Origin of the sequence: Serratia rhizosphaerae (genome assembly GCF_009817885.1) — a bacterium.
Lineage (GTDB): Bacteria > Pseudomonadota > Gammaproteobacteria > Enterobacterales > Enterobacteriaceae > Serratia_B > Serratia_B rhizosphaerae.
Map to the genome: position 1 here is coordinate 3,260,182 of NZ_CP041764.1, position 57,671 is coordinate 3,317,852.

General features: G+C 56.9%; 47 protein-coding genes (1 of these 47 running past the window's edge). 35 read left to right on the forward strand and 12 right to left on the reverse strand.

Annotated elements, in window-relative coordinates; translation table 11 throughout:
• The first annotated feature begins 205 nt into the window (after positions 1–205).
• The 10 genes from FO014_RS15210 to FO014_RS15255 all read left to right on the forward strand — a co-directional run bounded on the left by FO014_RS15210 (position 206) and on the right by FO014_RS15255 (position 11,046).
• Positions 206–739, forward strand: coding sequence for a fimbrial protein (locus tag FO014_RS15210; RefSeq protein ID WP_160030137.1), 534 nt, complete (start codon positions 206–208; stop codon positions 737–739).
• Positions 740–841: 102 nt separating this feature from the next.
• A complete protein-coding gene (locus tag FO014_RS15215) occupies positions 842–1,516 on the forward strand; it encodes a fimbrial biogenesis chaperone (RefSeq protein ID WP_160030138.1) in 675 nt (224 codons plus the stop codon).
• A 102-nt stretch (positions 1,517–1,618) separates the two neighbouring features.
• Positions 1,619–4,177: a fimbria/pilus outer membrane usher protein gene (locus tag FO014_RS15220; protein ID WP_160030139.1), complete on the forward strand. Its 2,559-nt coding sequence runs from the start codon at positions 1,619–1,621 to the stop codon at positions 4,175–4,177.
• A gap of 10 nt (positions 4,178–4,187) precedes the next feature.
• Positions 4,188–5,252 carry a fimbrial protein gene (locus FO014_RS15225; RefSeq protein ID WP_246167974.1) on the forward strand — a complete coding sequence of 355 codons (1,065 nt, stop codon included), beginning with the start codon at positions 4,188–4,190 and terminating at the stop codon, positions 5,250–5,252.
• A gap of 58 nt (positions 5,253–5,310) precedes the next feature.
• Entirely contained in the window at positions 5,311–5,841 is a 531-nt protein-coding gene (locus FO014_RS15230) for a fimbrial protein (protein ID WP_160030140.1), read from the forward strand.
• A 271-nt stretch (positions 5,842–6,112) separates the two neighbouring features.
• Entirely contained in the window at positions 6,113–6,817 is a 705-nt protein-coding gene (locus FO014_RS15235; RefSeq protein ID WP_160030141.1) for a LuxR C-terminal-related transcriptional regulator, read from the forward strand.
• Between the two features lie 63 nt (positions 6,818–6,880).
• On the forward strand, positions 6,881–7,552 hold the full coding sequence (locus FO014_RS15240; protein ID WP_160030142.1) for a response regulator transcription factor: 672 nt from the start codon (positions 6,881–6,883) through the stop codon (positions 7,550–7,552).
• A 75-nt stretch (positions 7,553–7,627) separates the two neighbouring features.
• Complete coding sequence (locus FO014_RS15245) at positions 7,628–8,344, forward strand: hypothetical protein (protein ID WP_160030143.1); 717 nt, start codon at positions 7,628–7,630, stop codon at positions 8,342–8,344.
• A 120-nt stretch (positions 8,345–8,464) separates the two neighbouring features.
• Complete coding sequence (locus tag FO014_RS15250) at positions 8,465–8,896, forward strand: hypothetical protein (protein ID WP_160030144.1); 432 nt, start codon at positions 8,465–8,467, stop codon at positions 8,894–8,896.
• Positions 8,893–11,046, forward strand: a complete 2,154-nt coding sequence (locus FO014_RS15255; RefSeq protein WP_160030145.1) for an FKBP-type peptidyl-prolyl cis-trans isomerase N-terminal domain-containing protein — start codon at positions 8,893–8,895, stop codon at positions 11,044–11,046. Before FO014_RS15250 ends, FO014_RS15255 begins: the two co-directional genes overlap by 4 nt.
• A 38-nt stretch (positions 11,047–11,084) precedes the next feature.
• Here the strand turns inward: FO014_RS15255 and FO014_RS15260 are convergent, their stop codons facing one another.
• Complete coding sequence (locus tag FO014_RS15260) at positions 11,085–11,636, reverse strand: tyrosine-type DNA invertase (RefSeq protein ID WP_160030146.1); 552 nt, start codon at positions 11,634–11,636, stop codon at positions 11,085–11,087.
• 579 nt (positions 11,637–12,215) lie between these two features.
• Between FO014_RS15260 and FO014_RS15265 the strand changes: the two genes are divergently transcribed.
• Positions 12,216–13,871 (forward strand): multidrug ABC transporter permease/ATP-binding protein, encoded by a 1,656-nt coding sequence (locus FO014_RS15265; protein ID WP_160030147.1) that lies wholly within the window; start codon positions 12,216–12,218, stop codon positions 13,869–13,871.
• Between the two features lie 294 nt (positions 13,872–14,165).
• The gene (locus tag FO014_RS23790) at positions 14,166–14,336 is read left to right on the forward strand and encodes a hypothetical protein (protein ID WP_201282869.1); all 171 of its coding nucleotides are present in this window, start codon (positions 14,166–14,168) and stop codon (positions 14,334–14,336) included.
• Positions 14,337–14,436: 100 nt separating this feature from the next.
• Here FO014_RS23790 and FO014_RS15270 read toward each other — a convergent pair whose 3' ends face one another.
• A complete protein-coding gene (locus FO014_RS15270; protein ID WP_160030148.1) occupies positions 14,437–16,164 on the reverse strand; it encodes an ABC transporter ATP-binding protein/permease in 1,728 nt (575 codons plus the stop codon).
• Positions 16,165–16,354: 190 nt separating this feature from the next.
• Here FO014_RS15270 and FO014_RS15275 point away from each other — a divergent pair, with 190 nt between their 5' ends.
• Entirely contained in the window at positions 16,355–17,062 is a 708-nt protein-coding gene (locus FO014_RS15275) for a tetratricopeptide repeat protein (RefSeq protein ID WP_160030149.1), read from the forward strand.
• Between the two features lie 14 nt (positions 17,063–17,076).
• On the opposite strand, the gene FO014_RS15280 is transcribed toward FO014_RS15275, so the two are convergent.
• Both FO014_RS15280 and FO014_RS15285 read right to left on the reverse strand, forming a co-directional pair.
• A complete protein-coding gene (locus FO014_RS15280; protein WP_105232356.1) occupies positions 17,077–17,727 on the reverse strand; it encodes a DsbA family protein in 651 nt (216 codons plus the stop codon).
• Between the two features lie 76 nt (positions 17,728–17,803).
• Positions 17,804–18,688, reverse strand: a complete 885-nt coding sequence (locus FO014_RS15285) for an MBL fold metallo-hydrolase (RefSeq protein ID WP_160030150.1) — start codon at positions 18,686–18,688, stop codon at positions 17,804–17,806.
• 106 nt (positions 18,689–18,794) lie between these two features.
• On the opposite strand from FO014_RS15285, the gene FO014_RS15290 reads away from it, so the two are divergent.
• Both FO014_RS15290 and FO014_RS15295 read left to right on the forward strand, forming a co-directional pair.
• Positions 18,795–19,706, forward strand: coding sequence for a LysR family transcriptional regulator (locus FO014_RS15290; protein ID WP_160030151.1), 912 nt, complete (start codon positions 18,795–18,797; stop codon positions 19,704–19,706).
• A gap of 314 nt (positions 19,707–20,020) precedes the next feature.
• Positions 20,021–21,178: an MFS transporter gene (locus tag FO014_RS15295; protein ID WP_160030152.1), complete on the forward strand. Its 1,158-nt coding sequence runs from the start codon at positions 20,021–20,023 to the stop codon at positions 21,176–21,178.
• Here the strand turns inward: FO014_RS15295 and FO014_RS15300 are convergent.
• Positions 21,138–22,091, reverse strand: a complete 954-nt coding sequence (locus FO014_RS15300; RefSeq protein ID WP_160030153.1) for a LysR family transcriptional regulator — start codon at positions 22,089–22,091, stop codon at positions 21,138–21,140. The two genes, FO014_RS15295 and FO014_RS15300, sit on opposite strands and share 41 nt — an antisense overlap.
• Before the next feature lie 136 nt (positions 22,092–22,227).
• On the opposite strand from FO014_RS15300, the gene lysA reads away from it, so the two are divergent.
• Positions 22,228–23,484 carry a diaminopimelate decarboxylase gene (gene lysA / locus FO014_RS15305; RefSeq protein WP_160030154.1) on the forward strand — a complete coding sequence of 419 codons (1,257 nt, stop codon included), beginning with the start codon at positions 22,228–22,230 and terminating at the stop codon, positions 23,482–23,484.
• A gap of 18 nt (positions 23,485–23,502) precedes the next feature.
• Here lysA and FO014_RS15310 read toward each other — a convergent pair whose 3' ends face one another.
• Positions 23,503–24,513, reverse strand: a complete 1,011-nt coding sequence (locus FO014_RS15310; RefSeq protein ID WP_105232351.1) for a LacI family DNA-binding transcriptional regulator — start codon at positions 24,511–24,513, stop codon at positions 23,503–23,505.
• An 84-nt stretch (positions 24,514–24,597) separates the two neighbouring features.
• A complete protein-coding gene (locus FO014_RS15315; protein WP_105232350.1) occupies positions 24,598–24,921 on the reverse strand; it encodes a PTS lactose/cellobiose transporter subunit IIA in 324 nt (107 codons plus the stop codon).
• Between the two features lie 180 nt (positions 24,922–25,101).
• Here FO014_RS15315 and FO014_RS15320 point away from each other — a divergent pair, with 180 nt between their 5' ends.
• The 4 genes from FO014_RS15320 (at position 25,102) to FO014_RS15335 (ending at position 29,042) form a co-directional block, all read left to right on the forward strand.
• Positions 25,102–26,424, forward strand: a complete 1,323-nt coding sequence (locus FO014_RS15320; protein WP_105232349.1) for a PTS sugar transporter subunit IIC — start codon at positions 25,102–25,104, stop codon at positions 26,422–26,424.
• An 8-nt stretch (positions 26,425–26,432) separates the two neighbouring features.
• Complete coding sequence (locus FO014_RS15325) at positions 26,433–27,860, forward strand: glycoside hydrolase family 1 protein (RefSeq protein WP_160030155.1); 1,428 nt, start codon at positions 26,433–26,435, stop codon at positions 27,858–27,860.
• A gap of 10 nt (positions 27,861–27,870) precedes the next feature.
• Entirely contained in the window at positions 27,871–28,188 is a 318-nt protein-coding gene (locus tag FO014_RS15330) for a PTS sugar transporter subunit IIB (protein ID WP_111736550.1), read from the forward strand.
• An 80-nt stretch (positions 28,189–28,268) separates the two neighbouring features.
• Entirely contained in the window at positions 28,269–29,042 is a 774-nt protein-coding gene (locus tag FO014_RS15335; RefSeq protein ID WP_105233497.1) for an FCD domain-containing protein, read from the forward strand.
• Positions 29,043–29,049: 7 nt separating this feature from the next.
• Here the strand turns inward: FO014_RS15335 and galR are convergent, their stop codons facing one another.
• Positions 29,050–30,069: an HTH-type transcriptional regulator GalR gene (gene galR / locus FO014_RS15340; protein ID WP_160030156.1), complete on the reverse strand. Its 1,020-nt coding sequence runs from the start codon at positions 30,067–30,069 to the stop codon at positions 29,050–29,052.
• Between the two features lie 206 nt (positions 30,070–30,275).
• Between galR and FO014_RS15345 the strand changes: the two genes are divergently transcribed.
• The 3 genes from FO014_RS15345 to lplT all read left to right on the forward strand — a co-directional run bounded on the left by FO014_RS15345 (position 30,276) and on the right by lplT (position 36,224).
• On the forward strand, positions 30,276–32,534 hold the full coding sequence (locus tag FO014_RS15345) for a molybdopterin guanine dinucleotide-containing S/N-oxide reductase (RefSeq protein ID WP_160030157.1): 2,259 nt from the start codon (positions 30,276–30,278) through the stop codon (positions 32,532–32,534).
• Positions 32,535–32,877: 343 nt separating this feature from the next.
• Positions 32,878–35,034, forward strand: a complete 2,157-nt coding sequence (gene aas, locus FO014_RS15350; RefSeq protein ID WP_160030158.1) for a bifunctional acyl-ACP--phospholipid O-acyltransferase/long-chain-fatty-acid--ACP ligase — start codon at positions 32,878–32,880, stop codon at positions 35,032–35,034.
• Complete coding sequence (gene lplT / locus FO014_RS15355; RefSeq protein ID WP_160030159.1) at positions 35,031–36,224, forward strand: lysophospholipid transporter LplT; 1,194 nt, start codon at positions 35,031–35,033, stop codon at positions 36,222–36,224. The genes aas and lplT overlap by 4 nt, the downstream gene beginning before the upstream one ends.
• 379 nt (positions 36,225–36,603) lie before the next feature.
• Here lplT and FO014_RS15360 read toward each other — a convergent pair whose 3' ends face one another.
• From FO014_RS15360 to mutH, 4 genes are all read right to left on the reverse strand, one after another.
• Positions 36,604–37,644 carry an NADP(H)-dependent aldo-keto reductase gene (locus tag FO014_RS15360; protein WP_160030160.1) on the reverse strand — a complete coding sequence of 347 codons (1,041 nt, stop codon included), beginning with the start codon at positions 37,642–37,644 and terminating at the stop codon, positions 36,604–36,606.
• Between the two features lie 190 nt (positions 37,645–37,834).
• Positions 37,835–38,053 carry a YgdI/YgdR family lipoprotein gene (locus FO014_RS15365; RefSeq protein ID WP_160030161.1) on the reverse strand — a complete coding sequence of 73 codons (219 nt, stop codon included), beginning with the start codon at positions 38,051–38,053 and terminating at the stop codon, positions 37,835–37,837.
• Between the two features lie 126 nt (positions 38,054–38,179).
• Entirely contained in the window at positions 38,180–38,896 is a 717-nt protein-coding gene (locus tag FO014_RS15370; RefSeq protein ID WP_160030162.1) for a TerC family protein, read from the reverse strand.
• 95 nt (positions 38,897–38,991) lie between these two features.
• Positions 38,992–39,678 carry a DNA mismatch repair endonuclease MutH gene (gene mutH / locus FO014_RS15375; RefSeq protein WP_160030163.1) on the reverse strand — a complete coding sequence of 229 codons (687 nt, stop codon included), beginning with the start codon at positions 39,676–39,678 and terminating at the stop codon, positions 38,992–38,994.
• Between the two features lie 696 nt (positions 39,679–40,374).
• Here mutH and rppH point away from each other — a divergent pair.
• From rppH to recD, 12 genes are all read left to right on the forward strand, one after another.
• Positions 40,375–40,902 carry an RNA pyrophosphohydrolase gene (gene rppH / locus FO014_RS15380; RefSeq protein ID WP_015673597.1) on the forward strand — a complete coding sequence of 176 codons (528 nt, stop codon included), beginning with the start codon at positions 40,375–40,377 and terminating at the stop codon, positions 40,900–40,902.
• 12 nt (positions 40,903–40,914) lie between these two features.
• Positions 40,915–43,161, forward strand: coding sequence for a phosphoenolpyruvate--protein phosphotransferase (gene ptsP, locus FO014_RS15385; protein WP_160030164.1), 2,247 nt, complete (start codon positions 40,915–40,917; stop codon positions 43,159–43,161).
• 223 nt (positions 43,162–43,384) lie between these two features.
• A complete protein-coding gene (lgt, locus tag FO014_RS15390; protein WP_160030165.1) occupies positions 43,385–44,260 on the forward strand; it encodes a prolipoprotein diacylglyceryl transferase in 876 nt (291 codons plus the stop codon).
• A gap of 6 nt (positions 44,261–44,266) precedes the next feature.
• A complete protein-coding gene (gene thyA / locus FO014_RS15395; protein ID WP_160030166.1) occupies positions 44,267–45,061 on the forward strand; it encodes a thymidylate synthase in 795 nt (264 codons plus the stop codon).
• A 204-nt stretch (positions 45,062–45,265) separates the two neighbouring features.
• Complete coding sequence (locus FO014_RS15400; RefSeq protein ID WP_160031424.1) at positions 45,266–45,766, forward strand: prepilin peptidase-dependent protein; 501 nt, start codon at positions 45,266–45,268, stop codon at positions 45,764–45,766.
• A complete protein-coding gene (locus FO014_RS15405; protein WP_160030167.1) occupies positions 45,760–46,341 on the forward strand; it encodes a prepilin peptidase-dependent protein in 582 nt (193 codons plus the stop codon). Before FO014_RS15400 ends, FO014_RS15405 begins: the two co-directional genes overlap by 7 nt.
• Positions 46,338–46,781, forward strand: coding sequence for a YgdB family protein (locus FO014_RS15410; RefSeq protein ID WP_160030168.1), 444 nt, complete (start codon positions 46,338–46,340; stop codon positions 46,779–46,781). Before FO014_RS15405 ends, FO014_RS15410 begins: the two co-directional genes overlap by 4 nt.
• The gene (locus FO014_RS15415) at positions 46,759–47,127 is read left to right on the forward strand and encodes a prepilin-type N-terminal cleavage/methylation domain-containing protein (protein ID WP_160030169.1); all 369 of its coding nucleotides are present in this window, start codon (positions 46,759–46,761) and stop codon (positions 47,125–47,127) included. Before FO014_RS15410 ends, FO014_RS15415 begins: the two co-directional genes overlap by 23 nt.
• Before the next feature lie 31 nt (positions 47,128–47,158).
• Positions 47,159–50,530 (forward strand): exodeoxyribonuclease V subunit gamma, encoded by a 3,372-nt coding sequence (gene recC / locus FO014_RS15420; RefSeq protein ID WP_160030170.1) that lies wholly within the window; start codon positions 47,159–47,161, stop codon positions 50,528–50,530.
• A 220-nt stretch (positions 50,531–50,750) separates the two neighbouring features.
• Positions 50,751–53,639, forward strand: a complete 2,889-nt coding sequence (gene ptrA / locus FO014_RS15425; protein ID WP_160030171.1) for a pitrilysin — start codon at positions 50,751–50,753, stop codon at positions 53,637–53,639.
• On the forward strand, positions 53,636–57,193 hold the full coding sequence (gene recB, locus FO014_RS15430; protein WP_160030172.1) for an exodeoxyribonuclease V subunit beta: 3,558 nt from the start codon (positions 53,636–53,638) through the stop codon (positions 57,191–57,193). Before ptrA ends, recB begins: the two co-directional genes overlap by 4 nt.
• Positions 57,190–57,671: the 5' end (the start) of an exodeoxyribonuclease V subunit alpha gene (recD, locus tag FO014_RS15435; protein ID WP_160030173.1), read on the forward strand. The gene runs 1,384 nt beyond the window's last position; only the first 482 of its 1,866 coding nucleotides appear in the window; it begins with the start codon at positions 57,190–57,192; its stop codon lies beyond the right edge, outside the window. The genes recB and recD overlap by 4 nt, the downstream gene beginning before the upstream one ends.

Genomic DNA, 57,671 nt, shown 5'->3' on the forward strand with positions numbered 1-57,671 from the left:
TTTACTTGCCTATAAATAAGTCTTTTATCCTGAATGAGTCATTTTAGTTCAAAATGAATCGTTTGGTTGGAAAAGTTAACACTGCCCAAACTTATGGCTGAGGTGGCTTCCGCGGTTCATGAACTAAATATCAAGGAATGGCGTAATGTTACGCCAGGAATATTCAAATGCATGTCAATGCATTAATTTCTAAAGGAAAGGAAGTATGAAAAAGAATCTGCTCGCTGTTGCTGTATTGGCCGCATCTGCGTTTTCCTCCGCTGTTCTGGCTGCTGATGGCCAGGTTAACTTCACCGGCTCCATCACCGATGTCGCTTGTGAAATTGATGCAAGCTCCAAGAACCAGATCGTTGACATGGGCAAGATTGCCACGACCGCGTTTGCTGGTGCAGGCTCTACTGACAAAGTCACCGCAGGCGACAGACGCTTCAGCCTGATTCTGAAAAACTGCCCGGCTTCTGTCACGGCTGCTGCCGTTCGCTTCGGCGGTAAAATGGTTCCTGGCGCTGACGGCGTACTGGCATTGACTGATGCAGCAGATATGGCGGAAGGCGTCGGTGTTCAGATTAGCGATGAGCACAACAACGTGATCAACCTGGGTCTGGATTCTGCAGTATTCCCTCTGGTTAGCACCGCTGACAACAAGCTGAACTTTATGGCGAGCTACTACGCGCTGGCGAATAAGGTAACGCCAGGTACAGCTAACGCTGTAGCGCAGTTCACCATTGTATATCAGTAAGGTTTAACCGCCTGAGTCCTGCTCAGGCGGCGTAAATCCAGCCAGGGTAGTTCCGGCTGCCCTGGTTGTTTTCTTCACGGTTTAACCAGGCAGGCAATACGAATGAAAGTTTGGCAGAGTGCGCTGGTCGCAGCGTTATTGATGACAATGGGTACTCAGGTTCAGGCCGGTGTGATTATCGGCGGAACGCGCGTGGTATATGACGGTGGAAAAAAAGAATCCTCTCTGAGTATCAGTAATCCGGACAAGGTGCCGTATCTGGTTCAGTCCTGGATTGATGCTGGCGAAGACAGCGCGGTTAAAGCACCGTTCATCATCACTCCTCCTCTGTTCCGCCTGGACGATGGGCAAAATAACATTCTGCGCATTGTGCGGGCTGGCGGTGCATTGCCGGACGATAAAGAGTCCTTGTATTGGCTCAATATCAAATCGATTCCTTCCGCACCGAAACAGGACAATACGCTGCAAATTGCGGTGAAAACGCGCATCAAATTGATTTATAGACCGCGCGGTCTGGAAGGCTCGCTGAACGATGCCGCGCAAAAGGTGACATGGCAGCGTAACGGCAATGCTCTGCAGGTTTCCAATCCTTCACCTTATTACCTCACTTTTTTCAACGTTAAGGTAAATGGTGTGGCAGTAAAAGACGCCACGATGGTTGCTCCGCGTTCCAGCGCGCGTTTCACCTTGCCGTCAGGTAATTCCGGTGGTGCATTGACCTGGCAAATCATTAATGACTTTGGTGGGGCCAGTAAAGCGTTCACTGCCAATTTATAAGGCACTTGACCGTCTTTACATAAATATCCTTGGGCACAGGCAGTGCCGGGGAAGGACGCGATTGCCGGCAATTCGGCGTCGCTGAAAAATGGAGTTATAAGGATGAATAACCCGAAGCGTAGCAGCCCGCGAGGGCTCAGAAAAACCCCGCTGGCTTGGTTGATCTCTTGCCAAGTGGCGATGTTGATGGGCTTTTCTGGCTTGGCGCAGGCTCGTGACTACTTTAACCCCGCGCTGTTGGAAATTGATAACCCCGACCAACGTGGCGTAGACCTTTCTGTGTTTGAGGAAGGCGATACTCAAGCGCCGGGGAAATATCGCGTGGATATTTATGTTAACCGCGAAATGATAGAGACTCGCGATATTGATTTCTTTCTGAGCCGGGACAGTCGCGGCCAGAACAGTTTGCAGCCATGTTTGGATGATAAACTGTTGGAAGCCTTGGGGGTGCGCGTTGAAGCTATTCCTGCCATTAAGGCGGGGGGGAAATGCGTTAACATCGCTCAGGTGATTCCTCAGGCTTCATCCACTTTTCGTTTCGGTCAGCAACGTCTGGAGTTAAGTATTCCTCAGGCTGCCCTTAAGACGCAGGCGCGCGGTTACGTTTCACCCGACAAATGGGATTCCGGCATACCGGCATTGTTGGCCAACTACAGCTTCAGCGGCGCTAATAATAAAGCGCGGCGCGGCGACAGCAGTGACAGCGACAGCTATTACCTGAACCTGCGCTCCGGGCTTAACCTGGGGGCGTGGCGTTTGCGTAACTATTCTACCTGGACCCGCGATAGTAATGGAGAGAAACAGTGGCGCTCCATCAATACCTATCTGCAGCGCGATATTATTGCGTTAAAAAGCCGCCTTACCCTTGGCGATAGCAGTTCGTCCAGTGATGTGTTTGACAGTGTCCCTTTCCGAGGTGCCCAGTTGGCCTCAGATGACGATATGCTGCCGGATAGCATGAAAGGTTATGCGCCAGTGGTGCGCGGCATTGCTAAAAGTAATGCGCAGATCACCATTCGACAAAACGGCTATGTGATCTATCAGAGTTATGTGCCGCCAGGACCGTTTGAAATTAAAGATCTTTATCCGACATCGGGCAGTGGCGATCTGAGGGTCACGATCAAGGAAGCCGACGGCAGCGAACAGAATTTAACGGTGCCATTTGCTTCAGTACCGGTGTTGCAGCGTGAAGGTCGTTTCAAATACAACATCGCCAGCGGCCAGTTCCGTTCTTATCTTAATGACGTCGACAAACGGCCATTCACTCAAGCGACAGGTATCTATGGTCTGCCGTGGGGGGCGACCATCTACGGTGGTATTCAGGCTGCCAGTAAATATCAGGCGTTGGCATTGGGTTGGGGGCAAAACCTTGGCTTGCTGGGCGCGCTTTCAGCCGATGTGACGCAGGCTTGGACCAAGCCAGAACTGCGGCCAAAAGAGCACGGCCAATCCTGGCGTCTGCGCTACGGCAAGAGCTTTGCCGAAACGGGTACCAGCTTCAGTTTGGCAAGCTACCGTTATTCGACCAAAGGTTTCTACACCATGCAGGAAGCATTGGAAACCTATACCAACGGCGCATCAATCAGGTTCCCATTACATAAGAAGAGCCGTTCTGAACTCACCATGAACCAGAACCTGTGGGAAGGCGCCGGGGCACTGTCGCTGAGTCTGATGAATGAAGAGTTCTGGAATGACAATCGTCGCAGCCAGTCTGCCAGTGTGGGTTACAACAACAGTTGGTCAGGTGTCAGCTACGGCTTGTATTACACCTACGCGAAAAATGGTTACAACAGCGATGGCTCTCGCTCAAGTAATGAAGACCACATTGTGGCCTTCAACGTCAGCGTGCCGCTCAGCCGTTGGTTACCGGGTGCTAATGCGACCTATAGCGTTAACAGCAGCCGTAACGGTAATACCTCGAACCGGGTTGGATTACATGGCACCGCGTTGGAAGGGGGTAACCTGAATTACAGCATCAGTCAGGGGTACACCAGCCAGGGGCAAGGAGCTAGCGGTAATGCCAGCGTTGATTATCGTGGCGGTTTGGGGCAGGCGAACGTGGGCTACGGCTACGATCGTGATATGCAGCGCCTGAGCTATGGCCTGCAGGGCGGTATCTTGCTGCATGAAAACGGCTTGACACTTTCTCAGCCATTGGGTGAGACAGTGGCGTTGGTCAAAGCGCCAGGCGCGAAAGATGTTCGTATAGAAAACCAGACCGGTGTTAGCACCGACTGGCGGGGTTATGCGGTGGTGCCGTATCAGTCGCCGTATCGTCGCAACAATATCAATATGGATACCACAACGTTGCCGGACGATGTCGATATGACATTAACCAGCCAGTCGGTGGTGCCGACCCGTGGTGCCGTAGTGCGAGCGGAATTCAAAGCCAACATTGGCCAGCGCGTGTTGATGACGTTGTTACGTCAAGGCGGGGCTGCGGTGCCGTTTGGCGCAACTGTCACCGATTTGCTTAATCCAGATAACAGCGCCGCAATCGTCGGCGATAGCGGTCAGGTGTACCTGTCCGGTCTGGCGGATAGCGGCAAGCTGAATGTGAAGTGGGGCAACGGTGCCTCGCAGCAGTGCCAAGTGACCTATAGCTTGGATGCCAAAGTGCAGAATTCTGCGATCCGTACGGTCAATGCTCAGTGTTTATAAGGTTTTAATTATGAAACTTAAATTAATATTCAGGAAATTATCAGTTTTCGTGGTTTTGACCGTTGCGGGAATGTGTGCTCCACAGGTATTGGCTGCTCCTGCGCCGGGAACCTGCGTGAGCGAGGGGGGAACACAAGAGTATAATTTTGATTTTGATGCATCCTTTGATGCGCCAGAACAGAATACGACAGGGAAAATTATTGAGAACGCGTCCGGGAATAAGTGGAATATAACAAAGCCTTATATAGCAACGTGTGGCTGTAACACAATGACGGCGGCGTATTTTACGGCTAATCCTTCATTGAGCAAAGGCTTGGATTTTACTGATGGCTCGGGATTGCAGTATTATATCCTGAATGATTTTTTGTCGGTAGCCAGTAGGGTATATATTGCTGGTGGGCTGGGTAAGTATATTCCAGTTCCATTCGCTAACGTCAGTAACGGAAATGATGCTTATAGTGTCACGTGTAACGGGAAAAAAAACGAGTATTATAGTGGCGCCAAAGGCTCTATTAATCTCCGCTTCCGTCGGCCTTTCGTTGGCGTGCAGGTGATTCCGACAACGCGTCTGGTTGAAGTCTATATGTCATCAACGGCGGGCGTCAGTAGTCCGACACCGGTATCCTTTGTCACCATGAGCGGCACGGTTACCGTGCCGCAAAACTGTGAAATCAGCCCGCAACCGGTGATTGTCAATTTTGGCGACATTATGTCAACGGATTTCAAAGAAAAAGGAAAAATGCCGAGAGGTTTCACTCCGCATCATAAGGAGCTGACGTTAGCGTGCCGTAATATATCCGATGGAGTGAAGATCAGCCTTTCATTCCAGGGGGAGGCCGATCCTAATGAGCCGGACGCGTTAAAGAGCAGTAATAAAGATATCGCGGTAAAAATTGAAGACTCATCATCTAATGCTATTATTTCGCCAAATAATGGACGTTTGCCCGTCATTATGAACTATGCGGAACAAAGTGGAATAACCGGGATGACGCTTTATCCAGTTAACACCACGAATAAAGCTCCGGAAGTCGGTGTATTTAACTCGACGGCAACGATTAGGGTTGAGATTGAGTGAAAATACCATATGTGTTGTTGAGTAGTGTGTTGTAGCGTGTTTTATAAGGATATTACTAATGAAGGAACTCAAATTGAACGTGATTAAAGGTAGCATCGCGGCATTACTGACCGCAACGTTGGGGATGAGCCATACTGCACTGGCGGACACTCAGTTAAATATTACCGGCACTATCAAGGCTTCGCCGTGTAATGTGGTTAACGACACTGGCAGCGGCATCTCGGTAAATCTGGGTGATAACATCCAGGCGGCAACGCTGGGGCAAGCGAACAGCTTTACCGAATGGAAACCTTTCCAACTTATCCTGGAAGATTGTCCGACGACGACTTCATCCGTAACGGCAACCTTTAGCGGCACTCCAGCGGATGAAAGTGCTGATTTGTATAAAAATACCGGCGATGCACAAAAAGTGCAGATTGATTTGCAAGATGCCACAGGTACCAAGCTGGGCAACGGTAAGTTTCTGAAGCAGACTATCGTAAACAACGCCACTACTTACAACCTGCAAGCGCGTGCTTACTCTACTGCGGGTAGTGCAACGCCAGGGTCTATCGTAGGTACGGTAATGGTTGCCTTTACCTACGAGTAAGTGAAGCCTTACTCATAATAAAGCCCCCTCCGAAAATTCGGAGGGGCTTTGTTAGATCGCTATACGGTGAGGAACATTAAATGGAATTAATCATGCTGTTATCCTTTCTGTGGTTTTTATTTGTCAGCATATTTTCTTTTTATATGCATGCGAGATTTATGGCAAAAAGAACTATTCATTCGGTCAGAATGATTGTTAATAGTTAGTGCTAATCCCGTTGCATCTGTAAATGTGTAATAGATCGATCCCAAAAGGAACAGGGAGAATTGCTATGACGGCAGTCCATTCTTATCAGCGGGGGAGTGCCCACTCACCTGGTACCAATGGAAAAAGCGAACAGGGCGTTATTGTGATGGAAGCCTGTCCGATGACGGCTCTCGGTATGCGTAATATTCTTGCGCAATCCTGTACGCAGTCAGAAAATATCAAGCATGTTAATAACTTGGCAGCCATTCCTAATCTGATGCGCAGCCAGCCGACTTCATTGTTGATCATGGAACTGTGCGGCGAGTCTGAATCTGTACTGGACGGGTTACGCTTGATCTCAATGTGCCTGGAGCACTGGCCGTCGACGGCGATCGTCGTTTGCACTGCGCTCGACGATCCGCGGGTATTGCAGTTGCTTACGGTTTCAGGTGTTAAAGGATTAGTACTGAAGCAGGAACCAGCCATTGCGTTGGCGCAGTGTGTTCAGCAGGTACTGGCCGGGCGTCGTAGCTATAGCCATAAGGTACGTCAGCTATTGGTTAATCAATCCATTGGCGGTAAGGCTTTGACTGCGCGCGAGCTGGATGTATTGGCTTATCTATTCTCTGGTAAAAGCGTCACTGCCGCAGCATTGATGATGCATCGCGATGTGCGCACTGTCAGTACGCATAAGCGCAATGCCATGCTGAAACTGGGGTTTCACAATGATGGCGAGCTCTTTCTGCAAGGGAAATGGATGGCAAAAACCGGTCCGGTGTTTGCCAACTGATTCTTTAATGGTGGGAATTTTTTCTCAAATGGGTTATGCAAGTTATTGAGACAGGAGGTCTATATGCAGCCTTTAACGCCAAACTCTACCAGTATCGCCTTAATGGATCGTTACCCGTTAACGCTAGTCGGGCTATCTGGTTTCATTGAGGGGCTTAATGCTCCAACTCAGATTGTTGTGCAGGAAACAAGCATGACCGCGGTATCTGAAGCATTATTGTATCAGCCAACCGATATCCTTATTACTGAACTGAGCGGGTTGAGTGAGACAATTGCCGAGGGACGGAAAAAATTATTAGAATTATGCGTACAGCTCCCATCGTTAAGGGTCATTGTGTATACCCGCTGTCAAGCTGGTGATGAATTAAAGGCGCTGTTGGAACAGGTTAATATCAGTGTGATTGCCCGTGATGATACTTTACCTCAGGTCGGTGAGTTCTTTACTCGTGTATTCGATGGTGAGCGTGTGCTGAGTCCATTAATCGGTACTTGCCTGGCACGCAATGATAGTGAAGAAATTTACAATCTGCATCATTTGACACGTTGTGAAAATGATGTTTTGACATTTTTATTTAATGGTATGAGTTTGCGTCAAATCGCAGAGTTGCAGAGACGCAGCATTAAAACGATCAGTGCGCACAAGTGTAATGCCATGCGTAAATTACAGGTGAAAAATGATAGCGAGCTATTTTCCCTAAAGAAAAATATTACGCAACAATTTGTTGTGAACGAGTAATGACATCGGCAGTGCTTGTAATAGTCGTTGAGGGTTCTTTGGCGTAGTGATTATTTGCCTTACATGGATAAGGGTATGACGGTAGACAGCCAATCAATATCGCGCATCGCACTATTAGTCTCCTGTCAGTTAACCGCTTACGGGCTTGAGCTGCTATTGGCGCATGGTTTGTCACAGAAGCGAGAGTTTTGGCATTTAGATTCTCTGTCCGGCGTTCGTCGGCGGTTATTACAGCATGTCGACATGCTGATTATTTCTTTCAGCATACGGCAGTCAGATTGGTACGCACGCTTACTAATGCTGGAAGCATTGCGTCACCTTCGGCCGGAAATGCCGATTGTGGTCATCATTGATGACCATATCCCATTTTTATTGCAGCAACTTGATGCCCTGCGTATTAACGGGGTTATCAGTCAGCATGATTCGTTAAATGAAATTAATGATGTACTGACGCAAATTTGCGTTGAAAGAAGATCAGAGCGGTATTGTTTGAAAAGCACTTTGGCAGAGCAGATTGATGCCAATGCGTTATCCCAACGGCTCAGTATGTCGGAACTGCAGGCGTTGCGTTATTTGCTGGGCGGACATTCATTGCAGCAAACGGCCACGAAGATGCAGCGTAATGCGAAGGCGATCATCGCGTTGAAAAATAAAGCCATGCGTAAGCTGGGAATCAGCCACAGCGCTGAACTGGTTGTGATGCGCAGCATGCTGGAAAACCAGTACCGTCAACGGTTGTCGTTGGCCAAATCGTTTATTGCTCACCGCATGCCAGTAACGGTGAGTCGCTAGGGCACCGATGAAATCATTGTGGATTGAAAAACAGTAAAAACAGGGTTGCCGCCGCTAATGATGACATCGGCCAGGGAAGCAACTACAGGTCATCCTCCAGTAATAAGGAAAAGGTAAATAGTGAAACATTTGCAGATAACCAATAAACATGCGCATTTGCTGATTGGCGTCATGATGGCGGGGAGCCTGTTGCTTACCGGTTGCCAGAGTAAAAAAACACGCAGCCTGGTATCTCCACCTGTGGCGGTTGCGCCTGCGCCTGCGCCAGTAGCCTCGCCGCCGCCGGAAAAGAAAGAGAGCCGTATTACTTTGTGCCAGAGTGAGCTGGCGTCGCTGAAAAAGGTGAACCCTAAAGCATATGCGTTGCGAAAAGCCTATTTTGACAGCCTGGTTAATAGCGTGTCGGTGTATGGTGCCGTACGTGGTGATGTTAATGCCTTGACCAAGGATACGCTTGATGCGTTGTACAAATACAAAACGAATCAGGCCTGTTCGATGATTGAACGTGACGTGCTTGATGCGTTGATCCGTAAAGGGGAGAGCGTGAAGTGAATCAGGGGATTAAGTATGGCTTTTTGTTTGCTCTGACGCTGCCGTTTGGCGCAGGGGCAGCAAACAGCTTCAGTGATGAGCAAACGTTACAGTCGCTGGATGCCATCACCCGCAGAGTTGACGATGCGCCAGCACTCTTGCTGCTGACGCCTTCTCAGCTGGAGGCAATTGATTCGCCACCGGAACAGAAAGCGGCACAGCAAGCCAGAAATAGTAACCAGTTGGATAAACGAGCGGCGAAGCAAAACGCCGCTTCTTTGCGAGAGCTGAAGTCGCAGCAGGCGAAGATCAATCAGCTCAACGCCGCGTTGGCTAAGCAGAATAGAGAGCTAAAAAAGCTGCGCGAGGCTGCACGGGCGGATGGCGATTCACGTGTTGAAGTAGATCGCCTGAAAAAATCATTGCAGGAAAGCTTACAAAAAACGGAAAACATGCAGCAGCAGCTGTCGACGATGAATGCTGCGCAAAGTGACAGGCAACAGGATGGCGTCAGATTACAGCAGGCGCTGGAGAAGAGTCAGCAGCAAAGTTCAGAATTACAGAAACAGGTTGCTGCATTGACCATCGCGCAGGATGAACGGATCAAACAGCATCAGTCTATACAGACAACGCTAGATGAAAGCCGAAAACATATCGAAGAGTTACAAAAGCGGCTAGCGGCGTTAACCGATCAGCGTAAACGTAAGGATAAGGGGAGCGCAGTGTTGCAGAGCGCTTTGGATGAAAGCAAGAAGCACGGCGCAGAGCTAGAAAAGCGGCTGACAGCCCTGATATCTCAGGGTAAGGCAAAAGAAGAAGATGCCGCGGCATTGCAGAAAGCGTTGAATGAAAGCAACAAAGAACGCGGCGAGTTGCAAAAGCAGCTGGCTGCGTTGGCTGAGCAACATAAGACAAAAGAGAAGGGCACCGCTGCGTTGCAGGACGCGCTGGAAGAGAGCAAGAAAACGGGCGCAGAGCTGCAGAAACAGCTGACGACGTTGCTTGCTCAAGGTAAGGCGAAAGAGCAGGACGTTGCCGCACTGCAGCGCGAACTGGAAGAGAGCAAGAAAACGGGCGCAGAGCTGCAAAAACAGCTGACGACGCTGCTTGCTCAAGGTAAGGCAAAAGATAAAGATGTCGCCACACTGCAGAACGCACTGGAAGAGAGCAAGAAAAATGGCGTAGAACTGCAGAATAAGCTGACGGCGCTGGCTGCTCAAAGCAAGACGAAAGAGAAGGATGTTGCTGCACTGCAGAGCGAGCTCGAAGAGAGCAAGAAAAGTGGTGCAGAGCTGCAGAAGCAGCTGACAACGCTGCTTGCTCAAGGCAAGGCGAAAGAGAAAGATGCTGCCGTGCTACAGACCGAACTCGATGAGAGCAACAAGGGCACGCTGGCGCTGAAAAAACAGCTGGCGATGCTGACAGACCAGGCTAAGGCGCAAGAAAAAGATCAGGTTGCGCTACAGCAGGAGCTGGCCGCGCTGAAAAAAGAGCGCGCCGTCCGTAAGGATGTCATGGCACCGCCGAAAACGGCCAACGAGATTCGCGATTATGCGATCGGCAGTTCGTTGGGCAATGACGTGTTGGCTCTGCTGCAAGAAAAAATTGCTCAGGGGATCAAAATCAATGAAAGCATGGCATTTTCCGGCGTGCAGGATGCTTTAGAAGGCAAGAACAAGCTGGGGCAGGATAAGATTGCCAAAGCGTTATATGAAACAGAAGTGGCGCTGAACGAGAATGAGAAGAAGTTAAAAGCAGAAACTGAACGACAAGGTTTACGCTATGTTGAACAGTTCAGGAAGAAGAAGAACGTCAAGAAATCATCAAGCGGTTTCTATTATCGGATCGATTACCTTGGTACCGGGAAAATAGATGATAGCGATACGGTTGCCGTTGTTGTGAAGGAAAGTCTGACCAACGGTAAAGTGATTAAGGATATGGATATTGCGGGCACCTCTATTTCACAGCCGCTAAGTAGTTATCCGGTTATGTTCCGTGATGCAATCAAACAATTGCAGAATCACGGCACAATGACAATGGTGGTGCCGCCTGAACTGGCATATGGCGATAAGGGGTTGGCGCCGGATATTCCTCCGGGATCTACTATGGTTTATAACATCAGAATTCTTGATGTATTGCCAGCGGACGACGCAGCTGGCAATAAAAAATAACGCTTATCGCTGGAGTAATGTGAGCGCGTTGAGGGGGCTTAGATATGGATGACCCGAAAGCGCTCAACATTACTCGCAGTGTAAATAACGGTATTTTGGATATTCCGGTGCCCGAGGTAATCCTGGATTAACCGGGTATCGACGCCTTTATCCGCCAACGCAAAACCACAGGCGTGGCGCAGCATATGCGGATGCACTTGAACGCTGATGCCGGCGAGCTGCCCATAGGTCTTCATCAGGCGGTAAAGCTGTTGGCGTGATATCTGTCCGCCATGGCGTGATAAAAACAGCCATGGGCTATCGGCTTCTAAGTAGCGCGGGCGCTGTCTGAGCCATTGTTTGATCGCCAGGCGTTCTCGGTTTTGAATCGGGTGTTGAACGGAAAAGCCGTTTTTCAACCGGGCAACGTGCAGACGGTTGGTATTAAGGTCAATGTCTTCTAATCGCAAACCGCGCAATTCACTGACTCGCAAACCGTGGATAAAACACATCAGTAACATGCAGCGATCGCGAGCAGAATTGGGGCCGTGGGGAACGGCATTGATCATTTGTTCTATTTCTATATGAGTGAGGTATTTGCGTTTTTTCATACTCTTCCTTGATGAAAGCAAAGGAACCATCATGGTTTCTTTGTTACTGGATTAAAGCATTGAGACCATTTGTTAAGCAAATAAATAAGGATCCATGTAAATAGGAATTGTCTGTAAAAGTGGGTTGCGGACTGAGTGGAGTAATGCCGCAGTGGTAAATTTAATGTGAGAAAAAATAGTAAATCAGATCATAAATTGATCGGTGTCGCTCGATTTTTAACAGAATGACCTTTGGGTTAACGTCTATTTTGGGGCGGATGTACATGATTACTTATTTATGTTTGTTAATTACTTTGTTGTTTTGTTTTTTTTATGCTCTTTATTTGTTGGTTTTTATCTTTCACCGCCTTAACAATATAATATTTAATCCGCTGTTTATTACTGTGTCTATGATTCGTGAGTGAAGGCTTATCGGTATGATGGCTCGCGTGGTTTGGTGACTCTGAATGCTGTTTGCGGTAGGGTGCCGCGAGGCTGCAGCGGACTTTCCACGATGCTGCATGATGATGAGAATTGTTATTGCTATCACTCCCATGCCGATTACAATGCCAGCCATTGCATTCTGTTTAGAGGTGACTCATGGAGTTGCTACGGGTGGTATATCACCAGTATCGTTGGCCGTTTTTGGCGGTGATGGCCCTGACGCTGGCCAGTGCCGCATTGGGCATCGGCATTATTGCTTTCATTAATCAACATCTGATGGCGACAGCGGCAGAGAATCCATTGGCTATTTTGCCACAGTTTCTCGCTCTGTTGGGGTTCCTGATGGCGGTCACCTTGGGGTCACAGCTAGCGTTGACTACGCTAGGCCACCATTTTGTCTATCGTCTGCGCGGACGGTTGGTTAAAAGTATTCTGGATACCGATATCGAGCGTATTGAACATCTGGGCAGCGCCTCTTTACTGGCCAGCTTATCCAGCGATATTCGCAACGTCACCATGGCTTTCGTGCGTTTGCCTGAGTTGGTGCAGGGCGTTGTGTTAACAATTGGCTGTGCGGTCTATCTGGGCTGGCTGTCGCCGCCGATGCTGGCGGTGACGACCGTTTGGGTTGCGGTCACCATTCTGGTCAGCTGGCTGTTGGTTTCTCGCGTATACAAACATTTGACCCAGGTTCGTGAAGCGGAAGAGCAGCTGTACCAAGATTACCAATCGGCGATCGATGGGCGGAAAGAGTTGGCGTTGAATCGCGACCGTGCGCAGCGTTTGTATCAACAGACTTACCGGGCCAACGCCGATGAATACCGGCACCACATTATTCGCGCGGATACGTTTCATCTCAGCGCGGTGAACTGGTCGAATATCATGATGCTCGGCGCTATCGGGCTGGTGTTCTTTATGGCCAATGGCCTGGGATGGTCAGATACGGCGGTGGCCGCGACCTATTCGTTGACGCTGCTGTTTCTACGCACGCCATTGTTGCAGGCGGTGGGCGCTTTCCCGATGTTGCTTGGCGCTGAAGTGGCGTTTAAAAAAGTGAAGTCGCTCAAATTGGCCGAGTATCAGCCAGATTTCCCGCAGACCGTCGCCATGCCTTGGCAAACGCTGGAGCTGCGCGATGTATCATTCCACTATGCGGCGGGAGAACAGGCGCAGGGCTTTGCCGTAGGTCCGTTGAACCTGACGCTTACGCGTGGGGAACTGGTGTTTTTGATCGGTGGCAACGGTAGCGGCAAGTCGACGCTGGCGAAGCTGCTGACCGGACTTTATCAGCCGGTCAGTGGGCAGATCCTCATTGACGGCGTAGTGTTGCAGGCGGCAGATCGCGACAATTATCGGCGGCTGTTCTCCGCCATTTTTACCGACTTTTATCAGTTCGACCGGTTGCAAGGGGCAGACGGCGGGGAGCCGGATGCGGAACTGGTGGCGAGTTGGCTCGAAAAGCTCAATATGCAGAACAAGCTGGAATTTGACGGTGCGCGCGTAACCAACCCCCAGCTTTCTCAGGGGCAGCGCAAGCGGTTGGCGTTGCTGCTGGCGGTGGCGGAGAAGCGGGATATTTTACTGCTAGATGAGTGGGCGGCCGATCAGGATCCGCAGTTCCGCCGTATCTTTTACCGGGAACTGCTGCCGGCATTACGCGCGCTGGGTAAAACGGTGTTTGCCATCAGCCATGACGATCATTATTTCGAACAGGCCGATCGACTGTTGGAGATGCGCAACGGCAAGCTCAGTGAACTGACCGGCAGAGAGCGTGAGCGCGCCAGCCGGGATTCTGTAGCACAAATCGACTGATAGCCTCTTCCCGGCGCTGGGTGCGCCGGGGCACACATTTCTTTTCTCCCGCATTGCTTTCCCGCCATATTAGAATTCGTGATTAATAAATATCAATAGGGAATAACGCTTTTATCTATAGCTTTAAGCAATCGATGATTTGTTCGTAATTAGTGTAATCTATAGCCGATAAACTATTAAACAGGCATGGGTCGGCGCGTTGAACGCGTTTGCCATGTGCCCACACAGTAGCAATTTTAATTGGGCTACGGCCGTGTAGTGAATGACTGGATTTTTTCTGTTTAGGGAAAAGCAATGGATAAGAAAAAAATTGAGGCGGAGAAGCCGCGGGCGTACCGCAGTAAAACGAAAATCCCGCCGTCTTGGCAGTTGAATCAAGCGCAGCGTGCATTTATTGAAGATCTCTGGCAGGACGATGCGCCAGAGCCGCAAGCGCCCCGTCCTGCACAAAAGGATGCTCCTTAGCAAATTGTAGCACCGGACGACTGTCAGAGAGTCGTCCGGTTTTGCATTGCCCCTGTTACAACCCCCAGCTCACCGCGTCTTCTTGACCGTGCGATGTCTTTCAGCCTGCTTTAGGCAATGAGTCCGGCATGATTTGGGCGGAACCTTCCGGCTGACGGCTGAGTCGCCAACAGGTTTGGTGATACTTCGCTACGCTGTTACGGTGCGCGACGCTGATCAGTGTGACATCCGGTAAGGTTGCAACCAGGCGTTCATACATCAGCTGTTCGGTTTCATCATCCAGCGCGCTGGTCGCTTCATCCAGGAACAATATATCTGGACGGGCGAGCAGTGCGCGAGCGAAGGCCAGGCGCTGTTGTTCGCCGGGAGAAAGACGCTGGCTCCAGTTGTTCGTCGTATCCAGCCAGCGTTGCAAATGTTGCAGACGACAGTTTTCCAACACGGCCAGCAGTTGTTCATCATGGTACACGTCCGCCGGGCGTGGATAACTCAGCGCTTCCCGTAGCGTGCCGATGGGCATATAGCTGCGCTGCGGCAGGAATAGGGCGCTCAGCGAGGCATCGCGACGAATGCTGCCTGCGCCGTAAGGCCAGATGCCGGCAATGGCGCGCAGCAGCGTTGACTTACCGCCGCCGGAAGGGCCGGCTATCAGTACGCGTTCGCCGCGCTGCAGTGTTAACGAAACATCTTGCACCAGCGTTTGCCCGTCCGGCAGCTGCAGGCTGAGGCGGTGTAACGCCAGCGGTTGAGCAGCGTCTGCCTCCAGAGCAATGCCTCGGGATTGATGATGCGCCTGTTCCACGGCGGCGTTAAAGCCGGCCAGACGGTTAACGCAGGCTTTCCAGGTGGCCAGGTCGTTAAAGGCGTCGATAAACCATGATAGCGCGCCCTGTACCTGGCCGAAGGCCGAAGCGATTTGCATTAGCCCACCCATTTGAATGGCACCGGAAAAGTAGCGTGGCGCGGCAACCAATAAAGGGAAAATAATGGCGAACTGGCCGTAAAAGTTGCTGGCGATGTTCAGCCGGCGGGTGACGCGCATAATGGACCACCAGTTATTACGGATGGCGGCGAAGCGTTCGCCCAACTGTTGGGCCTCCTGTTTTTCACCCTGATACAGCGCAATGGCGTCATGGTTTTCCCGGATGCGGATCAGGCCAAAACGAAAGTTCGCCTCATAATGCTCTTGATCAAAGCCCAGTCGCACCAGCGGCTTGCCGACCCAGCCGATAATCAACGACCCCAACAGCGCATACAACAAGGCAAACCACACCATGTAGCCTGGCAGCGTAAAGGCGTGTCCGTGCAACGCAAAACTCAATGGCCCACTGACGTGCCACAGGATGCTGACGAAAGAGAAAAGCGTCACCAGGCTGGACAATAGCCCCAACGACAGCGAGAGCGTGTTGCGCGTCAGAACATTGAGATCTTCGGCGATACGCTGATCCGGGTTATCGACCAGCTGTTGCTGTTCGCTGTGGTAATAGGCCTGGTGCGCCAGCCATTTATCCATAAACTTTTCCGTCATCCAACTGCGCCAACGCATCTGCAGCCCCTGCGTCAGATACACCTTAAATACCGCCAGCACGATGAAACTCAGCGCCAGATAGGTAAAGCGCCACAGCTGCTGTTTGAATACCGGATAGTTTTTATTCTGCAGTGCATCATAGAACACCTGATTCCACTGGTTGATCAGTACGCTGATATAAACCAGCCCCAGCGACAGCGCGACGATGGCGATAAGCATTCCCCAGGCGCGTCCTTTCTCCTCGGAAACCCAAAACGGTTTAATCAACTGCCAGACGGCATGTTTTTTTGTGCTGTTCATAAGTTCTCGCCGTGAAAAACATGGCAGACAGCATCGCCAAGCCAAGGGCAACAAGCAAATTGCGAGTTGTAAGCAGGTTTAACACTTTCTAATCCCAAGGGATATTAGGGTGAATAGCGAAAGATGAAGCCGGCGGGCCAGGCGGTTATACTGGCGGCGAATTAAAACGTGACCCCGAGAAGGAAGAGCTATGAGGGCATTGTTGCCGCCGCTGCTGGCCTGTAGCGCTATGGCCAGCTGGCCGGCGCTGGCGCAGATTGATGAACCGGATATCCACGCCGATTGCCAGAAGGTGGCCGGCTACGCCGAACTGGGCCATAACGCATACCAGAACGGCGATTATACGAAGGCGGCTGGTATTTTTCGCGATCAGGCGGCCTGGAGTGAATTTTGCGGCTTCAGCGAGCGGGCTACGGCGACGGCGTATAACAACGTCGCGCTGGCGCTGATGCGCGCCGGGCAATTGTTGAAGGCGCGCGCCTATCTGCTGCTGGCGCCGGACGATGACAAATCACGCCACAATATGGCATTGCTGGAACAGCGGCTGGCGCAACAGCCGCCGGCGACCGGCCCGGCCGGCGTTTACTGGCAGTATGCCGGGCGCGGCGTCTGGAGCGAAGTGACGGTAGTGCCGCACGGCGATCTGTGGCAAATCGATTATGCCGGTTATTACATGCCGGGCATGGGGCTGTATTACGGCCCTAATACGGGGGAGTTCGCCGATATATTGCCGATTCAGGGCGGAAAAGCGCTTTACCATCAAGATGACGAGGATGATGAGTCTGCCTGCGATGTGACCCTTACCTTCAGCGATGATGCCGTGGATCTGAATTCCCAGGGCGACTGCGGCTTTGGGCATAACGTTCAGGCGGCGGGACATTTTATTCGGGTCGAGTAAAACGCCGTGCCGCCTTACGCTAAGGCGGCGGCGCTGCTCAGTATTTCCTTCCAGCCTGCAACGTTGTCCAGATAGTTGCCTGCCGCAATGGTATGCAGATCGCCGTTGCTGTCCTGCAGGGCGAAGGTCGGGAACCCCTGGCCGTGCACTTTGGCGAGGAAGGCCCGGCTTTCAGCGATATGCTGGGCGGTAGGGGCGCCGCGGTTAAAACGCATCTCGGCGATAAACGGCGCCGAAGGCAGCCCCAGTTCGCGCGCCAGCGCTTCCAGCACCGGTAAATCGGCGATGCGCCGCCCTTCCTGGTAGTGCGCCCGTTGCACCAGGTGCAGCATATCCAGTCCCCGGCCGGCCAGCTGCTGTGCCGCGAGGATCGCGGTTGTCGGCGGTTCGGAGTCCATGACTGCCGTGTTGTCGCACAGCAAGCCGTTGAAATAGGCGTCGCCGAAGGGCTGCCCGGTGAGTTCGGCGATGCGTTTATCCTGCGGAATGACATAGTTGCGCCATTCCGGGGTGATTTGACGGCGGTTGCCGCCGGTCAGCATGCCGCCGCCATGCAGGGCGATGGCCAATCCGGGGATGGTCTGCGCCGCCTTGACCAGCGGGGCAGCGCCGTAGCACCAGCCGCACAGCGGATCATACACGTAATGTAGCGTTACGTTGCTCATGGAATACCTCTTGTCTTGTCGATGCTGCGTCGGATCATGCGGCGCAGCATTCCTGTTGGCTCGTCTCAGTAGCGCTTTACTGCGGCCATTTCATTTCGCCTTTCAGCACTTTGGCGCTCAGCTCCAGGCTGGAAACGTCTTTCAGCGTCGGGTAGTGTTTTTCCATCGCCGCCACCAGCTGTTTGGCATCCTTGGCCTGCGGCAGCTCGGCCTCCAGCACCTTCAGATAGTTCTGGGTAAAGGTGACGGATTCCAGCGTTTGCGCGGCGCCGGGCAGATAGTGCCCAGGAACGACCCGCTTCGGCTGCAGCGCCTGGATACTGGCCAGCGTTTGCTGCCAGTGCGCGCGCGATTCTGCGCTTTGGTTATCGGCAATCCACGGGTGGATATTATTGCCGGCCACCGCCACGCCGCCCACCACGGCTTTCAACGCCGGGATCCATACATAGGTTCGCGCCGGCGTCGGGCCGTTCAGGCCTTTTACCTCAACTTTTTGCCCGTCGATGGTGAAGCTGTCGCCCGCCAGCGGTTGCGGGACGATCACGCGGGCCGGCGCATTGTCTTTCAGAATCGGCCCCCAATAGGCGATTTTGCCCTCTTTGGTTGCATTGATTTCTTTGATGGTGCCCGGCGTTGCGATAATTTTTGCTTCGGGAAAAGCGGCTTGAATCACGTCCAGACCGAAATAGAAGTCCGGATCGGAGTGGCTGATATAGACGGTGGTCAGTTTTTTACCGGTCGACTTGATTTTATCTACCAGCATCTGTGCATCATTGCGCTGGAACTGGGCATCGATCAGCGCCACTTCATGCGGGCCGCTGATGATTTCAGAGGAGACCGGGAACACGCTTTTTTCCCCGGGGTTGTAGACCTCCATCGTCAGCGTATCGGCAGCGCTGGCATAGGTGCTGACGGCGACGACGCCGGTCAGCGTCAGAGCGATAAGTGATTTCTTAAACATTGTCGGGTTGTCCTGTTGGTTTTAACGTTGCACAGATGTTATGTTGCATAAATCGAATAAAAAACCGGATAATATGCAATTATTGGTTGCATAAATCGGACGAATAATGGATCGCATCACCGCCGCTGAAGTTTTTGTCGCCATCGTCGAGCGCGGCAGCATGATTGCCGCCGCTGAGGCGCTGGATATGTCGCGCGCCATGGTGACGCGCTATCTGGCGCAGATGGAGCAGTGGGCGGGGGCGCGTCTGCTGCACCGCACCACGCGCAGACTCAGCCTGACCGATGCGGGCGAGCGCACGTTGGAACGCTGCCGGCAGATGTTGGCGGTCGCCGGGGAGATCGATCTGGTCGAGGCGGAAGCCAATGTGGAGTTACGCGGTTTGCTGCGCATCACCTGCTCGCAGTCGCTGGGGCAAACCACGCTGGCGGCGGCGGTGACGCACTACCTGCGGCGCTATCCCCAGGTGGCGGTGGATTTGCAGATGAACAACCGTGCGGTCAATCTGGTGGAAGAACGCATCGATCTGGCGCTGCGCATCACCAATGAACTCGATCCGAATCTGATTGCCCGGCCGCTATCGCGCTGTGCTTCGGTGGTTTGTGCCACGCCCGCCTATCTGGCGGCGCACGGAACGCCACGCCAGCCGCAGGATCTGGCGCTACACAATTGCCTGACGTACTCCTATTTCGGCAAAAGTCTGTGGCATTTTGAGCATCAGGGCGTGAAGTCGGCGGTGGCGGTCAGCGGCAACCTGAGCGCCAATGAGTCGGTGGTGCTGCTGGCCGGTACCCTGCAGGGAGCCGGTATTTCATTGCAGCCTTACTACTCCGCGGCGCCGTTGCTGGCCAGCGGCGAGCTGGTGGAGCTGATGCCGGAGTACCAGCCGCAGTCGATGGGGATTTATGGTATCTACACCTCGCGTCGCCAGCTGCCGGCAACCCTGCGCACCATGCTGGATTTTCTGGTGGAGTGGTTTGCCAGCGATGAAAAGTGGCTGGCGACGCTACGTAAGTAGCGTATGAGGTCAGGTAACATATCGTCACAGTTTTCATCGTCAGGCCATTCAAGCGCTTAGCGTCGGAATGACGACTTTTTATGCGCGCCGGACCACCTGCGCTGGTTTTCCGGTTGGACGGCGTGTTATTTCTATCACGTGTAAATGGCTATTTATTCTTAATAATTATAAGGTTATATCCTTTATTTAGCCCGATTTCACACCTCTATCACCCTTATTACGGGCGGCCATTCCGGTCGGCCCGCGTTTGTTGTTGTTTGTCTCTGGTCCGCGGCGCTAGACGCCGGGACGCTTTAAGATTGGGAGCGTAATACATGCCTGTTTCTCTGTTGGCGCTGGCACTCAGTGCATTCGCCATCGGCACTACCGAGTTTGTCATTATGGGGCTGCTGCCCGACGTGGCGGGCGATCTGCAGGTCTCTATCCCCGCAGCGGGATGGTTAATCAGCGGCTATGCCCTCGGCGTGGCGATCGGCGCGCCGATTATGGCGCTGCTGACCGCGCGCCTGCCGCGTAAAAAAACGCTGTTGTTGCTGATGGCGATTTTTATTGTCGGCAACGTGATGTGCGCATTGGGCTATAGCTACGGCTTCCTGATGCTGGCGCGTATTATCACCGCCCTGTGTCACGGCGCTTTCTTCGGCATTGGCGCAGTGGTGGCCGCCAATCTGGTGGCCCCTAATCGCCGGGCTTCCGCGGTGGCGCTGATGTTTACCGGCCTGACGCTGGCTAACGTGCTGGGCGTGCCGCTGGGCACCGCGCTGGGGCAGGCGCTGGGATGGCGCTCCACCTTCTGGGCGGTGGCGCTGATTGGCGTTGCGGCGCTGCTGGCGCTGTACAGTAAATTGCCGACGGTCAACGATGAGGCGCCGACCGAGCTGAAAAAAGAGCTGGCGGCGTTACGCGGCGCCGGCGTCTGGCTGTCGCTGTCGATGACGGTGGTCTTCGCCGCCTCAATGTTTACGCTGTTCACCTATATCGCACCGTTGCTGACCGAGGTGACCGGCGTTTCGCCGCAGGGCGTCAGTTGGACCCTGCTGCTGATGGGCGTCGGCCTGACGCTGGGTAATATTCTGGGCGGCCGGTTGGCGGACTGGCGTCTGGGCGTGACGCTGGCGGGGATTTTTCTGTCGATTGCGCTGTTTGCCGCATTATTCAGCTGGACCAGCGGCGCGCTGATCCCGGCGGAGATTACGCTGTTTCTGTGGGCTGCAGCCTCGTTCGCTGCGGTGCCGGCGCTGCAGATCAACGTGGTGACCTACGGCAAGAAAGCGCCGAACCTGATCTCGACCCTGAATATCGCCGCCTTTAACTTGGGCAATGCGCTGGGCGCCTGGCTGGGCGGCCTGGTGATTGCCCGGGGGCTGGGGCTGACGGCGGTGCCGCTGGCGGCTGCGGCGATGGCGCTGGCGGGGTTGCTGCTGTGCCTGATTACCTTTGGCCGGGTGCGTCGCCGGGCGGCCGGGCAGTAAGCGCCGCCAGACGGGCGGGGAAAGACGCCGCCTGTTGGTGTAAATGATCGATAAAAGCACTGACCAGCGTGGAAGAAGGGCGGTGCAGCGGCCGGATCAGGCTGACGGTGAACGGCACCTCGATGCTGAACGGCCGCAGTTCCACGCCGCCGGCGGCGGCATAGTCCAGCGCGGTCAGCGGGTTGACGATGGAGAGGCCGATGCCGGCCTGCACCATGGCGCAGACCGAAGCCGCGCTGTGGGTCTCCATCACCATGCGTCGGTTAACCTGCTGCTCGCTGAACAGCGCGTCCAGCAGCTGCCGGTAACTGTCGGTATTCGACAGGCTGATAAAATTCTCGCCGCCGAAGTCCTGCGGCGTGAGTTGGTCATTGGCCAGCAGCGGATGCCCGCTCGGCAGCACGCAGACCTCATTCAGCGTCATCAGCGGAATGCGCTCCGTGCCGGCCGGCGTCAGCGTATTCTCGGTCAGCCCCAGATCGTGGCGCTGCGCCGACAGCCACTCTTCCAGCAGCGGCGACTCCTGCGGCACCACGCTGAAGCTGACTTCCGGGTAGCGATCGAGAAACGGTCTGCATACCGCCGGCAACAGCGACTGTGAAAATACCGGCAGACAGGCGATGGAAAGCTGCGCCTGGTGAAACTGGCGAATGCCGTCCGCCGCGGTCTTAATGCGTTCCAGGCCGTAATAGGAGCGCTGCACCTCTTCAAACAGCCGTAATCCCTCCACGGTCGCCACCAGGCGACCCCTGATCCGATCAAACAGCCGCAGCTGTACCTGCTTTTCAAAGCGCGCCAGCTCACGGCTGACGGTGGGCTGTGAGGTATGCAGCAGCGCGGCCGCTTCGGTGAGGTTGCCGGTGGTCATCACCGCATGGAAGATTTCAATCTGGCGCAGACTAATGGCGGACATGGCTTCTCCGGCGCGGGCTGAGACATAAAGCCATATCATAAATGAATAGACTTACGCTAAATAGATATTTTTCTCCCGCCCCGGCCTTCGGCACAATGGCGTTAACAGAATGCATCATTATTTGGGAATTGCCGCCATGCCACGTGCTTTACATGACACCTCAACCGCATTGAACGCCGCCAATTTACTCACGCTGCCGGCCCGCTTCGGCTGCCCGGTTTGGGCCTACGATGCGCAGATCGTCCGTGAACGTATCGCACAGCTGCGTCACTTTGACGTGATCCGCTTCGCCCAGAAGGCCTGTTCGAATATTCATATTCTGCGCCTGATGCGCGAGCAGGGCGTCCGGGTGGATTCCGTATCGCTGGGAGAAATTGAGCGTGCGCTGCATGCCGGCTATCAGCCGGGTGGTGAAGAGATTGTCTTTACTGCCGACGTGCTGGATCAGGCGACGCTGGCGCGCGTCTGCGAGCTGAAAGTTCCGGTAAATGCCGGTTCTATCGATATGCTGGAGCAGTTGGGGCAGCACGGTGACGGGCATCCGGTGTGGCTGCGCATCAACCCGGGCTTTGGTCATGGGCACAGCCAGAAAACCAATACCGGCGGTGAAAACAGCAAGCACGGCATTTGGTATGCCGATTTGCCGCAGGCGGTGGAAGTGATTCAACGCCATGGCCTGAAGCTGCTGGGCGTACATATGCATATTGGCTCAGGCGTGGATTATCAGCATCTGGAGCGTGTATGCGACGCCATGGTGCAGCAGGTGATTGCGCTGGGGATGGATATTGGGGCGATTTCCGCCGGCGGCGGCCTGTCGATTCCGTATCAGGCCGGCGAAGAGGCGATCGATACCGAACACTATTTTGGCCTGTGGAACAGCGCGCGCGAGCGCATTGCCGCCCACCTGGGGCACCCGGTCAAACTGGAGATCGAGCCGGGGCGCTTCCTGATGGCCGAGGCGGGCGTGCTGGTAGCGGAAGTGCGCGCGGTGAAAGATATGGGCAGCCGTCACTTTGTGTTGGTCGACGCCGGTTTTAACGACCTGATGCGCCCGGCAATGTACGGCAGCTATCACCATATTTCGCTGCTGCCTGCCGACGGACGCGCTACCGATGCTCAACCGCTGCGCGATACGGTGATTGCCGGGCCGCTGTGCGAATCCGGCGATGTGTTTACCCAGCAGGTGGGCGGCGGGGTGGAAACCCGGGCATTGCCGCCGGTGCAGGTGGGCGACTATCTGGTGTTCCACGACACCGGCGCTTACGGTTCCTCCATGTCCTCCAACTACAACAGCCGGCCGCTGCTGCCGGAGGTCCTGTTTGATCGGGGTGAGGCGCGGCTGATTCGTCGCCGGCAGACCATTGAAGAGCTGATCGCGCTGGAACAGGTATAACGCAGGCGCGGGCGCCCGCTAGCCGGCATAGGGACCGGGCGCCACCGACTCACGCAGCCTCAGTTCGCCGGTAAACGGCGTCAAAGGTTGTACCTCTTCGCCGTTAAGCAGCCGGAACGCCTGGGCGATAGCGGCTTCAATCATCATATCGATCGGCAGATAGACGGTAGAGAGCGCCGGCTGCAGATAGGCGGCGCTAGGTTCGTCATCGAAACCAAAAATAGATACGTCCTGCGGCAGACGTTTGCCGGCCTGGCACAGCGCCTTCATGGCGCCGATCGCCATGTCGTCATTGCTGGCGAACAGCGCGCTGAAATCGACGCGGGCATTCAGCAGCGTTTGGCAGCCGTGATACCCGCTGGGTACGCTGCTGTCGCCGTGCGCCACCCGCGCCGCGTCAAAAGCAATCTGATGGTGCTCCAGCGCCTGCCGATAACCCGCCAGCCGCGCCTGAGCGGTCGGCGTGGCGATCGGGCCGGTAATACAGGCTATTTCCCGGTGTCCCTGCGCAATCAGATAGGTAACCGCATCGAACGCCGCCTGCTGCTGTTCGAAGAACACGCAGCGCTCGCGCGCCAGAGGCAGATCGCGGTTGATCACCATCACCGGCACCGGCAGGCGCTCAAACAGCGCCATCAGCGCCGCTTCATCGGTAAAACGGGTGTAGAGAATAATGGCGTCGCAGCGGCGGTCGGCCAGCAGTTGCACCGCCTGCAGCTCATCCTCCGGCGTATCGTGTCCGTCGGTCACCACCAAATGTTTGCCGCTGGCTTCGATCAGTTTGGCGGCCTGACGCAGCAGCCGGCCGAAATAGGGGCCGTCGAAATTGGACACCACCAGGCCGATGCTGTTGGAACTTTTGTTAGCCAGCGACTGGGCGAGAAAGTTCGGCCGATAGCCCAACTCATCCATCGCTTTGAACACCGCATCCCGCGTGCTCTTTTTCACCTGTCCGGTGCCATTTAACACGCGCGATACCGTGGCTTTCGACACGCCCGCGCGAATGGATACATCCAACATGGTGATCATGACCGGCTAACCTCTGTCTGCAAACGTCCGCTGTGGAAATGCTGGCAGTCTAGCATAGCGGCAGCCCAAGGGCAGCGCGCGACATCATGCCGGATTGGCGAACACTTCCTGACGCAGCAGCACGATCTCCTGCGCCAGATCGTGGCACAGCATGGCGGTCATCAAATGATCCTGTGCGTGCACCATGATCAGATTCACCGGGATCTTGCCCGCGCCTTCATCCAGGCCGATCAATTGCGTCTGTACGGCGTGCGCCGCGCGGGAGGCAGCTTGTGATGCCGCCAGCGCCTCCTCCGCCTGCTGCCACTGCCGCTGACGGGCCGCCTGAATTGCCGTCATGGCGTGAGATCGCGCTTCACCCGCATTGATCAATAATTCCATTACCGTCTGCTCCAGATCTATGCTCATTCTATGTCCACCGGTATGCCAAAATTGGTTTTTTCATCATATTGGAATTCCAATATTGACTTGTGAGAGTGCGGTCACAGAAAAATAATCCAGTTAACCTATTTTTTGGTATGCCAAATCGCGAGAGACGCGGTACGCGAATCGGTCATCTGATCAAGCACAACACAATAGGGGCGTGTCATGTCATTTCGGGACCGGCTTATAGACTCTCTGGGAGCCTTTGCCAATAAATTCAACAGTTACAGATATATAATGGCTATCAAGGCATCGTTTATTACGCTGATGCCGGTAATTATCGTCGGCGCTTTTTCGGTGCTGATCTCGAATATGGTGATGGATCCCAAGAATGGTCTGGCGAGCTTCGCCATGTTCTCATTCCTGGCGGATCTGAAACCGATCATGAGCAGCATCAACTACGCCACGCTGAGTTTCCTCAATATCGGCGCGGTGTTTCTGATTGGCATAGAACTGGGCAAGATCAACGGCTCGCGATCGCTGTTTCCGGGGCTACTGGCGGTGATCTGCTTTATCGCCGTCACGCCGACTAACGTCGAGCTGATGGTGAATGACCAGATGCAGATGGTGAAAGACGTGCTGGCCAAGCAGTTCTCCGATACCCGCAGTCTGTTCCTCGGTATGTTTATCGCCATTTTATCCGTGGAGATCTATTCCAAACTGGAAACGCTCGATCGCCTGAAGATCAAGATGCCGGAAAGCGTGCCGCCCAACGTCTCCGCCTCATTCTCGGCGCTGATCCCGGCGATCATCACCGTAGTGGCGATCGCCACGCTGGGCTTTGTCTTCCACCGCGTCAGCGGCATTTATCTGTATGACGCCGTCTATCAGGTGGTGCAGCGGCCGCTGGAGACGGTGGTGCAGAGCCTGCCGGGGATCCTGATCCTGATGTTTGTCGCCCAGCTGTTTTGGGTGATCGGCATCCACGGCAATCAGATGGTGAAACCGATCCGCGAGCCGCTGTTGCTGGGCGCCATCATGGTCAATATGACCGCCTTCGAACAGGGGAAAGAGATCCCGAATATCATCACCATGCCGTTCTGGGACGTCTATATGAGTATCGGCGGTTCCGGCATTACGCTGGGCCTGCTGTTTGCGGTGATGATCGCTACCCGGCGCAAAGAGATGCGTGAAATCAGCAAGCTGTCGTTGGGACCGAGCTTTTTCAATATCAATGAACCGGTGATCTTCGGCATGCCGATCATGCTGAACCCGATCCTGGCGATCCCCTTCATTATCACGCCGTTGATCACCGGCACTATCGGCTATTTTGCCACCAGCATCGGCTTTGCCGGCAAGGCGGTGGTGATGGTGCCGTGGACCACGCCGCCGATCATCAACGCCTGGCTGTCTACCGCCGGTTCTATGGGCGCGGTGGTAACCCAGCTGATCTGCATCGTGGTCGCCACGATTATCTATCTGCCGTTTGTCAAAGTCGCCGCCCGCCGCGCGGAACAGGCGGAGCAACCCGTTATTCAGAACGCATGAGGTGAGCAATGAGTCAGGTTTCAATGGAGATTCCCCAGGATTTTATTCTCGGCGCGGCGGCTTCCGCCTGGCAGACCGAGGGCTGGAGCGGCAAAAAACAGGGGCAGGATTCCTATCTCGATCTGTGGTACCAGCATGACCGTCACGTCTGGCATAACGGCTACGGCCCGGCGGTGGCGACGGACTTTATCAACCGCTACCGCGAAGACGTGGCGCTGATGAAGCAGAGCGGCGTCGGCCACTATCGCACCTCCATCAACTGGTCGCGCTTTCTGACCGACTATGAGCAGGGCGTGGTGGATGAAGAGTACGCGGGCTATATCGACGCGCTGCTCGATGAGATGAAGCTGCAGGGCATCGAGCCGATGCTGTGTCTGGAGCACTATGAGCTGCCGGGCTACCTGCTGGAAAAATATGACGGCTGGCGCTCCAAACGGGTGGTGGAGCTGTTCGTGCTGTACGCCCGGCGGGTGTTTGAGCGCTTCGGCGGCAAAGTCACACGCTGGTTTACCTTTAACGAGCCGGTGGTGGTGCAGACGCGGGTCTATCTGGATGCGATCCGCTGGCCGTATGAGCAGAACACCAACACGTGGATGCAGTGGAACCACCATAAGAATCTGGCGACCGCCAAAGTGGTGCAATGCTTCCGCCAGATGGGCTGTGCCGGCAGCATCGGCGTGATCCTTAACCCGGAGGTCACCTACGCCCGCTCCGGCGCGCCGCACGACCAGCGTGCCGCCGAGCTGTACGATCTGTTCTACAACCGGGTGTTCCTCGACCCGGCGATTAAAGGCGAATATCCGGCGGAACTGCTGACCCTGCTGCAGCAGCACGACGTCAGCGTTGACTGGACGGCGGAGGAGATGGCGACGATCCGCGATAACACCGTGGACGAGGTGGGTATCAATCTCTACTACCCGCACCGGGTCAAGGCGCCGAGTCGCGCATGGTGCAGCACCACGCCGTTTCATCCGGCGATGTATTACGAGCACTTTGAGTTGCCGGGGCGGCGGATGAACCGTTCGCGCGGCTGGGAGATCTATCCGCGCATCGTGTACGACATGGCGCTGCGCCTGCGCGATGAGTACGGCAACATTCCGTGGTTTATCTCGGAAAACGGCATGGGCATTGAGCAGGAAGAACGCTTCAAAAATGCCGAGGGGGAAATTCAGGACGATTACCGCATTGAATTTATCCGCGAGCATATTTACTGGGCGCTGAAGGCGCGCGAAGAGGGAGCCAACTGCCAGGGCTATATGCTGTGGGCCTTCACGGACAACGTATCGCCGATGAACGCCTTTAAAAATCGTTATGGCCTGATAGAAATAGATTTGGACAACCAGCGCAACCGGCGGCAGAAAAAGTCGGCGCACTGGTTCCGCGCGCTGAGCGAGAGCCGCCGTCTGAGCTTCACCCTCGATGATGAAAACCGATAAGGAGTGACCGATGAAACGTATCGTACTGGCCTGCTCGGCGGGCATGTCCACCTCGCTGGTGGTGACCAAGATGGAAAAAGAGGCGCAGACGCGCGGGCTGGAGCTGAAGATTTACGCCATTCCCGAGCAGAACCTGCGTGATGAGCTGCAAAGTTACGGCGGCGATATTCTTGCGGTGCTGCTTGGCCCGCAGGTGCGCTTCAAGCTGACAGAAAATAAAAAGCTTACCGACGCGTATCAGATCCCAATTGCGGTGATCGATTCTGTGGCGTATGGCACGTTAAACGGCGCAAAAGTACTCGATCAGGCGCTGGGTTTGGTAGACTAATCTGATTGTGAACCTACACAGGCCAGATACCTCGCCGCCGGCGGGGTATGGCATGGACAGACGTTTTTCAGGGTGAAACGGTGGATAAAGTCGTGATTCCGCAGGAAAAAAAGCAGTATCAGGAAATTGGCCGGGACCTGCGGCAGAAAATTCAGCAGGGCCATTTCGCCATTGGCACGCGCCTGCCCCCGGAGCGCAATATTGCCGAAACCTACGGCGTCAGCCGTACTATCGTGCGTGAAGCGCTGTTAATGCTGGAGTTGGAAGGAACGGTGGATATCCGCCAGAGCTCCGGCGTTTATGTCATACGCATTCCCAATGAAAACGCGGAGGAAGAGGATCCTATCCTGCACGGCGAAGTCGGGCCGTTTGAAATGCTGCAGGCGCGTCAGCTGCTGGAAAGCAATATCGCCGCCTTTGCCGCCAAAATGGCTACCAAAACGGATATCGAAAATCTGCGCCGCACGCTGGAGCAGGAACAGCGCGCCATCGTTGCCAATGATGAAAGCGGCGACAACGACAAAATGTTCCATTTGCTGATTGCCGGCGCCACACAGAACCAGATGCTGTTGGACACGGTAAAAAGCATCTGGCAACGGCGGGAGGCCAGCCCGCTGTGGCAACAGCTGCACAGCCGCATCGCCACCAAAGGCTACCGGCTGAAATGGCTGGCGGACCACCAGAACATTTTGGCCGCGCTGCGCCGCCGCGACGTGATGGGGTCGTATCAGGCGATGTGGCAGCATATGGAAAACATCAAGGGCACGCTGATGGAGCTTTCCGACGTCGATGCGCCGGAATTTGACGGTTACCTGTTTGAGTCGGTGCCGATCTTTCAGGGCAAGCTGGTGTAATACGCGCTTAGCGCGTCTCTGACGCCTTGCCCAGGCTGGCGACGGAGTGGCGTCGCACCAGCGTCGGGCTGAACATATTGGTGATTTCCGGCAGTGGCTGGTTGTTGGCCAGCGCCAGCGCCAGTTCCGCCGCCTGCGTCGCCATGGCGACCACCGGATAGTGGATGGTGGTCAGTCTGGGGCGCAGATAGCGTGAAATCAGCACGTCATCAAAGCCGATCAGCGACATCTGGCCCGGCACGTCGATGCTGTTATCGCTCAGCACCGACAGCGCGCCGGCGGCGACCGGGTCGTTATAACAGGTAACGGCGGTGAATTTTTTGCCGCGGCCGAGCAGGTCGGTCATTGCCTGCTCGCCGCCGATCTCATCCGGTTCGCCATAGGCGATCAGCTTCTCATCCACCGCAATGCCGTGTTCCTGCAGCGCGTCCAGATAGCCTTGCAGACGGTCGGCGGCGTCGGAAATCTGGTGGGTGGAGCAGATAATGGCGATGCGCTGATGGCCCTGCTGAATCAGATGGCGCGTGGCCAGCCAGGCGCCGTAGCGATCGTCCAGCGCGACGCAGCGCTGCTCAAATCCCGGCAGCGTACGGTTGATCAACACCATGCCGGGGATCTGCCGCATCCAGCCGCTCAGCTCATCATCGGTCAGCTTTTTGGCATGCACCACCAGCGCAGCGCAGCGGTGACGCACCAGCTGTTCGATCGCCTGACGCTCTTTTTCCGCCTCATGGTAACCGTTGCCAATCAGCAGGAAATTATGCGTGGCATACGCCACCTGCTCGACGGCTTTCACCATGGTGCCGAAGAACGGGTCCGAGACGTCGGCCACCACCAGACCGAGGGTTTCGGTAGACTGCTGCGCCAGCGCGCGGGCGTTGGCGTTCGGGTGATACTGCAGCTGTTCCATGGCGGCCAGCACCGCGTTACGCGAGGTTTCGCTGGCTTTGGGGGAATGGTTTATTACGCGAGACACCGTGGCTACGGAAACACCCGCCAGCCTGGCAACATCCTTTATCGTAGCCATATTTGCTTCAACTTATCCTAGGGTAATCGCTTACATTCCTCAGTCTTACGGAAAACAGCGCGGGCTGCAAGTTATTGCCCGCGTGTCTGTGGTTTCACTGGCAGTTATTTGCCTTTTCCCTGCCGCCGGGGAAGGCGTGATTTGTTCTTGGGCGCAGCGCGGCGGCGGTGTTATTTTAGGACCATCATTTGTTACCTGAGTACATCATGCCGATTAAACGTTATCCGCAACTTGCACACTGGGGGGCGTATACCGCCGTGGTGGAAGACGGGCGGCTGATTCGCTGCGAACCTTTCGCCAACGATCCGCACCCTTCGCCGATGCTGGACTCCATTGTTCCGATGACCTATTCGCCGACGCGCATCCGCAAGCCGGCGGTGCGGCGTTCATGGCTGCAAAAGCGTGAGGGCAGCGACCGCACGCTGCGCGGGCGCGAGGACTTCGTCGAGGTCGACTGGGACGTAGCGCTCGATCTGGTGGCGGAAGAGAACCGCCGGGTGCGCGATCGCTACGGCGCGTCGGGCCTGTTCTGCGGCTCCTACGGCTGGTCCTCCGCCGGGCGGCTGCATCACGCCAGCTCGCAGCTGCGTCGCTTTTACTTCGCCGGCGGCGGCGGTGTTGACCAGATGGGCAACTACAGCTGGGGGGCGGCACAGTTCTTTCTGCCGTATGTGATCGGCAACTTTGCGCCGCTGACCGGGCAGGCGACCAGCTGGCCGAACGTGGTGGAGCACTGCGAACTCTTCCTGGCGTTCGGCGGTCTGGCGCTGAAAAATTCCCAGGCCTCCTTCGGCGGCGCGGCGGAACACTCGTTGAAGTCATGGCTGGAGAAGCTGGCGGCCAAGGGTACGCCGATCGTCAGTATCAGCCCGACGCGCGACGACACTCCGGCCTTTATCAATGCCGAATGGATCCCGATCCGCCCTAATACCGACGTGGCGCTGATGCTGGCGTTAGGCTATGAGATTCAGCGTAACGGCGCATTGGACAACGATTTTCTGTCCAGCCACTGCGTGGGTTACCCTCAGCTGGCGGATTATCTGTGCGGCGTGAGCGACGGCGTCGCCAAAACGCCGCAGTGGGCCAGCGCGATCACCGGCATTCCGGCCGCGCGGATTGTGCGTCTGGCGCAGCAGCTCAGCGGTGCCCGCAGCTTCCTCACCTGCTCCTATTCGGTACAGCGCGCCCACCGCGGCGAGCAGCCTTACTGGATGATGATCGCCCTGTCGGCGATGCTGGGGCAAATTGGTCTGCCGGGCGGCGGCTTCTCCTTCGGCTATGGCGCGATGAACGGCATGGGCAACCCGCGGCTGAACACGCCGGCCCCCAGCCTGCCGGTCGGCGATAATCCGGCCGGGCTGGCGATTCCGGTGGCGCGTATTTGCGACATGCTGTTGCAGCCGGGCGAATCCTATTCGTTTTGCGGTGAAACCCGGGAGTACCCGGATATCCACCTGGTGCACTGGGCCGGCGGCAACCCGTTCCATCATCACCAGCAGCTGAACCGGCTGGTGGCCGGCTGGCAAAAACCGGATACGGTGATTGTGCAGGACATCTGGTGGACCGCCGCAGCGAAAATGGCGGATATCGTGCTGCCGGCGACCAGCGCGCTGGAGCGTAATGATATTGGTGGCTCGGCGCGCGATCCCTACGTGCTGGCGATGCATCAGGCGATCGCGCCGCAGCATCAGGCGCGCAATGATTTTGATATTTTCGCCGATCTGGCGGATCGTCTTGGCTATCGTCAGCAATTTACCGAGGATCGCAACGAGCGGCAGTGGATTGAGCATATTTATCAGCGCTGCGGACAGGCGCAGATCCAGGCCGGCGTAGCATGGCCGGAGTTTGACGAGTTCTGGCAACGGGGCCATGTGAAGCTGCCGGCGCCGAAGCAGGACACAGTGTTTTTGGACGCATTCCGTACCGATCCGCAGGCGCACGCGCTGCGAACGCCCAGCGGCAAAATCGAGTTGTTCAGTGAAAAAATCGCCGGCTATCGCTATGACGATTTTGCGCCGCATCCGCAGTGGCAGCCGCCGGTCGAGTGGCTGGGGGCTGAGTTGGCGAAGCAGTGGCCGCTGCATTTGATCACCGTTCAGCCGGCCGACCGTCTGCACAGCCAGCTGGACCCGTCGCCGCAGGCGCAGGCCAATAAAACGGCCGGACGCGAAACGCTGCTGATGCACCCGCATGATGCGGCGCAGCGCGAGCTTGCCGACGGCGCGCTGGTCAAGGTAGTCAATGGTCGCGGCGGCTGTCTGGCCGGGGTGCGGATCACGGACGGCGTGACGCCCGGCGTGGTGGTGATGGCGACCGGCGCCTGGTTCGACCCGGGCTTCGGCGCAGAGCGCCACGAACTGGAACAGGCCGGCAACCCTAATGTGCTGACGCTGGATATCGGCACCTCGCCGCTGACGCAGGGGCCTAACGCCATGAGCTGCCTGGTGGAGGTCTGCGCGCCATAGGCCGCACCGGGGAACGCTGAGATTTTATTGCGCTATTAATGAGGATAACCAGAAATTTACAGCTGGTTTCATTTCAAGCATAACTCTTGCGATTCCTCGGTAGTTTCTTAATCGGCACCTCTCTAAAGTAGGTAGTCCCAGAGGTATTGATTGGTGAGAAATCAACATACTCTGTATGTTGAAGCCATTTTCAATTGCACCAACCTACGCAGATGCGTAGGTTTTTTTTTGCCGGTCGTATAGTATCCTTTCCCTTACAACGTGTTATGCCGCCCAATGACTGGGGGATAACGTGCTAACGCTTATCTGGCCGTCGCTGCCAGAATGCTACAGGGAGAGTCGTATGTTCATGTCTGTTATGCGCACGCTGTTTCGCCTGCTATTTCGCGTGCGTGTTGAAGGGGATGCCCGGCATCTTAATCAGCAGAAGCTGCTGATTACCCCCAACCATGTCTCATTTTTGGATGGCGTGCTGTTGGCGCTGTTTTTGCCGATCAAGCCGGTGTTTGCCGTTTATTCCAGCGTGTCTGACAGCTGGTTTATGCGCTGGCTGAAGCCCTACATCGATTTCGTTTTCCTCGATCCTACCAAGCCGATGGCGGTTAAACATCTGGTGCGTGAAGTGCAGAAGGGGCGGCCGATTGTGGTCTTCCCCGAAGGACGCATAACCGTTACCGGTTCTCTGATGAAAGTCTATGACGGCGCGGCGTTTATTGCCGCCAAGTCCGGCGCGACGGTGGTGCCGATCCGCATTGATGGGCCGGAGTTCAGCCTGTTCGGCCGTATGAAAGGCGTGTTTAAACTGCGCGCGTTCCCGCAGATTACCCTCCACATTCTGCCGCCGACGCTGCTGCCGATGCCGGAAGCGCCGCGCGCCCGCGACCGCCGCGTGCTGGCGGGCGACCATCTGTATCAGATAATGCTGCAGGCGCGCATGGCGACCCGACAGCCGCAGACGCTGTTTGGCGCGCTGCTGGCGGCGCAAAAGCGCTACGGCGCCGGTAAGCCCTGCATTGAAGATATCGCCTTTAAGGAAGACAGCTACCGCACGCTGATTAAAAAATCTCTGGGCGTCAGCCGTATCCTGCAGCGGTTTACCGCCGAAGGCGAGCATGTCGGCATGCTGTTGCCGAACGCCACCATTACCGCCGCGGCGATCTTTGGCGCTTCGCTGCGCCGGCGCATCCCGGCGATGCTGAACTACACGGCCGGTTCCAACGGCCTGAAAAGCGCGATGACCGCGGCAACCATTAAAACCATCGTCACCTCGCGTCAGTTTTTGGAAAAGGGCAAGCTGACCCATTTGCCGGAACAGGTGCCGGAAGCCAACTGGGTTTATCTGGAAGATCTGAAAGATACCGTCACGCTGGCGGATAAGCTGTGGATCCTGCGCCATCTGCTGCAGCCGCAGCGCGCCATGCTGCCGCAGCAGGCCGATGACGCCGCGCTGGTGCTGTTTACCTCCGGTTCGGAAGGCCATCCGAAAGGCGTGGTGCACTCGCACGCCAGCCTGCTGGCCAACGTGGAGCAGATCCGCACCATTGCCGACTTTACGCCGCGCGACCGCTTTATGTCCTCATTGCCGCTGTTCCATTCATTCGGCCTGACGGTCGGGCTGTTGACGCCGCTGATGACCGGCAGCCGGGTATTCCTGTATCCCAGCCCGCTGCACTATCGTGTGGTGCCGGAGCTGGTGTACGACCTGAACTGTACCGTGTTGTTCGGCACAGCGACCTTCCTGAACAACTACGCCCGCTTTGCCCATCCGTATGACTTTGCCCGCGTGCGTTACGTGGTGGCCGGCGCGGAAAAACTGGCGGAGAGCACCAAACAGATTTATCAGGACAAATACGGCATCCGCATTCTGGAAGGCTACGGCGTGACCGAATGTGCGCCGGTGGTGTCGATCAACGTGCCGCTGGCGACCAAGGTGGGCACCGTCGGACGCATTATGCCGCAGATGGAGGCGCGCCTGATGCCGGTGGCCGGCATTGAGGAAGGGGGACGCCTGCAGCTGCGCGGGCCGAACATCATGAAGGGCTACCTGCGCGTTGAACGTCCGGGCGAGCTGGAGCCGCCGGCCGCCGAAGACGAAAACGGTAATCTGCAGCCGGGCTGGTACGACACCGGCGATATCGTCACGCTGGACGCACAGGGGTACTGCACCATTCGCGGCCGGGTGAAGCGCTTTGCCAAACTGGCCGGTGAGATGATTTCGCTGGAGATCGTCGAGCAACTGGCGCTGCGTGCGGCGCCGGACGGCCATCACGCTGCGACGGTGAAAAGCGACAGCAGCAAAGGCGAAGCCCTGGTGTTGTACACCACCGACAACGAACTGACCCGCGATGCCTTGCTGCGCGTTGCACGTGAGCAGGGCACGCCGGAACTGGCGGTGCCGCGCGATATCCGCTGGCTTAAAGCGTTGCCGGTGCTGGGCAGCGGTAAGCCGGATTATGTTACCTTGCGTAACATGGCCGAACAGCCGGAGAATGCATCATGAGCCAAACGTTGAGCGACAACGCGCCACTGCTGTCACGCGGCATGATCGCGGTGATTTGCGCGCAGTTTTTATCGGCGTTTGGCGACAATGCGCTACTGTTTGCCACGCTGGCGCTGATTAAACAGCAGCTCTATCCCGACTGGAGTCAGCCGATCCTGCAGATGGCGTTTGTGGCGACCTATATCATTCTGGCGCCGTTTGTCGGCCAGTTTGCCGACAGCTTTGCCAAAGGACGGGTGATGATGGTGGCCAATGCGCTGAAGCTGGCGGGCGCGCTGGCGATTTGTCTGGGGCTTAACCCGTTTCTGGGTTACAGCCTGGTAGGCATCGGCGCGGCGGCCTATTCGCCGGCCAAATACGGAATCCTGGGCGAAATCACCCGTGGCGAACAGCTGGTCAAGGCCAACGGATTGATGGAGGCCTCAACCATCGCCGCGATCCTGACAGGTTCGGTGGCCGGCGGGCTGCTGGCGGACTGGCACATCCTGATTGCGCTGGCGGTCTGTGCGCTGGTGTATGCGGCTGCGGTGGTGGCGAATCTGTATATTCCGCTGCTGGCGGCAGCGCGGCCGGCGCAGTCATGGCACCCGCGCGCCATGACGCGCAGCTTTTTTGCCGCCTGCGTCACCCTGTGGCGCGACGGGCAGACGCGTTTCTCGCTGATTGGCACCAGCCTGTTCTGGGGCGCCGGGGTGACGCTGCGCTTCCTGTTGGTGCTGTGGGTGCCGGTGGCGCTGGGAATCGCCGATAACGCCACGCCGACGCTGCTCAATGCGATGGTGGCGGTGGGCATCGTGGTCGGCGCCGGCGTAGCGGCGCGCTTCGTCACGTTGGAAACGGTCAAGCGTTGCATGCCAGCCGGTATTTTAATCGGCGTCGCGGTGGAGTTCTTTGCGCTGCAGACCACCATGTTCAACGCTTATGTACTGCTGCTGGTTATCGGCATGCTGGGCGGTTTCTTTGTGGTGCCGCTGAATGCGCTGTTGCAGGAACGCGGTAAACATTCCGTCGGCGCCGGCAATGCGATTGCGGTGCAGAACCTCGGAGAAAATACCGCGATGCTGCTGATGCTGGGCCTGTATTCGCTGGTGGTGAAAATCGGCGTGCCGGTGGTTGGCGTCGGACTCGGTTTCGGTGCGGTGTTTGCGCTGGCGATTAGCGTGCTGTGGTTCTCCCAGCGACGGAGCTAATAAAAAATAGGGCACGGCATTAACGCCGCGCCCTGAAGCAATAACCTGTTGACCAGAATATTTTAGAGGGGTTATAAATCGGCCTTATTTAACGTCAGGCTCCGGCGACGCGATCGCATAAATGCAGTCAGCGATCCGTTACACCAACCTGAGGTTGTTAAATACCGCAAACTGCCGGTTCGTGTTTGATTATACGAGCACCTAACCCCTTGTCCAGTAAGCAGGATTAAATACAAGAGCATTCTAGATATTAAAAGAGGTTATTTCCTGCGGAATATAAGCCCAGGTATTTATTATTTAAATTAGCGGGTGGAATGTATTTTATCAGCGCCGTTGATAAATAGCGGAACGGAATTTCCGCCCCGCTCTGGCGGAGGCATTAAGGCGCCGGAATGGTGAAGCGGCTGTGAATCTCTTCCAGCTGTTGCAGCACCTCTTCATTCAGCGTCAGGTTGAAACTGTCGATATTGGTTTTTAACTGCTCAAGCGTTGTCGCGCCCAATAGCGTGCTGGCGACAAACGGCTGCTGTCTGACAAAGGCCAGCGCCATTTGCGACGGGTCCAGACGGTGCTTTTTCGCCAGCGCGACGTATTCGGCAATTGCCCGTTGCGCCTGCGGCGAGGAATAGCGGGTAAAGCGGCTGAACAGCGTGTTGCGCGCCCCCGCCGGCTGGGCGCCGTTCAGATATTTGCCGCTCAGCGTGCCGAAGGCCAGGCTGGAGTAAGCCAGCAGTTCCACGCCTTCAAACTGGCTGATTTCCGCCAGACCGATCTCAAAGCTGCGGTTAAGCAGGCTGTACGGGTTCTGAATGGAGACCATGCGCGGCAGTTCATGCTTTTCCGCCAGGTGCAGGTAGCGCATGACGCCGTACGGCGTTTCATTGGAGACGCCGATATAACGTATCTTGCCGGCGCGTACCTGCTCATTCAGCGCTTCCAACGTTTCCAGCAGCGTAACCGTCGCCATTTCATCGCTGTATTGATAGTTCAGTTTACCGAAGTAGTTGGCGCTGCGCTGTGGCCAGTGCAACTGATACAAATCGAGATAATCGGTATTGAGGCGCTTCAGGCTGTCGTCCAGCGCGGCGCGGATATTTTTGCGGTCCAGCGCCTGCTGCGGACGGATGCCGCTGTCGTTATTGCGCGTTGGGCCTGCGACTTTACTGGCCAGCACTATTTTCTCGCGGTTGCCGCGCGCCTTGATCCAACTGCCGATGTAGCGCTCGGTCAGTCCCTGGGTTTCCGGACGCGGCGGTACCGGATACATCTCGGCGGTGTCTATCAGATTGATGCCTGCAGCTAATGCGTAATCCAGCTGTGCGTGCGCATCGGCCTCGCTGTTTTGTTCGCCAAAGGTCATCGTGCCCAGTCCCAGCACGCTCACTTCTAAAGAACTGTGGGGAATTCGGTGGTATTGCATTAACGGCCTTCCTTAACTTATGTCGCGCGACGGGCGGCGCCCGGTGTTACTGCCGCCGGCTCAGGTTGACGCCGGTAAGGCTATCGATACCTTACTCGACTATAACCAAGCTGTGTGGATGGCGAAAGGGGATTTACGCGACGGGGAAGAGCAGGCTACCGCAAAGAGCGATAGCCATGGCGGGGTGCAATCAGCGCTCGATAACCTGAGAAACCTGGTCGCCGTTGATCTGGCGAGAGTTGCCTTTTTCATCTTGGTAGCTGATAAGGCCGGTGTCTTTATCGATCTCTGGCTTGCCCTGGGTCAGAATCATATTGCCGTCTTTGGTCGCCATCACGTAGTCGCTGGAGCAACCGGTTAAGCCAACCGCCATTGCCAGCGCGGCGGCGGCCATTACCCACTTTTTCATGCTGCGGATCCTCAATAGGAAAGAATATTTATAAGATTAGCAAATTAACGCCGGGAACTTGTCTCAGATAACTCTTATCTCCCAGAGGATAAAGAAGAAAGGCGCTAACGGCGCGCCTTTTATTGCTTATTCTGCGTTCGTCGATTTTTTGCCGCGCATCAGGTTGAGCGCTTCGACCGACATGGAGAAGAACATGGCGAAGTAGATATAGCCTTTCGGCACATGCACCTGGAAGCTTTCCAGCATCAGGGTAAAGCCGACCAGGATCAGAAACGCCAGCGCCAGCATTTTCACCGACGGGTGGCGGTCGACAAACTCGCCGATTGGCCGGGCGGCGAACATCATCACGCCAACGGCGATCACCACGGCTGCCATCATAATAAACAGGTGATCGGACAAACCGACGGCGGTAATTACCGAATCCAGGCTGAAGATAATATCCAGCAGCATAATCTGCACGATAGCGCCGAAGAAGCTGTGCACCTTGGTATGGTGCTCCTCTTCCGTGCCCTCAATGGTTTCGTGGATCTCTTTACTGGCCTTCCAAATCAGGAACAGCCCGCCGAGCAGCAGGATCAAATCTCTGGCGGAGATGTCATGGCCCATCACGTTGAATAACGGATGGGTGAGACGAATCACCCAGGCGATGGACGCCAGCAGGGCCAGACGCATCAGCATCGCGGCCGCCAGCCCCATCCTACGCGCCTTGTTCTGCTGCGCCTTCGGCAGTTTCGCCACCACCAGGGACAGGAAGATGATGTTATCGATACCCAAAACGATCTCAAGTATGGTCAGCGTACCTAACGCCAACCAGGCATTGGGATCCATAATCCACTCAAACATTGCCCAGCACACCTTAAAAAATTCAAAGGGGAAAATTATACGCGTTTATTGGCGCGGTGGCACCGTTGACTAAACGCAAATTAAACAAAAGCGATTTATATTAAGAAATGTCTTGCCAATAACGCCGCGGTAAACCCTTTTTTCAGATAGAAACCGCGCGGCAGCGTCATGATAGGCTGCCCCTGTTCGCCGATGGCCTCGGTCAGCGCTTTACTGTTGGCGGCCTTGGGGCGCAGCTGCAGGACTTCGCCATGGCGCGCAGTGATGCGTTCGACGTGGCCGAGCACGATCAGATCCATCAGCTCTTCCCAGTCACGCCGCAGCATCTCATCTTCTTCTTCACTCGGGCTCCACAACAGCGGCGAGCCGATACGCCGCTGCGCCAGCGGAATTTGCCGTTCGCCTTCCACCGGGATCCACAGGACGCGGGCCAGTTTATGACGCACATGGCTACTCTGCCAGGTGACGCCGCTGTTGCCGGTCAGCGGCGCAACGCAGACAAAGGTGGTTTCCAGCGGCTTGCCGGCGGCGTCTATCGGGATGGTTTTCAGTTCAATGCCCAGTTCGGGAAAATCCTGTTCCGGTTTGCTGCCGGCCATGGCGCCGAGGTACAGCTCCAGCAGCATGCCGACCCAGCCTTTATCGCGTTTCAGGTTTGCCGGGATGGCGAGCTGCGCCCGGGCGGCCAGCTCACCAAGACTGAACCCCGCCAGACGCTGGGCGCGTTCCAGTAGCTGTTGTTCGTTTTCCGGCGGAGGCGGCAGAGGGGAGAAAAACGCCATAGATTAAAGCCTGTTTCTGGTGGTTAAAAAATGCACGGCATTTGCACACAACCCCCGAGGTAAAAGGCGGGTTGGGGAAAACAATAATAGTAGCATGATTTTACATGGTTTTTTTTGCCGTTGGCCGATTGGAAAACATTTGTTTTGCCGCTTGTGCACCTGAAGCCACCGACAATGAACAGGATCTTACACCTATTTATCCACAGATTTATGGGATAACCCAAATATTTCCTGATTACTGGTTCGATCTACAGCCTTGACGGCGGGCGATTTTTACGAATTTGTCCGATTTGTGCGTAACTGGGACGAATAATCTGTGGATAAAAACGGCATTGGTGGATCTTTCGCCAGGGTGAGATCCTGGCCGTGCACAGATCACATTTTTCCCCTGTACATAACTGGCGAAAACGATTTACTATGCTGTTTTTAAAGTTAAAAAATAAAATTACCCGTCAGGTGGTTTTAGTACGACGTTGAGTTTTACCGGCTTATTCCTTGAGTTCTTCACACACCTATCCACAGAAAAAGTGAATAAAACCGGCCGAAAACCCCGTCCTATGTTTATAACTTTGCCAATATCTGTGAGTTATCCCAATGTTATCCGGCGCGCAGAGCCGTAAAGCAGTGGTTTACCGCCTGTAGCTTGTGTGAAACAATCAGAGCATCTATGCGAATTGAGCTTATCGAGGTAGTCCGGTGATCGACGATGATGGCTACCGCCCGAATGTTGGTATCGTAATCTGTAATCGTCAGGGGCAGGTCCTGTGGGCCCGCCGTTACGGTCAGCACTCCTGGCAGTTTCCCCAAGGTGGGATTAACCCTGGCGAAACCGCGGAACAGGCGATGTACCGTGAGCTGTTCGAAGAAGTGGGGTTGAGTAAAAAGGATGTGCGCATCCTGGCCTCGACCCGCAACTGGTTGCGCTATAAATTGCCAAAACGTTTGGTGCGTTGGGACACAAAGCCGGTTTGTATCGGCCAAAAACAGAAGTGGTTTCTGTTGCAGTTAATGTGCAGTGATGCGGATATCAATATGCAGCGCAGCAGTACGCCGGAGTTCGACGGCTGGCGTTGGGTGAGCTTCTGGTATCCGGTCCGTCAGGTGGTATCGTTCAAACGGGACGTGTACCGCCGGGTCATGAAAGAATTCGCCGCAACCGTGATGCCGCTGCAACAGCCGTCAGCGCCGCGGCAGGCGCCCGCTTATCGCCGAAAAAGAGGTTAACTCAAGCAGACTATGCTCACGCGCTTGCGAGAAATTGTTGAGAAGGTGGCCGCGGCGGCCAGTTTGACAGACGCGCTGGATATTTTGGTCAATGAAACCTGTCTGGCGATGGACACCGAAGTCTGCTCTATCTACCTGGCGGATAACGATCGCCAATGCTATTACCTGATGGCGACGCGCGGGCTGAAAAAACCGCGCGGGCGCACCATCGCCCTGGCGTTCGATGAAGGGGTGGTGGGGTTGGTGGGCAGCCGGGCAGAGCTGATTAACCTGGCCGATGCGCAGAGCCACCCCAGCTTCAAATACATTCCGCAGGTCAAGGAAGAGCATTTTCGCTCCTTCCTCGGCGTACCGATTATCCATCGTCGCCAGCTGTTCGGCGTGCTGGTGGTGCAGCAGCGCGACCTGCGGCAGTTCAACGAAAGCGAAGAGTCTTTCATGGTCACCCTGGCCACGCAGATGGCCGGGATCCTCTCGCAGTCTCAACTTAATGCGCTGTTTGGCCGCTACCGGCAGACGCGGATCCGCGCGCTGGCTGCCTCGCCGGGCGTGGCGGTGGCTGAAGGCTGGCAAGACAGCAGCCAGCCTTCGCTCGATCAGGTGTTTAAAGCCTCTACGCTGGATACCGTCAGCGAACGCGAGCGCCTGACGCTGGCGCTGGAAGAGGCCGGCGCGGAGTTTCGTCGCTTCAGCAAACGTTTTGCCGCCAGCGCGCAAAAAGAGAGTGCGGCCATCTTCGACCTATACTCCCACCTGTTAAACGACGCACGTCTGAAACGCGAGTTGTTTGCCGAAATTGACGCCGGTTCGGTGGCGGAGTGGGCGGTCAAGCAGGTGATCGAGGTATTCGCCGCCCAATTTGCCGCGTTGCAGGACACCTACATGCGTGAACGCGCCAGCGATTTGCGCGCGCTTGGCCAGCGGCTGCTTTTCCATCTTGACGATACCACGCAGGGCGCGACCCAGTGGCCGCAGCGCTTTGTGCTGGTGGCCGACGAGCTGACGGCCACCCTGCTGGCGGAGGTGCCGCCGGACCGGCTGGCCGGGGTGGTGGTGCGCGACGGCGCCGCCAACTCCCACGCGGCGATTCTGGTGCGCGCCATGGGCGTGCCGACGGTGATGGGAGCGGATATTCAGCCTTCGCTGCTGAACCGCCGCATGCTGATTGTCGACGGCTATCGCGGTGAACTGCTGGTTGACCCTGAGCCGGTGCTGCTGCAAGAGTATCAGCGGCTGATTGATGAAGAGCTGGCGTTAAGCAAACTGGCGGAAGATGACGTCGAGCAGCCGGCGCAGATGAAAAGCGGCGAACGGATCCAGGTATTGCTTAATGCCGGTTTAAGCCCGGAGCACGAGCAACTGCTGGGCGGGCGTGTCGACGGCGTCGGCCTGTACCGCACGGAAATACCGTTTATGCTGCAAAGCGGTTTTCCGTCGGAAGAAGAGCAGGTGGCGCAGTATCAGGGCATGTTGCAACTGTACCCGACCAAACCCGCGACGTTGCGCACTCTGGATATCGGTGCGGACAAGCAACTGCCCTATATGCCGATCAGCGAAGAGAACCCCTGCCTGGGCTGGCGCGGCATCCGCGTGACGCTCGATCAGCCGGAGATCTTCTTGATCCAGGTGCGGGCGATGCTGCGTGCCAATGCCGGCACCGGCAACCTGGGCATTCTGCTGCCGATGATCACCAGTCTGGATGAGATCGACGAAGCCAAAAGCTTGATTGAACGCGCCGGGCATGAGGTGGAAGAGATGCTGGGCTATGCGATTCCCAAACCGCGCATCGGCGTAATGCTGGAAGTGCCGTCGATGATCTTCCTGATCCCACATCTGGCCGAACGGATCGATTTTATCTCGGTCGGCACCAACGATTTAACCCAGTACCTGTTGGCGGTAGACCGCAACAATACCCGCGTGGCGTCGCTGTATGACAGCCTGCACCCTTCCATGCTGCGGGTGCTGCAGACGATCGTCGAGCAGGGCGAGGCCGCCGGTTTACAGGTCAGTCTGTGCGGCGAACTGGCCGGCGACCCGATTGGGGCGTTGCTGCTGGTGGGAATGGGCTACCGCCATCTCAGCATGAACGGGCGCAGCGTGGCGCGTATCAAATACCTGCTGCGGCATATCGAACTGGCGGATGCGCAGCGCCTGACGCAGGAGGTGCTGCGTGCCTCGCTGACCAATGAGGTGCGACACCTGGCCGCGACCTTTATGGAACAGCAGAATATGGGTGGCCTGGTGCGCGGTGGGCGCTGAGTCGTATTCAGACTGATTTTTTTACAGAACTTTTCCCTGCGGCCGTCCCCGGGCGTCGTTAAGCTTATGTTATGATGCGGGCCTTCCGCGGCGCGCTATGCCGGCGCCAGGCAGCGGAAAAGACCCATCTAGCGATGTAGACCCAAGATTATTCAGGTTGCCGCCGGTCGGCAACGGACTGCGACCCCGTTGGGGAAGAATAACAGACGAGTTGTGGTGATAGATGAGCAATAGCTATCTGAGATTTCCTGAGTTTGATCCGGTGCTTTTTTCCGTCGGCCCGGTCTCCCTGCACTGGTACGGCCTGATGTACCTGGTTGGCTTTGTCTTTGCCATGTGGCTGGCGGTTCGCCGGGCCAACAAGCCGGGCAGCGGCTGGACGAAAGACGAAGTGGAAAACCTGCTGTACGCCGGTTTCCTCGGCGTATTTGTCGGCGGCCGCGTGGGGTATGTTCTGTTCTACAACCTGCCATTATTCCTTGAGAACCCGCTCTATCTGTTCAAAGTCTGGGATGGCGGCATGTCGTTCCACGGCGGTCTGATGGGCGTGATTCTGGTGATGTTCTGGTTTGCACGTCGTACGAAACGCACGTTCTTCCAGGTGTCGGACTTTATTGCGCCGCTGATTCCTTTCGGCCTCGGCGCCGGCCGGCTTGGCAATTTTATCAACGGTGAGCTGTGGGGACGCGTGACGACCGACGCGCCGTGGGCGATGCTGTTCCCGGGCTCGCGCAGTGAAGATATCGCCATTGCCGCCGCCGATCCGGGCAAGTGGCTGCCGCTGCTGAACCAGTACGGCGTGCTGCCGCGCCACCCGTCGCAGCTGTATGAACTGCTGCTGGAAGGTGTGATCCTGTTTATCATTCTCAACCTGTTTATTCGTAAATCGCGGCCGATGGGCGCGGTTTCCGGCCTGTTCCTCATCGGCTACGGCGCATTCCGCATCATTGTAGAGTCGTTCCGCCAGCCGGATGCACAGCTGGGGCTGTTTGACGGCATTATCAGCATGGGGCAGATTCTGTCGATCCCGATGGTGTTGGCCGGTATTATTATGATGATCTGGGCGTACCGCCGTCGCCCGCAGCAACAAACTTCGTGAGGAAACATGAAACAGTATCTGGATTTAATGAAAAAAGTGCTCGATGAGGGCACCCCAAAAGCAGACCGCACCGGCACCGGCACGTTGTCGATTTTCGGTCACCAGATGCGTTTCAATTTGCAGGAAGGCTTCCCGTTGGTGACCACCAAAAAGTGTCACCTGCGCTCTATTATTCATGAGCTGCTGTGGTTCCTGAAAGGGGACACCAACATCGCCTATCTGCGAGAAAACAAGGTCACCATCTGGGATGAGTGGGCCGATGAAAACGGCGATCTGGGGCCGGTTTACGGCCAGCAGTGGCGCGCCTGGGGCGCAGCGGACGGTCGTCACATCGATCAGCTGAGTAAGGTGCTGCAGCAGTTGAAACAGGATCCGGACTCACGCCGTATCATCGTCTCCGCCTGGAACGTCGGCGAGCTGGACCAGATGGCGCTGGCGCCTTGCCATGCGTTTTTCCAGTTTTACGTGGCGGACGGCAAGCTGTCTTGCCAGCTGTATCAGCGCTCTTGCGACGTCTTCCTCGGTCTGCCGTTCAATATCGCCAGCTATGCGCTGCTGGTGCATATGATGGCGCAGCAGTGCGACCTGGAAGTGGGCGACTTTGTCTGGACCGGCGGCGATACGCATCTGTACAGCAACCATATGGAGCAGACCCGGCTGCAGCTGACCCGCGAGCCGCGTCCGCTGCCGAAGCTGGTGATCAAGCGTAAGCCTGACTCGCTGTTTGATTACCGCTTTGAAGATTTCGAGATTGAAGGTTACGACCCGCATCCGGCGATTAAAGCGCCGGTGGCGATCTGATTTCAGACGACGCTTGGTTCAGGGCGCAACTCCGGTTGCGCCCTTTTTCTTTGCCACCTGCCGGCGGTGATGCCGCTGAACGTTGCGCGTAACGCCGCACTTTTTCTACTTTGTCTGCCATTTGGCCCTTTTTGTTTGCGCGCCGTTTTCCAGGTCTTAACCGAGATGCTGTTATCGTTTACCCCGCTGATTACACTCAGCGTCATGAACGATAACTCTCACAACAACGCCTGCCGGCAGCGGGGAATCACGCTGATGGAACTGCTGTTGGCAGTTTTGATTAGCGCGATGCTGAGCGGTTGGGGCGTCAGTCACTGGCGGCATCACCAGCAGGCGCTGCGGCTGGAGCAGGCCGCCCAACAGCTGCTGGTGTTTTTACAACGCCTGCAGGCCGATGCCAACTGGCGCAACCGCACGGCATTGCTGTGGTTTAAACCGCATGGGCGCTGGTGCCTGGGCAGCGGCGATGAACCGGCTGACTGCCTGCAGCCGGCAAGGTGGCTTTTCGCGCCGCCGAGCGATGATATACAACTGCTCGACTTCACCCGTAAAGAGCTGGGTTTTTATGGAGTGCGCAACAGCGCGCAGGCCGGACATATCCGTCTGGGCAACCGCGCCGGTCAGTTGCAGGTAGTGCTTTCCGCCCAGGGGCGCTTGCGCATTTGCAGCATGGGGGCCGCGCTGCGCGGGATCCGCGCATGTTAACGTCAGCGCGCGGGTTCACCCTGCCTGAGGTGCTGTTGGCCATGGCGGCGGGCAGCCTGATTATTTTGGCGGCGACGAAGGCCTATCCTGCGCTGCGTCAGCAAAGCGCGGCGTTTCTCGGCGCTTATCAGCTGGAGCTAAGGCTGCGGCAGGCGGCGTTTGGTATTGAAAAAGATCTGCGCCGCGCGGGATTTTGCGCCGGGACGTGCATCGGGCGGGCGATGAGTATCGCGCGGCATGCCGGGGAGGCGCCCGACAGCTGCGTCATCGTCGCCTATGATTTGAACCGCAACGGCCGCTGGGAAGCGACGGGCGACGAGGCGGAGAAATTCGGCTACCGCTTACGTGAAGGGCGGCTTGAGCGCCAGCGCGGCGTTAGTCAGTGTAACGGCGGCGGCTGGGAAAACCTGTTTGAGCGTGACGATGTGCGCATTGAAGCCTTCAGCATTCGCCTGCTGCCGGGAAAAAACGGACGGCGCCTGCTGCGGCTGACGCTGGGCGGTCGTTCGGCGAGCGCGGAGGCGCTGACGCGCTCAATGCGGTGGGATATCAATGTGGAGGCGCCGTCAGCATGAACGGACGGGACTCTCAGCGCGGCAGCGTGCTGGCAGCGGTGATGCTGGTGCTGCTGATGGGGTTGCTGCTGCTGGGCGCTCAGCAAAAACAGCTGGATAGTGCCCTGCCGCTGGCAGTGGAACAGCGGCGCTACCTGCAGGCGTATAATCAGGCATCGTCGGCGCTGAACTGGGGGCTGGCGCAATCCTGGCCGCCGTCGTTGCTGAATGCAGGAGCGTGGCGCTGTCAGCGGCAACCTGCGTCGGGGCTACAGGCCTGCGTCAAGCGCGCCTCCCGGGCGAACATGATACTGCTGCGCGGGCGGGGGGAGGTGGCTGCGGCGGAACCGCTCTGGCTGTACCAGCTGACCACGCCGGATGCGCATGCTCGCCTGCGGGCAGAACCGGGCGGCTGGCTGGATTTTTGCCCGGAAAAGGATGCTGCGGCCTGTGCGGATTAACGGCAACAGCGGGGTGGGCCGGCATCAGCGCGGCTTCAGCCTGCCGGAAGTATTAATCGCGGCGCTGTTATTCTCGGTGTCGCTGCTCGGCCTGTTACAATACCATCAGGTATTATTACAGGGGCTGCAGCGGCAATGGCAGTATCGGCAGGCCTGGTCGCTGGCCCATCAGCAGTTGGAGCAGTTGGCCGCCGGTCGCGACGCCGACGATGCCATGGCGCCCGGCTGGCGGCGCGAGCTGCAGTACGGCGATATTGACGGTGCTTGCCGGCAGGTCACGGTCACGATAGCTACGCCACTGCATCAACAGGCCCAGCTTAGCCGCTGGTATTGCGGCGACGACTAATACGGCGTGTATATGGTTTTCAAGGAGCCTCATGTTTACGGTTTATCATTCCAATCAGCTGGACGTGCTGAAAACGCTAACCAGCGCCCTGATCGCCAGAGAACCGTTGGCAGACCCTTTCCAGCAGGAGGTCGTGCTGGTGCAAAGTCCGGGGATGGCGCAGTGGCTGCAGATGCAGCTGGCCGCGCAGTTCGGGATTGCCGCCAATATCGAATTTCCGCTGCCGGCGACCTTTATCTGGGACATGTTTACCCGAGTGCTGCCGGGCATCCCTAAAGAGAGCGCCTTCAGTAAAGACGCCATGACCTGGAAGCTGATGTGGCTGCTGCCCGATATGCTGACACAGCCCGAGTTTGCCCCGCTGCAGCACTACCTGACCGACGACGGCGATAAGCGCAAGATCCACCAGCTTGCCGGACGCGTAGCTGATCTGTTCGACCAATATCTGGTGTACCGGCCGCAGTGGTTGGAAAGCTGGCAACGCGGGGAGTTGGTCGCCGATCTGCCTGAGGCGCAGCAGTGGCAGGCGCCGCTGTGGGCGCGGCTGGTGCAGTATACCCAGGAACTGGGGCAGCCGGAGTGGCACCGTGCCAACCTGTATCGCCGCTTTATTGCCACGCTGGAGCAGGCGGAACAGTGCCCGACGGGGCTGCCGAAACGGGTATTTATCTGCGGCATTTCAGCGTTGCCGCCGGTCTATCTGGAGGCGCTGCAGGCACTGGGCAGGCATATTGATATTCACCTGATGTTCACTAACCCGTGCCGTTACTACTGGGGTGATATTCAGGACTATGCATTTCTGGCACGGCTGCAAAGCCGTAAGCGGCGTCGCCACCACCAGGCGCAGGAGCAGGGGTTATTCCGCGATCCTGAACAGGCGGCGCAGCTGTTCGACGCCGAAGGCGAGCAGCAGTTGAGCAACCCGCTGCTGGCGTCATGGGGCAAGTTGGGACGAGACCATCTGTATCTGTTGGCGCAGATGGAAACGCTGCAGGAGGTTGACGCTTTTGTCGATATCCCGGCGGACAACATGCTGCACGGCATACAGCGCGATATGCTGGAGCTGGAGGATTGCGCGGTGATCGGCACCACGCCGGAAACTTTTGAACGCAGCGATGCCAAGCGCCTGTTGGAGCCCGACGATCGCTCACTCAGTCTGCACGCCTGCCACAGCCCGCAGCGTGAGGTCGAAGTGCTGCATGACCAACTGCTGGCGATGCTGGCGGGCGACCCGCAGCTTACCGCGCGCGATATCATTGTGATGGTCGCCGATATTGACAGCTATACGCCGTATATTCAGGCGGTGTTCGGCAACGCGCCGGCGGATCGCTACCTGCCGTTTGCCATTTCCGACCGTAAAGCGCGTCAGGCTCATCCGGCGTTGCAGGCGTTTATCTCATTGCTGGATTTGCCACAGAGCCGCTTTACCTCTGAACAGGTGCTGCTGCTACTGGAGGTACCGGCTCTGGCCGCACGCTTTGCCATTCAGGAGGAGGGGCTGCGCCTGCTGCGCCACTGGGTGGCTGAATCCGGCGTACGCTGGGGGCTGGATGATGACAACGTGCGCGAGCTGGCGCTGCCGACCACCGGCCAGCACACCTGGCGCTTCGGCATTACCCGCATGCTGCTGGGCTATGCCATGGACAGCAACGTCGGCGACTGGCAGGGTGTGCTGCCGTACGATGAGTCCAGCGGGCTGGCGGCGGAGCTGGCGGGCCAACTGGCAGAACTGCTGACGCAGCTTGGCCAGTGGCGTCAGCGTCTCAGCGAAACGCGCACCCTGGCGGAGTGGGCGCCGCTGTGCCGCCAGCTGCTGGAGAGTTTTTTTGCCGCCGATGGCGACACGGAAGCCGCGCTGGCGCTGATAGAAAAGCAGTGGCACCAGGTGTTGGAACATGGCGTTAATGCGCAGTATCCCGACGCGGTTCCGCTGAGCCTGCTGCGTGACGAGCTGGCGGCGCGTCTCGATCAGGAGCGGATCAGCCAGCGTTTTCTGGCCGGGCAGATCAACTTCTGCACGCTGATGCCGATGCGTTCCATCCCGTTCAAGGTGGTGTGCCTGCTCGGCATGAACGACGGCGTTTACCCGCGCACGCTGCCGCCGCTGGGCTTTGATCTGATGGCGCAGCAGGTGAAACGTGGCGACCGCAGCCGCCGCGACGACGACCGTTATCTGTTCCTGGAAGCCATTTTGTCCGCGCAGGAAAAATTGTATATCAGCTTTATCGGCCGCTCGATTCAGGACAACAGCGAACGTTATCCCTCGGTGCTGGTGACGGAGTTACTGGAGTACCTGCAGCAGAGTTACCGTCTGCCGGGAGATGAGGAACGGGATGTCGACGCCAGCGCGCGCCGGGTTAGCGAACATTTACTTCGCTGGCATGCCCGTATGCCGTTTGCTGCGGAAAATTTCATGCCGGACAGCGAGGCGCAAAGCTACGCCGCCGAATGGCTGCCGGCCGCCGACGGACGCGGCCAGGCGCACCCCGAGTTCAACCAGCCGCTGCCGCCCGAACCCAAAACACAGATCGCGCTGGATGAGCTGCAGCGTTTTTATCGCCACCCGATCCGCGCATTCTTCCAGCAGCGTCTGGGCGTTAGCTTTGTTCTGGAAGAGACCGAGCTGCCGGACGAAGAGCCGTTTACGCTGGATAATCTCAGCCGCTATCAGTACAACAACCAACTGCTGAACGCGCTGATTGACGGCGACGATGCGGCAAAATTGTATCAGCGCATCAGGGCCTCCGGCGGTTTGCCTTACGGCGCTTTCGGCGAGATTTACTGGCAGAAGCAACAGGAAGAGATGCAGGATCTGGCGGCGCAGGTGCGTGAGGAGCGCAAGACAAGCGGCAGCCTGGAATTGGATATCGATGTGGCGGGCGTGCATATCGGCGGCTGGCTGCATCAGGTGCAGGAAGATGGCCTGCTGCGCTGGCGGCCGGCCGCTCTGTCGGCGGTGGACGGCATTCTGCTGTGGCTGGAGCATTTGCTGTATTGCTGCGCGGGCGGTCAGGGGGAAAGCCGCATGCTGGGGCGCAAGAACTCAGTCTGGCGTTTTGCCGCGCTGCCGGCGGAAGCCGCGCAAGAGCAGTTGGCGGAGCTGGTGGCTGGCTATCAGCGCGGCCTGTGCCAGCCTCTGATGCTGCTTAATAAGAGCGGTTGGGCCTGGTTAAGCCAGTGTTATCAGCCGGAAAATCAGGCGATTGACTGGAACGAAGAGACGCAGAGTAAAGCGCGCGGTAAGCTGCTGCAGGCCTGGCAGGGCGATCAGCGCATTCCCGGCGAAGGGGAGGACCCTTATGTCCAGCGGGTGCTGCGTCAGCTGGATAGTGAGGCCCTGGCGCAAATTTTAGCGGAAACAGAACGTTATTTGCTGCCGCTTGCCAGATATAACCTGGGATAATGGGCCTGGGTGGTGCGCCGTGGCAGGAGGTGGTAAAACTAGGGCTCGCCATGGGTGAATACCGGGTTTTACCGTGACAGTAAGTACTTACCGGGGAGCGGCCGATACGGCGTATTTTTACGCGGCAACCTGCCCGGTATGACATTTTGTTGTTTTTTATCGGCCTCGTCGGCGACTAGGAGCAGACGCCGCGGGGCGGAAATAGGGGTTTAATTTGGATATGCGCAGACGTTGGGCCCGTTTTTGCGGGGTAATGTTGTTGGTAGTCTTTTGGGCACCGTCAGGCTGGGCTGAGCAGGGATGGCAGCCGCTGGCGGAGAAAATCCATAAAAGCGAGCACGATCCGCGCCATTACCAGGCCATCAAGCTGGCTAACGGCATGACGGTGCTGCTGGTTTCCGATGAGCAGGCTCCCAAATCGCTGGCCGCATTGGCTCTGCCGGTCGGTTCCCTGGAAGATCCTGACAGCCAGCTGGGGTTGGCGCACTATCTGGAACATATGGTGCTGATGGGCTCCAAGCGTTATCCGGATCCGGAAAACCTGTCCGAATTCCTCAAAAAACACGGCGGCAGCCACAATGCCAGCACCGCGTCGTACCGCACCGCCTACTATCTGGAGGTGGAAAACGATGCTCTGGCGCCGGCCGTCGACCGCATGGCCGATGCGATCGCCGAACCGCTGCTGGATCCCGGCAATGCGGATAAAGAGCGCAATGCGGTCAACGCCGAGCTGACCATGGCGCGCTCGCGTGACGGCATGCGTATGGCGCAGGTGGGAGCGGAAACGTTGAATCCGGCGCACCCGAGCGCGCGCTTTTCCGGCGGCAACCTTGATACGCTGAAGGACAAGCCCGGCAGCAAGCTGCATGCGGAACTGACGACGTTCTATCAACGCTATTACTCCGCCAATCTGATGGTCGGCGTGCTCTACAGCAGTCAGCCGCTGCCGCAGCTGGCAGCGCTGGCGGCGAAAACTTTTGGCCGGGTGCCGGACCATCAGGCCAGTGTGCCGCCGATTACCGTGCCGGCGGTAACCAAGGCGCAACAGGGCGTCATTATCAATTACGTTCCGGCACAGCCGCGCAAACAGCTGAAAGTCGAGTTCCGTATTGATAACAACAGCGCGGCTTTCCGCAGTAAGACCGATACCTATATCAGCTATCTGATCGGCAACCGCAGTAAAAATACGCTGTCTGACTGGCTGCAGCAGCAGGGGCTGGCCGATGCCATTAACGCAGGCGCCGATCCGGTGGTAGATCGCAACGGCGGGGTGTTTGTCATCAGCGTCTCGTTGACGGACAAGGGGCTGGCGAAACGCGACCAGGTAGTGGCCGCTATCTTCAACTATCTGAAAATGCTGCGCCAGCAGGGCGTCAAAAAAAGCTATTTTGATGAGATTGCGCACGTGTTGAATCTGGATTTCCGCTACCCGTCGATCACCCGCAACATGGACTATATCGAATGGCTGGTGGATACCATGCTGCGCGTGCCGGTCGAGCATACGCTGGATGCGCCTTATCTGGCGGACCGTTACGATCCGGAGGCTATTGCGCAGCGTCTGGATGAAATGACGCCGCAAAACGCCCGCGTCTGGTTTATCAGCCCGAACGAGCCGCATAACAAAACGGCATACTTTGTCGATGCGCCGTATCAGGTGAATAAAATCACCCCGCAGCGTTTCGAACAGTGGCAGCGCCTGGGACAGGCGATCTCTTTGTCGCTGCCGACGCTGAACCCGTATATTCCGGATGACTTTACCCTCACAACGCCGTCACACCGCTTTACTCAGCCGGAAGTGGTGGTGAATCAGCCGGGGCTGCGCGTGCTGTATATGCCGAGCCGCTATTTTGCCGATGAGCCGAAGGCCGACGTGACCGTTGCCTTCCGTAACGCCGAGACCATGAATTCGGCGCGCAATCAGGTGTTGTTCTCGCTGACGGATTATCTGGCCGGCATCGCGCTGGATCAACTGAGCTATCAGGCTTCGGTCGGCGGTCTGAGCTTCAGTACCTCGCCGAGCAATGGCCTGCTGTTTAATGCCAACGGCTTTACCCAGCGTTTACCGCAGCTGCTGACGTCGTTGATCGAAGGCTACGCCGGGTTTACGCCGACGCAGGCGCAGCTGGAGCAGGCGAAGTCCTGGTACCTGCAACAGCTGGATGCCGCTGAGAAGGGCAAAGCCTTCGAACTGGCGCTCCAGCCGATTCAGATGGTGTCGCGTGTGCCCTACTCAGAGCGCAGCGAACGGCGGAAAGTGCTGAAAACCCTGACGTTGCAAGACGTGCTTGCCTACCGTGACGGCCTGCTGAAAAATGCCACGCCGGAAATGCTGGTGGTGGGCAATATGAGTAAACCGCAGGTTGATCAACTGGCGTCCGCACTGAAGCAAAGCCTTGCCTGCCGCGGCATAACATGGTGGCACGGGGAAAATGTCCAGGTCGCTAAAAAACAGCTGGCGAATCTGCAGCGCACCGGCAGCAGCACCGATTCGGCGCTGGCGGCGGTCTATATCCCAACCGGCTATGATGAAATCAGCGGCATGGCGCACAGCTCGTTGCTGGGGCAGATTATTCAGCCCTGGTTCTATAGCCAGTTGCGCACTCAGGAACAGCTGGGGTATGCGGTCTTTGCTTTCCCGATGTCGGTCGGGCGGCAGTGGGGCGTAGGCTTCCTGCTGCAGAGCAACAGTAAGCAGCCGAACTATCTCTACCAGCGCTATCAGGATTTTTATCCGAAGGCGGAAAAACGGCTGCGCGAGATGAGCGCCGCGGACTTTGCCCAGTATCAGCAGGCGCTGATTAATGAACTGAAGCAGCGGCCACAAACGCTGAGTGAGGAAGCGGGGCGCTTTAGCAACGACTTCGAGCGTGGCAACTTCGCCTTTGATACGCGGCAGAAGCTGATCGCGCAGATACAGCAACTGACGCCGGCTAAACTGGCGGACTTCTTCCACCAGGCGGTGATACAGCCGCAGGGGTTGGCGGTGCTGTCTCAGGTCAGCGGCAGCAGCCAGGACAAAGCCGATTATGCGGCGCCGCAGGGCTGGAGCGCTTATCCGAACGCATCCGCACTACAGCAAACCATGCCGCGCCAGGTGGTTAAACCATGACGACGCTGGCTCCGCAAACGCTCGATCCGTTAACGCTGCCGCTCTGCGGTGAACGGCTGATTGAAGCCTCGGCGGGGACCGGCAAGACCTTCACCATCGGCGCGTTGTATCTGCGCCTGCTGTTGGGGTTGGGTAAGCAGGCGGCGTTTTCCCGCCCGCTGACGGTAGAGGAAATTTTAGTGGTGACCTTTACCGAGGCCGCCACCGAAGAGCTGCGCGGCCGTATTCGCAGCAATATTCACGGGCTGCGCATCGCCTGTATCCGCGGGCGTGAGCACTGCAACAACCCGCTGTTCGCTGCGTTAATGGCGGAGATTGACGACCTGGCGGATGCGGCGGCGCAGCTGTTGGCCGCGGAGCGGCAAATGGATGAGGCGGCGATCTATACCATCCATGGCTTCTGTCAACGTATGCTGACCCAGAACGCCTTTGAGTCCGGCATTTTATTTGAGCAGACGCTGGTGCAGGATGAGCTGCCTCTGCGCCGGCAGGCCTGCGCTGACTTTTGGCGCCGCCATTGCTACCCGCTGCCGCTGGACGTTGCGCGCGCGGTCAGCCAGGAGTGGAGCGGGCCGGAAGCTTTGCTGAGCGACCTGTCCGCCTATCTGCACGGGGAGGCGCCAACGCTGCGCCAACCGCCGCAGGAGGATGAAACGCTGCTGGCGCGCCACCAGAAGATCGTGGCGCGTATTGAAGCCATCAAAGCGCAATGGATCGCGGTGGCGGCCGATCTGCATGACCTTATCAGCAGTTCCGGCGTGGATAAACGCAGCTACAGCAGCAAGCACTTGCCCAATTGGCTACATAAGGTCGGCGAGTGGGCCGGGCAGGAAACGCAGGATTATCAACTGCCGAAGGAACTGGAAAAATTCCGCCAGTCGACGCTGCTGGAAAAAACCAAGAAGGGCGAGGCGCCGCGTCATGCCCTGTTTGACGCCGTTGATGGTCTGTTTGCCGAACCGCTGACGCTGCGCGACCTGCTGATGGCGCGTGCGCTGAGTGAGATCCGCACCTCGATTCAGCAGGAAAAGCGTCAGCGTGCCGAATTGGGGTTTGACGACCTGCTGAGCCGGTTGGACGGCGCGCTGCAGAGCGCTGGCGGCGAGCATCTGGCGCAGGCGATACGTCAGCGTTATCCGGTGGCGATGATTGATGAATTTCAGGATACCGATCCGCAGCAGTACCGCATTTTCCACAAGTTATATGTGGGGCAGGCGGCGTGCGGACTGCTGTTGATTGGCGATCCCAAACAGGCGATTTACGCGTTCCGCGGCGCGGACATTTTCACCTATATGCGCGCCCGCTCTGAGGTGAGCGCCCACTATACGCTGGAAACCAACTGGCGCTCTTCCCCGACGATGGTCGGCAGTGTCAACCGGTTGTTCTCCCGGCTGGAAAAACCGTTTCTGTTCGGCGAGATCCCGTTTATTGACGTGGCGGCGGCGGATAAGAACCAGAAACTGGCGTTTGAACTGCATAATCAGCCTCAGGCCGCCATGCACTTCTGGCTGCAGCCGGGCGATGGCGTCGGAGTAAGCGACTACCAACAGCAGATGGCGCGCCTGTGCGCGACGCAAATTCGCGACTGGCTGACTGCAGGGCAGCGCGGAGAAGCCTGGTTGACAGATGGCGACAAGCGCCGGCCGGTACAGGCGTCGGATATCACCATTCTGGTACGCAGCCGGGCGGAAGCGGCGCTGGTGCGCGATGCGCTCAGCCTGTTGGCGATTCCTTCGGTATACCTGTCGAATCGCGACAGCGTGTTTGATACGCCGGAAGCCAAAGATTTGCTGTGGCTGCTGCAGGCGGTACTGGCGCCGGAGCAGGAGCGGACCTTACGCAGCGCGATGGCGACCGGCCTGCTGGGGCTGGATGCGCCGACGCTGGATGCGCTGAATCATAACGAGCGGGCGTGGGACGCGCTGGTTGAAGAGTTTGATCAATACCGTACGCTGTGGCTGCGGCGCGGCGTATTGCCGATGCTGCGCGAGGTGATGACGCAGCGGCATCTGGCAGAGAACCTGCTGGCCAGCTCCGGCGGCGAGCGGCGTCTGACCGATGTGATGCACCTGGGGGAACTGCTGCAGGAAGCGTCGGCGCAGCTCGACAGCGAGCATGCGCTGGTACGCTGGCTGGCGCAGCAGATTGCCCAGCCGAACAGCCAGTCGGACAACCAGCAGCTGCGTCTGGAAAGCGACCGCCACCTGGTGCAGGTAATGACGATTCACAAGTCCAAGGGGCTGGAGTATCCGCTGGTCTGGCTGCCGTTTGTCGGCAATTATCGCCAGCAGCAGCAGGTGCTGTATCACGATCGGCACAGTTTCAAAGCCCTGCTGGATTTGAATGCCGATGAAGAAAGCATCGCCTGGGCGGAAGAAGAGCGGTTGGCGGAGGATTTGCGCCTGCTGTATGTTGCGCTGACGCGTTCGGTGTACCACTGCAGCATCGGTATTGCACCGCTTATTCAGGGAACGCGCAAAAAGCAGGGAGAGACGGATTTGCATCGCAGTGCGCTGGGGTATCTGGTGCAGGGCGGTCAGGCGGGGGATGCCGCCTATTTGCAGGGCTGTCTTCAGCAGTTGGCCGATGAAAGCATTGCGCTTTCGCTGCTTGAGGCGCTTGATGAGCAGCCCTGGCAGCCGCAAAGTATGAAAGCAGAGCAGCTGGCGGCCAGACAGGTCAGCCGACAGATGCAGGATTTTTGGCGGGTGACCAGCTATACCGGCCTGCAGCAACACGGCGCCGGCTTGATGCAGGATCTGCTGCCTCGTCTGGATGTCGATGCTGCGGGTGAGCAGACGGCTGAAAGTGAGCCGTCACTGACCCCGCACACCTTTCCACGCGGCGCTGCGCCAGGCACCTTTTTGCACAGTCTGTTTGAAACGCTGGATTTTACCCAGCCGCTGGATCCCGACTGGCTGGCGGAGCAGCTGCAGTTGAACGGCTATGATGCGTGTTGGCAGCCGGTGCTGCAGACGTGGATGGAGACGCTGCTGCAGACCGTACTGAATGACAGCGGCGTCACGCTGGCGCAGCTGACGCCGCAGGCTAAACAGGCTGAGCTGCAGTTTTATCTGCCGATCGGCCAGCTGCTGCAGGCATCGCAGTTGGATGCGCTGGTGAAGCAGTATGATCCACTGTCGGCACGCTGTCCGGCGTTGGATTTCCAACGGGTGCAAGGGATGCTGAAAGGCTTTATCGATCTGATTTTCTGCTGGCGGGGAAAATATTACCTGCTCGACTATAAGTCCAACTGGCTGGGGGAAGACAGCAGCGCCTATACGCAGCCGGCGATGGCGCAGGCGATGGCGGAACACCGTTACGATCTGCAGTACCAGCTGTATACCCTGGCGCTGCATCGCTATCTGCGTCACCGCCTGATGGACTATGACTACCAGCGCCACTTTGGCGGCGTGATTTATCTGTTTTTGCGCGGCGTCGATGGCCAGCATCCCGGCAACGGCATTTTTGCCTGCCGGCCCGAAGCCGATTTGGTGGAGGGTATGGACCGGCTGTTCAGCGGCGACGATACCCTGGGGGAATCTGAAGCATGATGCAGCTACTCCAACAGGCGGTCACGCTTGGCGTGCTGCGACCGCTAGACGTACAGTTCGCCCAGGTGGTCGCCGAGCCGGAACGGCCGGATATGCTGTTGGCGGCAGCCTGCCTCAGCGCGGAAGCCGGCGCCGGCCACGTCTGTCTGCAACTGGATCAACTGTTGCCGGAGACGCTGTTCGGCGCGCGTCAGCCCGAGCTGGCGCAGGCGGTCTGGCAGGCTGCCGGTCAGCCGGACGTTGACGAATGGCGGCGTTTGCTGCAGTCGTCTGCTGCGGTCAGCGATGGTAGCCTGCCGACACCGTTGGTGCTGCAGCAGCAGCGGCTCTATCTGCAGCGTATGTGGCAAAGCGAAGGCGAGGTGGCGGCCTTTATCGGCAGTGACGATATGCCGCAGGATATTGAGCCGCAGCGGCTGCGTCCGATTCTGGATCGCCTGTTTGGCGAAGCGGAAGCCACGCCGGACTGGCAGAAAAT

What these genes read in the sequence shown, in the direction of transcription:
- FO014_RS15210 (WP_160030137.1), top strand. Translation starts at nt 206, where the DNA reads ATGAAAAAGAATCTGCTCGCTGTTGCTGTATTGGCCGCATCTGCGTTT.
- FO014_RS15215 (WP_160030138.1), top strand. Translation starts at nt 842, where the DNA reads ATGAAAGTTTGGCAGAGTGCGCTGGTCGCAGCGTTATTGATGACAATG.
- FO014_RS15220 (WP_160030139.1), top strand. Translation starts at nt 1,619, where the DNA reads ATGAATAACCCGAAGCGTAGCAGCCCGCGAGGGCTCAGAAAAACCCCG.
- FO014_RS15225 (WP_246167974.1), top strand. Translation starts at nt 4,188, where the DNA reads ATGAAACTTAAATTAATATTCAGGAAATTATCAGTTTTCGTGGTTTTG.
- FO014_RS15230 (WP_160030140.1), top strand. Translation starts at nt 5,311, where the DNA reads ATGAAGGAACTCAAATTGAACGTGATTAAAGGTAGCATCGCGGCATTA.
- FO014_RS15235 (WP_160030141.1), top strand. Translation starts at nt 6,113, where the DNA reads ATGACGGCAGTCCATTCTTATCAGCGGGGGAGTGCCCACTCACCTGGT.
- FO014_RS15240 (WP_160030142.1), top strand. Translation starts at nt 6,881, where the DNA reads ATGCAGCCTTTAACGCCAAACTCTACCAGTATCGCCTTAATGGATCGT.
- FO014_RS15245 (WP_160030143.1), top strand. Translation starts at nt 7,628, where the DNA reads ATGACGGTAGACAGCCAATCAATATCGCGCATCGCACTATTAGTCTCC.
- FO014_RS15260 (WP_160030146.1), bottom strand. Translation starts at nt 11,636, where the DNA reads ATGAAAAAACGCAAATACCTCACTCATATAGAAATAGAACAAATGATC.
- FO014_RS15265 (WP_160030147.1), top strand. Translation starts at nt 12,216, where the DNA reads ATGGAGTTGCTACGGGTGGTATATCACCAGTATCGTTGGCCGTTTTTG.
- FO014_RS23790 (WP_201282869.1), top strand. Translation starts at nt 14,166, where the DNA reads ATGGATAAGAAAAAAATTGAGGCGGAGAAGCCGCGGGCGTACCGCAGT.
- FO014_RS15270 (WP_160030148.1), bottom strand. Translation starts at nt 16,164, where the DNA reads ATGAACAGCACAAAAAAACATGCCGTCTGGCAGTTGATTAAACCGTTT.
- FO014_RS15275 (WP_160030149.1), top strand. Translation starts at nt 16,355, where the DNA reads ATGAGGGCATTGTTGCCGCCGCTGCTGGCCTGTAGCGCTATGGCCAGC.
- FO014_RS15280 (WP_105232356.1), bottom strand. Translation starts at nt 17,727, where the DNA reads ATGAGCAACGTAACGCTACATTACGTGTATGATCCGCTGTGCGGCTGG.
- FO014_RS15285 (WP_160030150.1), bottom strand. Translation starts at nt 18,688, where the DNA reads ATGTTTAAGAAATCACTTATCGCTCTGACGCTGACCGGCGTCGTCGCC.
- FO014_RS15290 (WP_160030151.1), top strand. Translation starts at nt 18,795, where the DNA reads ATGGATCGCATCACCGCCGCTGAAGTTTTTGTCGCCATCGTCGAGCGC.
- FO014_RS15295 (WP_160030152.1), top strand. Translation starts at nt 20,021, where the DNA reads ATGCCTGTTTCTCTGTTGGCGCTGGCACTCAGTGCATTCGCCATCGGC.
- FO014_RS15300 (WP_160030153.1), bottom strand. Translation starts at nt 22,091, where the DNA reads ATGTCCGCCATTAGTCTGCGCCAGATTGAAATCTTCCATGCGGTGATG.
- lysA (WP_160030154.1), top strand. Translation starts at nt 22,228, where the DNA reads ATGCCACGTGCTTTACATGACACCTCAACCGCATTGAACGCCGCCAAT.
- FO014_RS15310 (WP_105232351.1), bottom strand. Translation starts at nt 24,513, where the DNA reads ATGATCACCATGTTGGATGTATCCATTCGCGCGGGCGTGTCGAAAGCC.
- FO014_RS15315 (WP_105232350.1), bottom strand. Translation starts at nt 24,921, where the DNA reads ATGAGCATAGATCTGGAGCAGACGGTAATGGAATTATTGATCAATGCG.
- FO014_RS15320 (WP_105232349.1), top strand. Translation starts at nt 25,102, where the DNA reads ATGTCATTTCGGGACCGGCTTATAGACTCTCTGGGAGCCTTTGCCAAT.
- FO014_RS15325 (WP_160030155.1), top strand. Translation starts at nt 26,433, where the DNA reads ATGAGTCAGGTTTCAATGGAGATTCCCCAGGATTTTATTCTCGGCGCG.
- FO014_RS15330 (WP_111736550.1), top strand. Translation starts at nt 27,871, where the DNA reads ATGAAACGTATCGTACTGGCCTGCTCGGCGGGCATGTCCACCTCGCTG.
- galR (WP_160030156.1), bottom strand. Translation starts at nt 30,069, where the DNA reads ATGGCTACGATAAAGGATGTTGCCAGGCTGGCGGGTGTTTCCGTAGCC.
- FO014_RS15345 (WP_160030157.1), top strand. Translation starts at nt 30,276, where the DNA reads ATGCCGATTAAACGTTATCCGCAACTTGCACACTGGGGGGCGTATACC.
- aas (WP_160030158.1), top strand. Translation starts at nt 32,878, where the DNA reads ATGTTCATGTCTGTTATGCGCACGCTGTTTCGCCTGCTATTTCGCGTG.
- lplT (WP_160030159.1), top strand. Translation starts at nt 35,031, where the DNA reads ATGAGCCAAACGTTGAGCGACAACGCGCCACTGCTGTCACGCGGCATG.
- FO014_RS15360 (WP_160030160.1), bottom strand. Translation starts at nt 37,644, where the DNA reads ATGCAATACCACCGAATTCCCCACAGTTCTTTAGAAGTGAGCGTGCTG.
- FO014_RS15365 (WP_160030161.1), bottom strand. Translation starts at nt 38,053, where the DNA reads ATGAAAAAGTGGGTAATGGCCGCCGCCGCGCTGGCAATGGCGGTTGGC.
- FO014_RS15370 (WP_160030162.1), bottom strand. Translation starts at nt 38,896, where the DNA reads ATGTTTGAGTGGATTATGGATCCCAATGCCTGGTTGGCGTTAGGTACG.
- mutH (WP_160030163.1), bottom strand. Translation starts at nt 39,678, where the DNA reads ATGGCGTTTTTCTCCCCTCTGCCGCCTCCGCCGGAAAACGAACAACAG.
- ptsP (WP_160030164.1), top strand. Translation starts at nt 40,915, where the DNA reads ATGCTCACGCGCTTGCGAGAAATTGTTGAGAAGGTGGCCGCGGCGGCC.
- lgt (WP_160030165.1), top strand. Translation starts at nt 43,385, where the DNA reads ATGAGCAATAGCTATCTGAGATTTCCTGAGTTTGATCCGGTGCTTTTT.
- thyA (WP_160030166.1), top strand. Translation starts at nt 44,267, where the DNA reads ATGAAACAGTATCTGGATTTAATGAAAAAAGTGCTCGATGAGGGCACC.
- FO014_RS15400 (WP_160031424.1), top strand. Translation starts at nt 45,266, where the DNA reads ATGAACGATAACTCTCACAACAACGCCTGCCGGCAGCGGGGAATCACG.
- FO014_RS15405 (WP_160030167.1), top strand. Translation starts at nt 45,760, where the DNA reads ATGTTAACGTCAGCGCGCGGGTTCACCCTGCCTGAGGTGCTGTTGGCC.
- FO014_RS15410 (WP_160030168.1), top strand. Translation starts at nt 46,338, where the DNA reads ATGAACGGACGGGACTCTCAGCGCGGCAGCGTGCTGGCAGCGGTGATG.
- FO014_RS15415 (WP_160030169.1), top strand. Translation starts at nt 46,759, where the DNA reads ATGCTGCGGCCTGTGCGGATTAACGGCAACAGCGGGGTGGGCCGGCAT.
- recC (WP_160030170.1), top strand. Translation starts at nt 47,159, where the DNA reads ATGTTTACGGTTTATCATTCCAATCAGCTGGACGTGCTGAAAACGCTA.
- ptrA (WP_160030171.1), top strand. Translation starts at nt 50,751, where the DNA reads ATGCGCAGACGTTGGGCCCGTTTTTGCGGGGTAATGTTGTTGGTAGTC.
- recB (WP_160030172.1), top strand. Translation starts at nt 53,636, where the DNA reads ATGACGACGCTGGCTCCGCAAACGCTCGATCCGTTAACGCTGCCGCTC.